Genomic DNA, 57,259 nt, shown 5'->3' with positions numbered 1-57,259 from the left:
GCGCCCGATTGCCGGTCACCAGCAGGGCGCCGTCGGCGCAGCCGATGACGGCGCCGCGCCGGGTCGTCGCCTGCCCGCGCGGATCGGGGCACGGCTCGGCGAACCGCGACACGCGGCGGCCCGTGCGGTCGTGAACGGCGACCCGGCCCTCCCCTGCGACCAGGAGACGTCCGGCGTACGGGACGGCCACCCGGCCCGCGACCTTGACCGGCTCGGCGATCCTTCCGGTGCCGTCCAGGGACTCGCGGTCCAGCACGCGCACGCCCCCGCGCGCCGGCAACGCGGTGAGGGCGGCGTCGCCGGTGATGCCGACCGTGCCCGTGTCCGGCACGTGTCCCAGCATCCGGGTGCGGGCGCGGTAGTAGTGCACGTGGTCGCCGTGGTCGACGGTCCAGACCCCGGTGTCGAGAACGTGCACTCCGCCGCCGGTGGCCAGGTAGGCGAAGCGCCCGTCGCCGCCGACCGACTGGAGGCCTTGCACCGTTCCCACGGCGGCGGTCCTACCGGTGGCGGGATCGAGTGCGTGGACGGTGCCGCCAGCCGCCTCGGCCAGGATCAGCCGCCGCTGCGGCTCGGCCGTCTCCTCGGCGCCGCGGACGTAGCCGTGGGGCGTCTGCCGTGGGGCCGCGGGGCCGGAGCCGCCGCAGCCCGCCAGCAGGACCGTTGCCGCGACGGCCGCCGTCCACGCGCGTCCTCCACAGATCATGAGGCGAACCCGGGGCGGCGGTCGCGCAGGCCGGCCGCCAGCGCGGAGAGGAAGAACAGCGCGACGGCGGTGGCGGCGATGGTCGCACCGGCCGCGGTGCTCAGATGCCAGGAGATGACCAGGCCCACGACCGTGGACAACGCGCCCAGCAGCGCCGCGCCCGCCATGACCAGCGGGACGCTGCGCGCCCACAGCACGACGGCCGCGGCCGGGGCGATCAGCAGCCCGAACACCAGCAGGGTGCCCACCACGTGGAAGGACGCGGTGATCGCCAGGGTGAGCAGGCCCAGCATCAGCGCGTGCGCCGCCCGGGGCCGCAAGCCAAGGGTCCGGGCCTTGCGCGGATCGAAGGCCAGGGCGACGAAGGCCCGATGCCCCGCGGCGGCGACGAGGGCCGCCGCGCCCAGTGCCGCCGCCAGCACGGCCAGATCCCCGGGACGAACCGCCAGCACGTCGCCGAACAGGAACGCCGTCAGGTCCACCGCGAAGCTCTGCGAGTGCGACACCAGGATCACGCCGGTGGCGAGCATCCCGACGAACAGCAGTCCGATCCCGGTGTCCTGCGTCAGCCGCGGCGACCTCGACAGCGCGGTGACCCCCAGTGCCATCGCGACCGAGCTGACCGCGGCCCCCAGGAACAGGCTGCCCTCGAGCAGCGAGGCCGCCGCGACGCCCGGCAGCATCCCGTGCGACATCGCGTCCCCCAGGAACGCCATCCCGCGCAGCACGACCCACGTGCCGGCCAAGGCGCAGATGCCGGAGACGAGCAACCCGGCCCACAGCGCCCGTTCCACGAAAGTCACCCCGAACGGGGCGAAGAGCCAGTCCATGTCGGGCACCATATAATGAAAACCGTTATCGTTTGCAATGGAGGGTTCGTGACAGAGACGGCGATCACCATGCGCGGAGTCCGCGCGGGCTACGGCGCCACGACGGTGCTGCACGACATCACGGCCACCGTGCCGCGCGCACGCGTGACCGCGCTCGTCGGGCACAACGGCTCGGGCAAATCGACGCTGCTCGGCGTCCTCGCCGGTTGCCTGTCCCCTTCGGAAGGGTCCGTGGAGCAGGCCGGAACGAGCCGTCCATCACTCGTGCCCCAGCACGCACAGATCCCCGCCGCGCTGCCCATGAGCGTCCGGGACGCGGTCGCCATGGGGCGGTGGGCGCACCGCGGCTGGTGGAAACCGCTCACCAGGCACGACAAGGCCGTGATCGCCGAATGCATGGAACGCGTCGGCGTGGCCGATCTCGCTCCGAGGCAATTGCGCGAGCTATCGGGCGGCCAGTGCCGGCGGGCCCTCATCGCCCAAGGGCTCGCCCAGCGATCCGAACTCCTGCTCCTGGACGAGCCCGCCGCCGGCCTGGACCAGGACGCCCAGGAACGGATCATGAGCATCCTCGACGGCCTGGCCGGCGACGGCGTCACCGTCGTCCACGCGACCCACGACCCGCACGCCGCCCAACGCGCCCACCACTGCCTGCACCTGGCCGACGGCCGCCTCCTCCGCCAGGGCCCTCCCGACGACTTGAGGGTTTCCCGCCATCGCCCCTGGCACGTCGGCCGAAAGTCTCCGGGACGACTTCAACGCAACGATGGAGGTCATGACTCTTGAAGACAGGCGGCGCTGGTGGACGCTGCCCATCGTCAGCACCGCCCAACTGCTCGTCGTCCTGGACGGGACGATCGTGAACATCGCCCTGCCGTCCGCGCAGGAAGCACTCGGCATGTCCGACGCGAACCGGCACTGGGTGATCACCGCCTACGCGCTGGCCTTCGGGGGCCTGCTGCTGATCGGCGGCCGGATCAGCGGGGCGCTGGGGCACCGCCGCACGTTCACCGCCGGCCTGATCGGCTTCGCCGCCGCGTCCGCGCTGGGCGGGGCCGCGGCCAACCCCGGGACGCTGTTCGCGGCCCGGGCCCTCCAGGGCGTGTTCGCCGCCGCGCTCGCCCCCGCCGCCCTGTCCCTGCTGGCGACCACCTTCACCGAGGCGCGCGAACGCGGCCGGGCGTTCGGCGTGTTCGCCGCGGTCGGCGCCGCCGGGTCGGCCGTCGGCCTGATCCTCGGCGGCCTGCTCACCCAGTACGCGAGCTGGCGGTGGTGCCTGTACATCAACGTCCCCTTCGCCGTGCTCGCCGCACTGGGCGCGAGCGTCGTCCCGCGGGACCGTCCGGCCCGCGGCCGGTTCGACGTCGCGGGCGCGCTGCTCAGCGCCGGGGGCTTCGCCTCGCTCGTGTACGCCTTCAACGAGGCCGAGTCGCTCGGCTGGGACTCGCCCACGGTGATCATCCTGCTGACCTGCGCGGCCCTGCTGCTGGCCGCGTTCGCCGCCGTCGAGAAGCGGTCGTCCCGACCTCTGCTGCCCCTGCGGATCCTGCTGCACCGCGCCCGTGCCGGCGCGTTCATCGCGATCACGCTGATGTTCGTCGCGATGTTCGGCTTCTACCTGTTCATGAGCTACTACACCCAGGCCGTGCTCGGCTATTCACCGGTCCAGGCAGGGCTGACGCTCATCATCAACGCCCTGGCCGCCCTGGTCGGCTCGACGCTCATCGCGGGACGGCTGCACGGCCGCGTCACGCCCATGGCGCTGATCGTCCCCGGCCTGGCGGCCGCCGCCGCCGGAATGCTCATCCTGACCCGCCTGACCCCGCAGAGCACCGACATCCTGCCGCTGTACCTCGCACCCGCGCTCGCACTCACAGGTTTCGGCCTCGGCTGCGTCCTGCCCCCGACCGCCGCATTGGCCACAGCGGACATCCAGCCGCACGACATCGGAGCCTCGTCCGCCGCGTACAACGCCTCCCAGCAACTCGGCGCCGCACTCGGCACGGCCTTGCTCAACACCATCGCCGCGAGCGCGACCGCGTCCTACCTGGCCACCCGCGACACCACGCCCGCCGCCGCATCCGTACACGGCTACACCACCGCCCTATGGGCCGCCTTCGCGATCCTCGTGGTGGCCGCCTGCATCACCACCCCACTGACCTGGCCCCGCACCAAGAACGAGACCGCCGAACAACGGACCGCAAAGGAGCCCACGCCCCTCCCGTAGGCCCGGGTCAGCCCTTGTCGAGTTCGAACCACACGTGAAGGCGTCCCTGGTCGCCCGTGAAATGTCCGGACCTGTCGGCCAGGGACTCGATCAGCAGAACGCCGTAACCGTGCTCGCGCGGCTCCACGCCGTGCCGCACGGTCGGCACGGTGGGTCCGCCCTCGTCGGCCACCTCGCACCGCAGCGCTCCGGCCGTGTCGTACAGAGTCAGCGTGATCATCCCGCCCGACCGCGATCGAGAATGCCGACATTGGCCGTTATACGCTGGTTTGCGAACATCTTCGCGCTGTGGCTCTCAGCCCTGCCGCCTCGGCCGAGTTGGTGGTTGCGGTAGCGGAGAGGGTGCTGGCAAGAGGAGGAACCCCATGAGGACCCGTCCCGAGCAGAATGGCGTTCGCTGGCGTAAGAGCAGCCGGAGCAGCGGAAACGGCCAATGTGTGGAGGTCGCGGCTCTCGAGGGGCGCGTCGGGGTGCGGGACTCCAAGGCTCCGGCGGCCGGTCATCTAACGATCTCCCGTACGGCGTTCGCAGACCTCGTGACCCGCGTCAGGCGCGGCAACCTCGCTCCCTGAACCCTGTGACGCTCGCACACGCCTTCCTGGCCGCCACGCCGGGGACCCGGCCCCTGGCCGAAGTGCAGTGCGTTCGATGGATAAGCCTTGGGTGGAGAACGACGAGCGGGCCCCTTTAGACCATCAGCGGCGTTTGGGTTAGGTTCACCGTCCGTGGACGGGATCGGTGGGACTCTTGCTACGGCGGCCGGGATGTTCGTCGGGACGAACATCGACGACATCATCGTGTTGACGGTGCTGTTCCTGTCGGGACGGGCCGAGGGGCGTCCGCGGGGCCGGCAGATCTGGGCCGGGCAGTACCTGGGGATCGCGGCGCTGGTGGCGGTGTCGGTGATCGCCGCGCTGGGGCTGACCGTCGTTCCCGACGACTGGGTGGGGCTGCTGGGCCTGGTTCCGCTCGCGCTGGGCGTCCGCGGCCTGGTCTCGGCGATGCGCGCCGCCGGCGACGACGCCTCTCCGGTGGTCGCGGGCAGCATGCTCGCGGTCTCCGGGGTCACCATCGCCAACGGTGCCGACAACATCTCCGTCTACACACCCGTGTTCCGGACGATCGGCGCCGGTCCCACGGCCGTGACCATCGCGGTGTTCGCGGCTGGAGTCGCCTTGTGGTGCCTGGCCGCGTCCTGGCTGGGCTCCCACAAGAAGGTGATCGAGATCGTCGAGCGCTACGGGCGGTGGCTCGTCCCGGCGGTGTTCATCGCGATCGGCACGCTCATCGTGGTCGAGTCCGGGGTGCTCGGGAAGATCGCGTGAGGGGCGCTCGCCGTCGCAGCCAATCAGTGAGGATCTCGTTCACCGCGTCGGGGCGTTCCTGCTGCACCCAGTGGCCGCAGCCGTCCAGGATGTGGGACGAGTCCAGGCCCGGGAGCGTGGCTGGGAAGGCCTTGATGGCGTCGGCCATCCAGGTGATGGACGCGTCGAGCCCGCCGGCGACGAACAGCGACGGCTGGACGATCGGCGCTCCCCGCCAGGCGGCCAGGTCCTCCCAGTCGCGGTCCATGTTGCGGTAGCGGTTGAGCGCCCCGGTCAGGCCCGTCCGCTCGAATTCGGCCGCGTAGACGTCCAGATCGGTCTCGGTCAGCCAGGTGGGAAGCGCGGTATCGGTGAAGCGGTCGCGGAGCGTGCCCTTCGGCGGGACCAGGAAGAGCTCGTCGTGGTCGGTCTTCGTATCGGCTGAAAGGGCCGCGTAGAAACCCGCGAGCCAGCCGCGGACGTCCGGCTCGATCTCCGCCTCGGCCCGTCCGGGCTCCTGGAAATAGGAGACGTAGAACTCGTCGCCGCCCATCTGGGCGAAGACGCCGGTGGGCCTCGGGCCGCCCGGGGGCGCGTAAGGGACGCTCAGCAGCGCGACCGAGGTGAAGACCTCGGGACGGAGCAGGGCACTGGCGGCGGCGATCGGGGAACCGACGTCGTGGCCGATGATGATCGCCGTCTCCTCGCCGAGAGCCCGCACGACCCCCACGTTGTCGGCGATGTGCGCGAGCATCCGGTAGTCCTGGACGTCCCGGGGCTTGGACGATCGGCCGTACCCGCGCAAGTCGACGGCGACCGCCCGGAATCCCGCCGCGGCGACCGCCGGAAGCTGGTGCCGCCATGAGTACCACGACTCGGGAAAACCGTGCACGAACAGGACCAGCGGCCCGCTGCCCTGTTCCACCAGGTGAATGCGCCCGCCGGCGACCTCGACCAGCCGGTTCCGGGCCTCCGGCAGGGACGATGTGGATCGTGGCATATGAACTCCTCGGCTCTCTCCACGATCATGAGCCCGTGCCCTGAGTCGGGCCAAACAGGCTTGCCGATCCGGCAAGTCCCCCTGTTGACGGCTGCGCTTTGCCAGGAGCGAAGCCGGCGAGCGCGGCTCTCCCTGGGGAGGGGTCCCGGGCCCTTGTCATTAGCCTTCTCGACATGCGAGAGAGGGGCCCCACGAGGTGGGCGCGGGAACTGCTCGACGAGGCGGCCGCGCTGCTCGTGGAGCGCCGGTACCGGTCGGCCCTGCGGTGCGTCCTGGTGGTCTTCGACGTCCACCCGGACCTGCCGGAGGCGCGGCGACTGGCCAGTGAGATCGTCTACCTGGGCGCGCGGGACACGACCGACGCCGAGCCTGAGGAGCGGGTCGGTCCCCAGGAGATGGACGACAGCCGCCTGAACGCGATCTACTCCGCCTGCGAGGCGCCCGGCTGCGCGCTGGCCTGGATGAGCGCCCATCACATGCTGGACGGCCGGCGGGCAGTGATCCGCAATGCGAGGGGCGGCCGCTGCGACGCGTGCAAGGCCACCTTCTGCAACCGGCACGCCCGCGCAGGCGGGGACGGCCTCGCCTGCCCGCGGTGCGGCGGCGCGCTCGACCTGGCTCCGCCACCCAACGGCCGCCGCTGGTCGGGCCGGACCAAGCGTCTCAACAAGCCCCTCGCCCACGTGTTCGTGCTGGTCGAGGGGGCGGAGCCGCCGTCGGCCGGATACCTGACGGAGATGTGCCGGAACCTGATACCGGAGGTGTTCGAGGACGAAGGTGTCAAGATCTCCGCCAACTGCGCCCTGAAGTTCCGGGACGACGGCCAGATGCTGGCCATGACGTGCGCCGCCCAGCTGGACTCGGCCTACCTGACCGATGCCTACGACATGCGCGTCTCCCCCGGCGAGAAGGCCGGTCCGGACGGGCACCGCTGGGTGATCGTCAAGATCTTCGAGAACCGGCCCAAGCACGTCGACCCCGACGCGGGGTGAGGCCGGTCCGGCCCCACCCCAGGGCAGGGTTCAGTGCCCGTACACGGGGACGATCGTCGCCCGGGCCAGGGTGTGGGCGGTGACGTTGAAGCCCACGACGGCCGGTGACGCGTCGGACGGGATGCCGAGGGACTCCACGTCCAGGGCGTGGACGGTGAAGACGTAGCGGTGCGGCTCCCCCGGGGGCGGGGCCGCACCGCCGAACGCCTTCACGCCGTAGTCGTTGCGCGCCTGCACACCGACCTTGGCGTCCTCGGTGCCCGCGCCGGTGGGCAGCGAGGTGACGTCGGCCGGGACGTCGAACAGGGACCAGTGCCAGAAGCCGCTGCCGGTGGGGGCGTCGGGGTCGTAGCAGGTGACCGCGAAGCTCTTGGTCTCGGCGGGGAAGCCCGACCAGCTCAGCTGGGGCGACCGGTTCTCGCCGCTGAAGCCCCAGTCGTCGAAGACGTGCCGGTCCGAGAGCTGCTCGCCCTCGGTCACGTCCTCGCTGGTGACGGTGAACGACGGGACCTCGGGCAGGTGCTCGTGCGGCAGCGGCGGCTTTGCGGGCATGGCGCGACCTCCTTGTGAGTCGATCTGTTGTCCCCCATACCTATCAGTGCGGGCAGGTCCCGGCCTCCAGGGACGCAGAAGCCCCAGGGGCACCGTTTCCGGTCTCCCCTGGGGCTCCGACCCGTCTTACTTGCCGGTGGCCTCGGTGTAGGCCCGCAGCACTTCCTTGGGGTCGCCGTCCATCCGGATGCGGCCCTCGTCGAGCCAGATCACCCGGTTGCAGGTCTCCTCGATGACGTCCAGGTTGTGCGCGACCAGGAACACCGCGCCGGCGTCCCGGCGCAGCTCCTCGATCTTGTCCTTGCTGCGCTTCTTGAACTTGGCGTCGCCGGTGGCCAGGGCCTCGTCGATGAGCATCACGTCGTGGGTGCGGGCCGCGGCGATCGCGAACCGCAGCCGGGCGCCCATCCCCGACGAGTACGTCGACATCGGGTAGTCGATGAAGCCCTTCTTGAGATCGGCGAACTTGACGATCTCGTCGTACTTGGCCTTGGTCTCCTCCTGGGTGAGGCCCATGGCCAGGCAGCCCAGCACGATGTTGCGGGAGCCGGACAGGTCGCGCATCAGCGCCGCGTTCACGCCCAGCAGCGAGGGCTGGCCGTCGGTGTAGACGCCGCCGCGCGCGGGCGGCAGCAGCCCCGCGACCGCCTTCAGCAGGGTGGACTTGCCCGACCCGTTGGTGCCGATCACGCCGATCGCGTCGCCCCGGTAGGCGATGAAGGACACCCCGCGGACGGCGTGCACCTCCTTCATCTGCGGCCGGTTCTCCCGCTTGACGATGCGCAGCAGCGCGCTGGCCGCCGTGCCCTTGCCGCCACCGCCGCTGTAGACGCGGTAGACGATGTGCAGGCCGTCGACGACCACGATCGGTTCCCGGGTGGGGTCGACCACCACCTCGGGCTGGGGAACCGAGCCGGTCACCGGTGCCTTCTCCTTGAGCGCCTTAGCCACGGCCGTACCTCTCCTCCGCACGGTAGAAGTACCAGAAACCCCCGAAGAAGGCGACCAGGGCCCACGCGACGGCGTAGAGCCACAGCCTTCCGAAGTCGACGTCGTACGGCTGGACGTCCTCGCGGAAGCTGGTGAGCAGCGCGGCCCGCATCAGCTCCAGGTACACCGACGCCGGGTTGGCCTCGAGGATCGGGCCGACCCACGAGTGGCCCTTGTCGGCGATCCGCTGTCCCATCTCGGGGATCAGGAAGAAGACGCCGGAGAAGTAGAGCCAGGATCGGGTGATGAACGGCAGCAGCTGCTGCACGTCCCGGGCGAAGGCGCCCAACCGCGCGATGGCCAGGCTGATCCCGATGTTGAACATCAGCTGCAGCGCCAGCACCGGCACCATCAGCAGCCAGTGCCAGGTGATCGGCTCGCCGGTGGCCAGCACGATCATCAACAGCACCGCCATGGAGATCAGCAGCTGCTGCAGCTCCATCAGCACGTGCGCGAAGGGGAGCGAGGCGCGCGGGAAGTGCAGGGCGCGGATCAGCGACAGGTTGTTGCCGATCGAGCGCGCCCCCGCGGTCAGCGACCGCTGGGTGAAGGTGAAGACGAAGACGCCGGTGATCAGGAAGGCGGTGTAGTTGTCGATGCCCCGGTTGGTGCCGATCAGCACACCGAAGATCAGGTAGTAGACACCGGCGTTCAGCAGGGGGGTGAGGACCTGCCACAGCTGCCCGAGCCGGGAGCTGGTGTAGGTCGCGGTCGTCTTGGCGGAGGCGAACGCCCAGATGAACGTGCGGCGCTGCCACAGCTCCTGGACGTACTTGCGCGGTGAGGGGCGCGCCGCGCTCTGGGTCAGACCGTGCCGTGCGGCGAACTCGGCCAGCGACACGCTGCTCCGTCCGTTCATATGAGGAGGCTCAGCGATAGCGCCGACCGGCTCGCCACCCGAGGTGCTGAGCCGTTCCGGGTGACTCATGCCGGGCAGCCTATTGCAGTCCACCATATGTGAGGGACGTTCGCCCATATGTGACCGCTGATTTGAGATCTTTCAGGAATCATGTCCGACCTCCAGGGGATACCCCCGACATGCATGTCGATCACCAAGAGCGACACCGTCCGATACCCAGCGTAGTGTTGGAATCTCGTTACACGGCGTCCGCGCGCCGGGTGCTCGGCCGCCGTCCGTTCGACCACCCTCCCGCCGAGCGCGGCAGGAGGCGCCGGCGCACGCCCGCCCTCTTCAGGAAGGGGCCGCTGCGCAGGCTCGGGCGGCTGGACCGCTGGGCGTTCGACCAGGTCGCCGCCGCCCACCTGCCGGGGCTGGAGGTCGTCCTGCCGCGGCTGTCCCGGGCCGCCGACCACGGCGTGCTGTGGTTCACGGCGGCCGGGGCCATGGGGCTGACCCGGCGCGCGCGGCTGCGGCGCGCCGCGCTGCGCGGCTCGGTCGCGATCGCGGTGGCCAGCCCGGTCGTGAACGTGCTGGGCAAGCACGCGTTCCGGCGCGCCCGCCCGGTCGTCGACCTGGTCCCGCCGATCCGGATCCGGTGGAAGCTGCCGACCTCGCACGCCTTCCCGTCCGGGCATTCGGCCTCGGCGGCGGCGTTCGCGACCGGGGTGGCGATGGAGGCGCCGCGCGCGGTCGCGGCCCCGGTCGCCGCCACGGCCGCGGCGGTGGCGTTCGCGCGGATCTACACCGGCGCCCACTACCCGGGGGACGTGCTCGCGGGCGTCGGGATCGGCGCGCTGGCGGCCCTCGGCACCCGGCTGGTCTGGCCCGCCCGGCCCCCTGTCGCGCACATCACCCGCACCTTCACCGAGAAGGTGATGATCACCGGGGACGGGCAGGGGATCGTGGTCGTGGTCAACGGGGACGCCGGTGCCGGCGAGGGCGCCGCGGAGGTGCCGGTGCTGCGCAGCGCCGCCGAGTCCGCGGTGGGCCTGGTGCGGCGGGAGCTGCCCGCGGCCGGGATCGTCCGGCCGGGCCCGGACGAGGACCTGGACAAGGTCCTGGACGAGGCCGCGGCCCACGCGGAGGTGCTCGGGGTGATCGGCGGCGACGGGACGCTCAACGCCGCCGCCCGGGCGGCGGTGGCGCACGACGTGCCGCTGCTGCCGATCCCCGGCGGGACCTTCGACCACTTCGCCCGGGCGCTGGGCATCGAGACGGCGGCGGACGCCGTGGCGGCCTACCGCGGCGGGCGGCTCGGCCGGGTGGACGTGGGCGTGGTCGCCCCGGTCGGCGACGAGGACGCCCCGGAGCACGAGCTGATCTTCCTCAACACGGCCGGGATCGGCGCGTACACCGAGCTGGTGGAGCGGCGCGAGCGGCTGGAGGGCCGGCTCGGCAAGTGGGGCGCGCTGGCGGTGGCGGCGGTGCGCACGTTCCGGCACTCGGAGCCGCTGCCGCTGCTGGTCGACGGGCGGCTGCGCCGGGTGTGGCTGGGCTTCGTGGGCAACTGCTCGTACGGCTCGCGCGGGCCGGCGCCGACCTGGCGCCGCCACCTGGACGACGGGCGGCTGGACATCCGCCTGGTCACCACCGGCGAGCGGGTGCCCAGGCTGCGGGCGCTGGCCGCTGTGCTGGCCGGTCATCTGCACGTGATGCCCGGTTACCGGGCGTGGCACGCCGACGCGTTGGAGCTGGCGGCCCCGGGCGGCGGGCTGCGGATGGCCAGGGACGGCGAGGTGACCTCGCTGCCCCCGTCCGTCCGCGTCGGCAAGCGGCCGGGGGCGCTGGCGGTGTTCTGCCCGCCTACACCGGCCTGAGGGGGCAGCGGCGCAGTCCGGTGACGACGGTGGAGCCGTTGTGCTCGTCCTCGCCCGCGGTCTCGATCCGCTCGTACCCGCGTTCCAGCAGCTCCTCCAGCACGATCCTGATCTCCATCCGGGCCAGTGCCGCGCCCAGGCAGAAGTGCGGTCCGAAACCGAACGCGAGCAGGCCCGCCTCGGGCCGCCTGGCGATGTCGAAGCATCCCGCGTCCGGGCCGTAGGCGGCCCGGTCGCGGCTCGCCGCCCCGTAGAGGACCATGAGGCGGTCCCCGGCGGCGATCTTGACTCCGCCCAGCGGCACCGGCTCGGCGGCGGTCCGCATGAAGTAGACGACCGGGGAGGTCCAGCGGAGGATCTCCTCGACCGCCCCGTCGATCGCCTCCGCGCCGGAGCGCAGCGCGGACCACTGCCCGGGATGGTCGGCGAGGGCGCGGAGGCCGCCGGAGATGGCGTGCCGCGTGGTCTCGTTCCCTGCTACCAGCAGCTGGATCAGGAACATCACCAGTTCGAGGTCGGTCAGCCGGTCGCCGTCCAGCTCGGCCAGCGCGAGCTGGGAGACCACATCACCGCCGGGCGGCCCCTCGCGACGCTCGTGGGCGGCGGCGAGCAGGTAGGTGCCGCACTCCACCCGCAGCGCGTTCCGCTCCTCCTCGCTCATGTCCGCGGCGCCCGGCACGATGGCCTCCGACCACCGGTGGAACCGGGCCCAGTCGGTCTCGGGGATGCCCAGCAGCAGGCAGATCACCTGGAGCGGCAGCGGCACGGCCAGCTCCGCGACCGCGTCGAACGGGCGGCCGGGCTCCAGCGGGTCGAGCAGCACCCGCACCCGGTCGCGCACATCGGCTTCCAGCCGCCGCAGCACGGCGGGACGGAACGCGGGCGCGACCAGGCCGCGGTAGCGCGTGTGGTCGGGCGGATCCGTGTGCGTGATCGTCGGCGGCGCCTCGTACGAGTCCGGGGTCTCTTCGAGCAGGATGCCGTCCCGGGAGCGGAAGAGATCCGGCCTGGCGAGCACGGTGCGCACCTCCGCGTGCGTCCCGACCACCCAGTAGCCCCCGCCGGGGTGCCGAACCGGGCCGGCCCGGTGGATCCGTTCGTAAAGAGAGTACGGATGGCCGTTCGAGAAATGCGCGTGCGGAAAGTCCTCCGGGACGGTCATGCAGCAAACGCTAGGTTGGTGTTCAAGTCTGCGCAAGGGAATGTTTGCCCCGACCAAAACGGGTACCCCCAACACCATGTCGAACGGAGTCGAACCCGCCGCACTCAGCGACGACGATCTCATGCGCGAACTGGGACACCTTTACGAAACGCGGATGGACGCCCTGCGCCACGCCGCCGACCAGGCGTTCGGCGAGCACACCCGCCGGATGAACGACATGGAGGCCGAATACCTGCGCCGCCTCCCTGAACGCGAAGTGGACCCCGAACGCCTCCGGGAGGGCGCCCGCGCACGCTGAGGCTGTGTCTATTCAATCCCGGCCCAGGGGCTCGCCTGGCGGCTCGCACCCTGACCGTGCTTGGTGCGAGCGCGACATCGCTTCGCGATCTGGCCGGTGAGGCTCGCCTCCGGCGTCGCCTAACCGGCCAGGTAGCGCGCTCGCGCGGTACCTAAGGCCACATCGAGACAGGGCCTAGGCTGGGGGTATGGCGACGATCGAGCTCGGTCCCGACAGCGGGCGGCTGCTCGTCAAGACCGGCCGGAGCGGGCTCGGCCGGCGGGCCGGCCACGACCTCACGATCGAGGCAGCCCGCTGGTCCGGCACGCTGACGCTGCCCGGGGACACCGCGGACTCGGCCACCACCGAGGGCTTCTCGGCCGCGGTGACCGTCCCGGTGGACGGCCTGGAGGTCCGTGAGGGCACCGGCGGCGTGCGGCCGCTGTCCGACCAGGACCGCGCCGAGATCGCCAAGAACCTGCGCAAGGTCCTCGACGCCGCCCGGCACCCGGAGATCACCTTCACCGCCACCCGGGCCGCCGGCTCCGCGGGGGAGTACAGCGTCGACGGCGAGCTGACGGTCGCCGGCCGGACCGCACCGCTGACCCTGCGCGCCCGCACCGACGACGACCGGGTCCGCGGCGACGCCACCGTCAAGCAGACCCGATGGGGCATCAAGCCCTACTCCGCGTTCTTCGGCGCGCTCAAGCTGGCCGACGAGGTCGAGGTCTCCTTCGACCTCACCCTCTGACCCGGTTCACGCGGGACTCGTCCCAGACCGGCTCCTCCGGTTCGTACACCGTCCCGTCGGCCCCGAACACCAGGAACCGGTCGAACGACCGCGCGAACCAGCGGTCGTGCGTGACCGCCAGGACCGTCCCCTCGTACGCCTCCAGCCCGTCCTGCAACGCCTCCGCACTCGCCAGGTCGAGGTTGTCGGTCGGCTCGTCCAGGAGCAGCAGCGTCGCCCCGCCCAGCTCCAGCAGCAGGACCTGCAACCGCGCCTGCTGGCCGCCCGACAGCGTCTCGAACGGCTGCTCCGCGCACACCTGCAGCTCGTAGCGGGCCAGCGCCGACATCGCGGCGTTCCGCAGCCGGGCGTGCTCGGTCATCACGATCTCGCACGGCGTGCGGCCCTCCAGGTCGGGCCGGCTGTGCGTCTGCGCGAACAGCCCCGGCACGACCCGCGCCCCCAACCGCGCCACGCCCGTGTGAGCGACGTCCTCGCCCGCCAGCAGCCGCAGGAAGTGCGATTTCCCGGACCCGTTGGAGCCCAGCACCGCGACCCGCTCCCCGAACCAGAGCTCGGCGTCGAACGGCCGCATCAGCCCGGTCAGCTCCAGGCCCTCGCACATCACAGCCCGTTTCCCGGTCCGCCCGCCGCGCAGCCGCATCTTCAGCGTCTGGTCCCGCGGCGGGATCTCCGGCGGCCCCGCCTCCTCGAACCGGCGCAACCGCGTCTGCGCCGCCCGGTAGCGGGACGCCATGTCATCGTTGAACGTCGCCTTCTGCTTGAGCGTGTTGACCAGCCGCTTCAGCTTGACGTGCTCCTCGTCCCAGCGTCGGCGCAACTCCTCCAGGCGTTCGTTGCGGTCCCGCCGGGCCTGCGCGTAGGTGGCGAACCGGCCGCCGTGCACCCAGACCTTCCCGGCTTCCACCGTGACGATCCGCTCGGCGGCGCGGTCGAGCAGCTCGCGGTCGTGCGAGACCAGCAGGACCGTCTTGGACGTCTCCCGGAGCCGCGCCTCCAGCCACCGCTTGCCAGGCACGTCCAGATAGTTGTCGGGCTCGTCCAGCAGCAGCACCTCGTCCGGGCCGCGCAGCAGCGCCTCCAATACCAGCCGCTTCTGTTCCCCGCCCGACAGCGTCGCCACCCGCCGGTACTGGCACTTCTCGAACGGGATGCCGAGCGCGGCGACGGTGCAGGCGTCCCAGAGCACCTCGGCGTCGTACCCACCGGCGTCGCCCCACACCGCCAAGGCGTTCGCGTAGCGGAGCTGGCTGGGCTCGTCGTCGCGCTCGACCATCGCCAGCTCGGCGGCCTCCAGCGCCGCCGCCGCGTCCCGGAGCCGCGGCGCCGCCGTCGTCAGCAGCAGGTCCCGGACCGACGAGTCGTCCCGTACGTTCCCGACGAACTGCCGCATCACCCCGAGCCCGCCGCTGGACGAGACCGACCCCTCCAGCGGCGCCAGATCACCGGCGATCATCCGCAGCAGCGTCGTCTTGCCCGCCCCGTTCGGCCCGACCAGCGCCGCGGTCAACCCGTCGCCGACCCGGAACGAGACATCGTCGAGCAGCACCCGCCCATCAGGCAAAACATGCCCGACATGCCCGACCTCGATATGCCCCACGCCGCTCCCCTCCAGACCCGACCTCCGAGTCTGTGAGCCCCCAAGCGACGGAGGCAACCGGTTTTCAGTCCAGGCTCAGTGGGCGACGCGACCAGTTGGCGCAGCGGATCAATCCCCTCAAGGTCTGCGCCCCAGATGCCGGCTACTCGATGTGCCCGCGGACTCGTGCTACCAGGCTCGTCCATGCCTCCGCCGTCATGACCAGGTGCGGCGGGTCAGGGGCTTTCGAGTCACGGACCGCGACGACGCAGCCCAGTCGGGCCACCTCCACGCACTGGTTGGCGGCGGTGTCGGACCAACTGCTCTTGCGCCATACGGCGCTGGTGATGTCATCGGTCATTGCCTTATCGTCCCGGACAAAGGCCTGCGAAGCAGTGCAAGGGTCGCCTCTTCCGGCAATGAGCTCTCGGCGATGTGCTTGAAGTCGGCGTGGAAACCGGCTACTTCCTGGGCGTTGTCGAAGTAGCGCTCCCCGGCCCGGTTCTCTACCAGGACGACATCGGGGTCGACGGGTTCTGGGAAACCGAGGATCACGAACGGATAGCCGGCCGAAGGGTAGAGGCCCGCCGTGTACGGGATCACGCGCAGGTGGACATTATCCAGGGCCGCCATCTCAATGAGATGGCGAAACTGAGATTTGAGCAAGCGATGCGACGCCGCGGCGGTGGAGGGGAGGGTCCTGGGCGCGGTCACGTTGCCTGGGGAGACCGCGAGCGTGGGGGTGTTCTGGCGGTTCGTCGCCGACATCATCGGAACGTACTGTCCCGTCGAGTCTGAGCGGGTGGACGACGCAGTCCTGCTCAGCTCGGAAACGGTGACCAACAGCCTCGTTCACTCCGACTCGCGTCATGGCGGAGTGGTCACGTTGACCTTGAGTACCAGCGGTGCCGTGCTGCGTGTCGAGGTTCTGGACGACGGAGGGAAGACAACGCCGACGCGGTGTGCGGAGGATGCACTGCGCGTCAATGGCAGGGGTGTTTTCCTGGTGGAGGCGCTGGCGAAGAGCTCCGGGCACCGTGTCGACGCCGAAGGGCGGCTGCTCTCGTGGTTCGAGATCTAGCCGAGCAGCGGATGTGCTGTCCAACGTGCTCGTGCGGCCCCGCGAACCTGCGGCTGGCTCCGCCGCGTCTCTGCGGCGGGGCCTGTGTTGGACGTCGGTGGGTTTGTGAGCGCGGGCGGCGGTGTTGCGATCCTGGTGTGGACGCTCGTCACGTGCGGCGCGGTGGTCCTGGCCACGTCGGTCACCGCGTTCGCAGCGGACCGGGCGGCGGCCTCGGTATCAGGGGAGGCATCGCGTCCGATAGGCCGTCCTCTACGCGAGGAGGGCACGGAGGGGGACGGCCTCGAGGATGGGGAGCTTCTGGGTTTCGGTGGTGGAGCGGTTGGATGCCGGTCAGCTCGGCGTCGCGGAACTTCCGGCAGCGTCAGTGATGCGAACTGATGATGTTGCCGGGGCGGTCAAGCCAGAGGTGGTCGCCGTCTGGGGCGACGGTCATCCCGAACCGGTCGCGGTCAGGCTGCCCCCAGTCGACCCACGTGAAGTAGGCGGAGGTGACCTCTTCCCAGAGGTGCCGGTTTCCGGCCTGTTGCACCTCGTACTCGTCGTGGTCGGGCCGGTGGGTGACGGCCGTCCATCGGTCGGCGTCGTCGGGGTCCAAGACCCACAGGGTGAAACCGTCGGCGTCGGCCTCGGTGCGGGTGTGGGCCCGGGTCAGAGCGAACATGGCGAGATCGGCCCCGGCGGGGGCATGAGCGATCGTGCGTGGGTCTGTCCGGGTCGTGCTCCGGGTGATGTCGTGCTCTGCCCACCTGCGCCCGCTGACCAGGCCGCTGCGGCGTTGGGAACGCAGAAGCATGTAAGAGGCGAAGCCTGGGAATCGTCCTATCGCCGTACCGTCCGGCTTGACCACAAGTCGTAGTTCGTGGCTGTAGCCGAACCCGGGACTGTAGGGGGTGACTACGGTTCCCCCTGGTCGTGCCTGCGCTATCCACTCGTACGGGACGGTGGACACCGCGCATGTGGCGTGAACTCGGTCGAAAGGGGCGCCGTCCGGGTGGAGGGTGGCACCGTCCCCTACAAGCAGTTTCGGGGCGTACCCGGCGGCGGCCAGGTTGCTCGCCGCCTGCTTGGCCACATCGCTGTCCACCTCGATGGAGACCACGTTGCTTTCTCCGACGATGTGCGACGTGAGAGCGGCTGTCCAGCCGGTCCCGGTGCCGATTTCCAAGACCCGATGATCGCGGTCAAGGTCTGCCAACTCCAGGAGAGAAGCGACGGTGCTCGGAGCCGAACAGGATGACGTATAGTCGCCGTTTCCGGTATCCAGGTCGACCGCCCCGTCGTCCAGTTGGGTGATGATCGGGGCATCGTCGTACACGGCGTTCCACCATGCGCGCGGATCGCCGTCCCTGTCGATCAGATGCGCTTCCCGATCGTTGGGGCAGGCCAACGCGACGTGCGGAATGAACCGGTGGCGGGGGACGTCTCGGAATGCTTCCCGCACATAGGCGTCTTTGAGGTGCCCGGACGCGGCGAGCCGCTCTATGAGGCGTTCGGCGTGGTGGGAGGCGTCGTCGACGGCGGTCACTTCTCCCGCTTTCCTCCGCCTTTGGTTGGAGTGTCGGGGTTGGGCTTTTCGGGTTTGGGTGATTTGATCGGCTGCGGCTTGCCCTCGTGCTTGCCCACTTCCTTGATCCTCTCTGCTGAACTCTAGCGTGAATACTACGAAAAAACGTCCTGCATGGGAGTTGCTGAAAAGGTAGTGCTCACTTGCTGGAGGATGGTTCTCGGGGAAATGTGGTGGTCATGTGACTTCAGAGTCGCCCAGAAATTCGCTTTCCTTGGGCAGTGGGCCGTCCGGCTCCTTAGGGGAGGAGGGTGTGTAGGTGGGGGACTGCCTCGGCGAGTGGCACCTTCTGGGTTTCGGTGGTGGAGCGGCTGGTGATCTCGACCGTGCCTTCGGCCAGGCCGCGCTTGCCGACGGTGAGGCGGTACGGGATGCCGGTCAGTTCGGCGTCGCGGAACTTCACGCCGGCGCGTTCCGGCCGGTCGTCGATGATCGTCTCGATCCCGGCGGCGAGGAGTTCCCGGTAGAGCGTGTCGCCCGCCGCCACGGTGGGGTCGTCGTTGGACTGGGCGACGACGACCGTGACCTGGTACGGGGCGACGGCCGTGGGCCAGATGATGCCGCGATCGTCGTGGTGGACCTCGACGATCGCGGCCAGTGCGCGCTCTATGCCGATGCCGTAGCTGCCCATCGTGATCGGGACCCGCTTGCCCTCCGGGTCCAGGACCTCGGCGCCCAGGGCGCGGGCGTAGCGGTCGCCCAGCTTGAAGATGTGCCCGACCTCGATCGTGCGGGTGATCCGCAGCGGCTCGGCGCAGCGCGGGCACGGCTCGCCCTCGGCCACCTCGCGCAGATCGGCCCAGGCACCGACCTCGATGTCGCGCTCGACGTCCACGCCGCGCAGGTGGACGTCGTCGCGGTTCGCGCCGGTGAACATGGCGCGGCGGCCGCGCAGCGCCTCGTCCGCGATCACCGGGAGGTCCGTGACGCCCACCGCGCCCAGGCTGCCCGGCAGCGCGCCCAGCGCCGCGCGGATCTCGTCGGGGGCGGCGGCGCGCGGGTCGGCGGCGCCGGTCGCGTCCACCAGCTTCTGCTCGTTCAGGGGATGGTCGCCGCGCAGCAGGACGAGCGTGAGCCGGCCGTCCAGGACGTAGACGAGCGTCTTGATCTGGCGGTCGGCCGGGGCGTCGTGGTCGCGGGCCAGGTCCTCGATCGTGCGGACGCCCGGGGTGTCGAACGGCTCGGGCGCGGGCGGCCCGGGGCCGTCCTCGACGGTGTCGAGCACGGCCGTCGCCCGCTCGATGTTGGCCGCGTAGCCGCAGGACGGGCTGTGTACGACCAGGTCCTCGCCCGCCGCGGCGGGGCACATGAACTCGGTGGAGCCGGCGCCGCCCATCGTCCCGCTGGACGCCTCCACCGCCAGCACCGGAAGGCCGAGGCGCTCGAAGATCCGCGTGTACGCGCCGTGGTAGGCCTCGAACGAGACGTCCAGCCCCGCCCGGTCGAGGTCGAAGCTGTAGGCGTCCTTCATGGTGAACTCGCGGGTGCGCAGCAGGCCGCCCTTGGGGCGCGGCTCGTCCCGGAACTTGGTCTGGAACTGGTACCACTGCTGCGGCAGCTGCCGGTAGGAGTTCAGCTCCCGCGCGACCGTCGCGAAGATCTCCTCGTGCGTCATGCCGAGCGCCAGCTCGGCGTCGCGGCGGTCGCGGAGCCGGAACATCTCCTGCCCCATCAGCTCCCAGCGGCCTGAGCGGCGCCACGGCTCGGCAGGGTGCAGGGCGGGGAGCAGCATCTCCTGCGCGCCGATGCGGTCCATCTCGTCACGGACAATGGCGATGATCTTGGTGCGGACCCGTACCGCCAGCGGCAGCAGCGAGTAGTGGCCCGCGGTGAGCTGCCGGACGTACCCGGCGCGCAGCAGCAGCCGGTGGCTCGCCGCCTCGGCCTCCGCGGGGTCGTCGCGCAGCGTCGGGATATGGGCCTGGGACCAGCGCATTCACGGCTCCCGGTTCGGGTGGCGGACGGGGAAGAATTCTAGTGTCGGCGATGGGGCATGCCGTGGTATCAAGCTGCGATGCCCGGTCATGATGATCTTTATTCCGCGCCGGACGGCGACCACGGCGACCGTGTCACGGCCGTGGCGATCTCACCTGACGGGACGCTGGGGGCGACGGGTGCGCGCTCCGGTGAGGTCCGGTTCTGGGACCTGCGCTACGGCGGGTTGCGAGCGTCCGTGGGCGTCGGTGGACTCCCGGTCACCGCCGCCGTCTTCACCGGTGAGACGGAGCTGGTCACCGCCGGTTGCGGCGCGTCCCGCTGGAGGCTGGACGACGACGGCCTGGAGTGGCGGCGGGTGGGCGAGGAGAACCGCGCGGGGGCGCTGATCCTCGGGCACGGCGGACGGTCGGCCATGGTCGCCGATGGCGGTGACCTGCGGTGGTGGGCCCTGGACGGCTCGCATCATGGCCGGTTCCAGTGGTCCGGCACGCTCGACGCGCTGGCCCTGTCCGAAACAGAGCTGATCATCACGGGTGGGGCCGACGGGCGCGTGAGCGCCTGGCGCATGCCTCCCCTGGACGGGTGGCCCGACCCCGCGCTGGTCTGGGCCTATCAGGAAGGCGAGCCGGTCCGGCAAGGGCTGCTGTGCGTTTGCGACGGGGGGCGGCTGGTGGTGTCGCCGCGCCGGGACGGTGTGACCGTGCTGGACGCCGCCTCGGGGGAGCGTGTCGCCGGATTCGCCCCGGACGAGCGGCCCGCGGCGATCGCCGCGCACCCGGACGCGCCGCTGGTCGTCCTCGGCGGCCGGGACGGCTCCCTGACCTGGTGGGACGCCCGCACCGGCCACCGACTGGGAGGCGTCCGGGCGCACGAGGGACGGGTCCGGGCGCTCGCCCTCGCGCCCCGCGCCGGGCTGGTGCTCTCGGTCGGGCAGGACGGGACGGCCGCGCTGTGGCGGATGCACGGGCACCGCCCGCTCGCCCGTTTCTCGCCCGCGCCCGAGGACCGTCCCGTCGTCCCCTACGGCCACGAGGACCCGTGGGCGCTCACCGCGGCCGCCGGCTCGCCGGACGGGCGGCGGTGGCTGGTCGGCGGGGCGGGCGGCCAGGTGCACGTCCTCGCCTGGGCCGGCCGCGGCCGGCTCGAACCCGAGCGGACCGGCCGGCCGTCCCGCCCGGGCGCGGATCTCGACGTCGAGGTCCTCGTGGAGGACGTCCGCGCGTACTGGGCCGACGGCCCCGCCGCTGTGGACGCGGCCTGCGCGCTCGGCGCCCTCGACGACGACCCGTTCCCACGTGCGGAGGCGGTCGAGGCGCTGGAGACCTTGATCGTCCGCTCCGAGGAGCCGCGGGTCCGGGAGGCGGGCGTGCTCGCGCTGGCGGAGATCGACAGGGACGCCGCCACCACCGCGCTCTACGGGATGTTCGACCGGTGGGGCGCCGCCTCCGCCGCTTGGCTGCTGGAGTGCTTCACCGGCGACCGCGCGCCGACGGTGGAAGCGCTGATCGAGAGCCTGCCCGGCATCGGGAACTTCCTCGGCGTGCTGACCTCCGCCGCCCTCGCGGAACGGGGCGCCGCCGCCGTCCCGGCGCTGCATGACGCGCTGCGGGCGTTTCCGTTCCCGGCTCAGGAGGACAGCGGGACGTGGTGGCAGGACGAGACGACCAAGTACCGGCTCATGACGGCGCTCCGGTGGATCGGCCCGGCCTCGGCACCCGCGACGCCGACCCTGCTGGACATCCTGGAGGACGTGGACATCTACCGGGACACCCGCCACCAGGCGAAGGTCACCTTGCGGGCGATCGGGCTGGCGGGGACGGCGGACCTCGTCGCGGCCGAGGTCCGGCGCCGGGCCGAGGTGCCCGAGGTGCCGTGCGGCGTTCACGACGAGGTCGACGAGGACTGCGAGGACTGCGACGACGGCGAGGGCTTCAGCGTGCTGCTCGACGCGCTCGCGGAGATGCCCGCGGGGGCGCTCGCCGCCTCCGCCGAGGTCGAGGCGATGATGGCGGCGCTGCGGCGGCGCTTCGGGGACGGCGTCAGGACCTACGAGCGGGACGGCGAGACCCACGAGTACACGGTCTACGAGATGAGGCTCGCCGAGCTCATCGCCGACAAGATCACCGAGCGCGGGTGACCCCACCCGGGGAAATGCGTCCTGGCAGGGCGCCGGGAGTGAGTACGCTCAAGGGCGTGAGTCGAGAAGGTGTGACGCCGCAGAGCGAGGATTTCTCCGCCTGGTACAACGAGCTGGTGGTCAAGGCCCAGCTCGTCGACCGCGGGCCGGTGCGGGGCACGATGGTCATCCGACCGTACGGGTACCGGGTATGGGAGCTGCTCCAGGCCGACCTGGACCGGCGGATCAAGGACGCCGGCCATGACAACGCCGTGTTCCCGCTGTTCATCCCGGAGTCCTACCTCAAGCGCGAGGCCGAGCATGTGGAGGGCTTCTCGCCCGAGCTGGCCGTGGTGACCATCGCGGGCGGCAAGGAGCTGGAGGAGCCGCTGGTCGTGCGGCCCACCTCCGAGACGGTCATCGGCGAGTACATGGCCAAGTGGATCGACTCGCACCGCGACCTGCCGCTGCTGCTCAACCAGTGGGCCAACGTCGTCCGCTGGGAGATGCGGCCGCGGATGTTCCTGCGGACCACGGAGTTCCTGTGGCAGGAGGGCCATACCGCGCACGCCGACGAGGCCGACGCGATGCGCGAGACGATGTGGGCCCTGGACGCCTACTCCGCGGTGGCCCGGGAGCTGGCCGCGATCCCGGTGGTGGCGGGCGAGAAGACGCCCGGTGAGCGGTTCGCCGGGGCGGTCCGCACGTACACCATCGAGGGCATGATGCGGGACGGCCGCGCCCTGCAGTCGGGCACCTCGCACTACCTGGGGACCAACTTCGCCAAGGCGTTCGAGATCCAGTACCAGGACGAGGACGGCAAGCTCCGGCTCGCGCACACCACGTCGTGGGGGCTGAGCACCCGCATGATCGGCGGCGTGATCATGACCCACGGGGACGACAAGGGCCTGGTGCTGCCGCCGCGGCTGGCGCCGTACCAGGTGGTGATCGTCCCGATCGGGCGCAAGGAGCAGGGCGAGCACACCGCCGCCGAGGCCCGCAAGCTGGGCGCGGCGATCAAGTCCATGGGCATCCGGGTGCACGTCGACGACAACCGCCCGCAGCTGTCGCCGGGCTTCAAGTTCAACGAGTGGGAGATGCGCGGCGTCCCGGTGCGGATCGAGCTGGGCATGCGCGACCTGGAGAACGGCGTCGCCACCCTCGCCCGGCGGCTGCCGACGGAAGAGGGCCAGGGCAAGGAGCAGATCCCGCTGGAGAAGGTGCCCGAGCTGCTGCCGCGCATCCTGGCCGACTTCCAGTCGTTCCTGCTGGCCCGGGCCGAGGCGTTCCGTGACGGGCGCACCGCCGAGGTCGACGACTTCGCCGCGTTCGGTGAGCAGGTCAACGGCGGCTGGGCGCGGGTGTTCCACTGCGGCCGCGCCGAGTGCGAGGACGAGATCAAGGCCGACACCGCCGCCACCCCGCGGGTCATCCCGGCCGACGGGCCGGAGGAGAGCGGGGGCTGCGTCAAGTGCGGGCAGCCGTCCGCGTACGGCAAGCGCGTCATCTTCGGCAAGGCCTACTGAGCCTGGCGGCCCGCCGCGCGGTTCGCCGTGCGGCGGGTCAGCAGCGGCTGGACGAACCAGACCCAGGCGCACAGCGCGACCACCACGACGCCCGTGATCACCGCGGCCGGGTCCGACACCAGGGTGTGGACGATCAGGGTGGTGGAGGCGGTGATGGCCAGCCCCAGCGCGATCGCGCCGCCGATCCCGTAGCGGTTGGCCCGCCGGAGCAGCAGCGGCTTCTGGTTCAGCCGGAACAGGATGCGGTGCTGGATCACCGGGGCGATGAAGCAGATCGACGCCAGCGCCGCGCCGAACAGGGCGATGTAGAACAGGACGCGGCCCTCGTCGTCCACCCGGTCGAAGCCGGTGGCGAACGGGACCGTGAGGAGGAACGCGAACAGCACCTGGACGCCGGTCACCGCGACTCGGAAGCCCTGGAGCAGCTCCATCAGCTGCCGGTCGAGTCGCTCGTGCTCGGTTTCGTTGCGGTTGGGGTCACCGGGGGTCATGCGCCGGACATACCCCCATAAATCGGGTCTAGTCGACGGTCACGCCAGGGATGGCGGCAGCACTCGCAGCGCCAGCATCGACACGTCGTCGCGCAGGTCGCCGTCGCAGAAGCCCAGTAGCGCGCTCTGCACCGCGTCCAGCATGTCCTGGACGGGCGCGGCGGCGTGCGCGGCCAGGGTCTCCAGCAGCCGTTCCGGCCCGAACTCCTGCCGGGCCAGGTCGCAGGCCTCCAGCACCCCGTCCGAGTGCAGGAACAGGGTGTCCCCCGGGCCCAGGTCGAGGGTGTCGAGCCCGGCGTCGAAATCCTCGAACAGGCCCAGCGGCACGCCCCCGCGGGACGCGGTCCGGATCACGCCGTCCGCCCGCACCACGACCGCCGGCGGGTGCCCCGCGGTGCCCAGCGTGACGCGGACCCGGTCGCCCTTCCGGTCGACCTCCGCCATGATCGCGGTGACGAACCGGTCCTCCTCCAGCAGCGCGTCGTTCACCGCGGCGAGGATCTTGTGCGGGCCCGTCCGCCACCGCGACACCAGCCGGACGCCGTGCCGGGCCGTCGCGGTCACCGCCGCCGCGTCCTCGCCCTTGCCGCACACGTCGCCCAGCACCAGGCCCCAGCCCTCCTTGGTCTGGAACGCGTCATAGAAGTCGCCGCCGACCTCCGCGCCGTGCGTGGCCGCCATGTAGCGGGCGCCCAGGTCGATGTCGGGGATCGTGGGCAGCCGCCGGGGGAGCAGGCTGGACTGCAGCGTGTCGGCCACCTCGGCGCGGCGCCGGTACAGCCGCGCGGCCCGGATGACCAGCGCCAGATACCGCCCGAGCCGCTGGACGACCGCCAGGTCCACCAGGTCGAAGGGGCCGTGCTCACCGCTGCCCGCGAGCGTGATCGTGCCGATGCAGCGGTCGCCGTCCTCGATGGGGACGCACAGCACCGACGTCGCGCCGATCGTCGCGCACACCGGCTGCCCGTCCGGGTCGGCGCCCAGCAGTTCCAGGTCCTCCACGTGCGGGCGCAGCGCGCTCTGCCGGGTGGTGAAGACGGTGTACGGGAGGGTGTCGGGGCCGGGGGACAGCTCTTCCAGCGACTGGGTGGCCTCCAGCGAACGCTCGTCGTCCGGGCCCATCACCACCTGCCGGGCCAGCGCGTCCGCCGGGTCGGCGGCGGCCGGATCGGCGCCGCCCGGCTGCCACGCGTTCTGCCCGGCCTGGGCGGCTTGCGCGGCCGCGCCGTGCACGCCGACCAGGTCGATGATCGCCCAGTCCGCCAGCTCGGCGGCCAGCAGCCGGGCGCAGCGCCGGACGGCCACCGTCTCGTTGAAGACCGGCTCGTCCAGCAGCAGTTCGCAGGCGTTGGCGAGCACGTCCATGCGGTGCACGATCGTGGTCACCGCCTGGTCGTCCTCGGCGTGCACGGCCGCCGGACGCGGGGCCACCGCCGCGAGCCCTCCCGGGGCGGCCACCGCCCCGCCCGCGGCGGTCCCGCCGGCCGCGGGCGCCCGGCCGGTCTCCGGGAGGTCCGACTCCTCCCGTTCCCGCTCGGCGTGCTCGTGGGCGGCGTCCATCCGGGCCGTGGGCATCCGCCGCCCGCCGCCCGCCGGTTTGCCCGCCTGCGGGGTGACCGGCAGCCCCGACGCCCCGGCCACCGCGATGACCATCGGATCGGGCTCGCCGCGGATCCACACCCGCGCGAGCGTGACCGTCGCGTCGACCGGCCGGTCCCGTCCCATGAAGCGGACCGCGACGCGCTGCCGCCGCCCGGTGCGGACCACCCCGGCCAGCTGCGACCGCAGCGCCGCCCGGGTCGCCAGATCGCAGAACGCGGTGAACTGCTTGCCGGACACGTAACCCGGAGAGGTGCCCAGCAGCGCGGCCGCCTGCCGGTTGACCCGCCGCACGCTGGTGTCGCGGTCCAGCAGGAACAGCGGAACCGGGGCGTCCTGGAACACCGTGCGCAGCACCCGCCGCTCGGTCTCGGCCGACGCCGAGAGGCCGACCGCGGTGGCGTGCCCGCTGCCCAGGGTGCGGAGGGCGGTCAGCGCCAGCTCCAGCTCCACCAGGGACGCGTCCAGCGTCGCCCGCAGATCGGGCTCGGGCATGCCGGCGGCCTGCCGGAGCTCGCCGATCCGGCCCTCGAGATCGCTGATTTCGCGGATCATGGACTCGGGTTCGAGGTGTTCGGGCATCGCGGATCTCCCTACGGTCCGAGGGGGCACGGTGAGGCCGGGCCGTGCTGGTCACCGCGCCTCCGCGGCCGACGTGGGCAGCTTATGCCCTGCCCGGCCGCGCACCTAGGGGGCGTACTCACCGTCATCGCCGGCGACTCCGCGGAGTCCTTGGTCGCCCACGATCCGCTGCGCGAGCGCGGTCAGCTTCACGTGCCGGGTCTGGGAGATCCGCCGCATCTCGGCGAACGCCTCGTCGGCGTCGCAGCCGAGCGCGTGCATCAGGATGCCCTTGGCCTGGTCGACCACCGCCCGCGCCTCGACCGCCTCCTGGAGCTGTACGGCGGTGCGGTGCACGGTGCCGTACTGGAGCACGTTCGACATCGCCGCGCCGCTCTGCGCCACCAGCAGCGACGCCAGCGCGTGCTGGCCCCTGGCGAGCGCGCGGGGGGACACCCCGAACAGGGTCAAGGTCACCAGGACCGGGTCCTTGACGTGCGGGGTCGTGGAGAACGTGCGGACGCCGCGGCAGAGCATGTCCGTCATCGCCTCGGGCCAGCGGGCCTCGACCAGGACGTCGTCCGAGCTCACCGGCACCCGGTTGCGGACGACGTCGAACACCGGCCCGTGCCGGCGGGCCAGCTGCCGGTCGACGATCTCGGCCAGGTCGGGGTGGCTGGCCGCGGAGGCCAGCGGTTCGGGACGCGCGGCCCCGTCATCGGCCGGGAACGCCCAGCGGATGCTGGTGGCGCCGGCGCAGCCCGGCACGGCCTGCGGCGCCAGTTCGGTCACCTGGCGCAGCGTGCCGATGTCGGAGGACTCGCCGACGATGCCCAGCCGGGCGATCTCCATCGCCAGCCGGTCGGTGAGCACGGACTCGGTGGGTGGCACAAGCCGACGTTATCCCGTGCAAGCGGATGTTCGTACCGTCCGCGGACATCTACGCCCGGACGACCTGCGGGGACCGGTTCACAGGTCCCGGTTCAGAGGTTGGGCGGGGCCTTGCTGATGTCGCAGATGACGTCCGCCCCGGCACCGTCCGCGATCGCCAGATCGCCGATCGACACGATCCCCACCGGGCGGTTCGAGGCGTCCACCACGGGCAGCCGCCGGATCGCCTCCTCGCGCATCAGCCGCAGCGCGGTGTCGGTGTCGTCGTCCGGGCCGAGCGTGACCGGCTGGGCGGTGCAGACGTCGCTGAGCGGGGTGTGCGCGGCGTCCCGGCTCTCGGCCACCCCGCGGATCACGATGTCCCGGTCGGTGATCAGACCGCACAGCCGTCCGGAGAAGGTCACCAGCACGTCCCCGATGCCGTGGTCGCGCATGAGCTGCGCGGCCTCGTACAGCGTGGCGTCGAGCGGCAGGACGCGCGGGGCGGCGGTCATGACGTCGCCGATTCTCCGGGACATGGCGAACCTCCCGTGGAGTACGGCTGGTGGGGACCCTTTCGCACGCGCCCGTACCCGCGGTGCGGGAGGGTATGCGGTCTCCGGCCCGGAATCCGCGCGGTCAGAAACGGAAGACCGCTCCGGTCCGCGCGGTCATCTCGCAGTCGTTGCCGTACTCGGCGCGGAACCGGACCGGGCGGCCGTGCCAGTGCCCCCGCGCCTCGGCGATCACCGGTGAGTAGATCATCACGCAGGCGGTGTCGCCGGCCTCCGCCCGCTCGATCTCGCCGTCGTCGCGGCTCAGCTCCGCGCACGCCCGTGCGGCCTCGGGGTGGCTGCCGCCGACCGGCTCGCACAGCAGCGTCACGGTCCGCGCGGCCGAGGTGCCCTCCCCGGGGTGGGTGAGGGTGAGCCGGAGCGAGGCGGCGGAGGCGGCGGCCGGCGCGGTGCCCGCCGCGGCGGTGCCGATGGGCCAGGGCAGGCCGCCCGGCGGTGCGGCGGGCAGCAGGGCGAGGGCGGCGCCGGTGAGCGCGGTGGCGACGAGATGCGGCATCGATACTCCCGAGGTGAGCGGACGAAGGCCCGCGGGTGCGGCACACAGACCGCACAGACCACACAGGCCATCGCTCAATGTATCGATGCGACTACAGATCGTGTCGGTGAATGGGTGATCCCGCGGTCACGGGGCCACCGCGGGAGCACGATGCGAGGGGTCAGGCGGCCAGGATGTGGGCGCGCCGGTGGTCGGACAGGAGCTCGCGGAGCTGCTTGCGGCCGCGGTGCAGCCGGGACATCACCGTGCCGATGGGGGTGCCCATCATCTCGGCGATCTCCTTGTAGTGGTAGCCCTCCACGTCGGCCAGGTAGACCGCGTCCCGGAAGTCCTGCGGCAGCGCCCGCAGCGCGGCCACGACCCGGGTGTCGGGGATCCGGTCCAGCGCCTCGGACTCGGCGGAGCGGAAGCCCGAGGAGTCGGCCTCGGCCTGCGCGATCTGCCACTCCTCCAGCTCCTCGGAGCCGGCCCGCTGCGGCTCGCGCTGCCGCTTGCGGTAGGTGTTGATGAAGTTGTTGGTGAGGATGCGGTGCAGCCAGGCCTTGAGGTTGGTGCCCTCCTGGAACTGGTGGAAGTTCACGTAGGCCTTGGCCAGGGTCTCCTGCACCAGGTCCTCGGCGTCGGCGGTGTTGCGGGTCATCCGCACGGCGCTCGCGTACAGCGGGTCGGTGAGCGGAAGCACGTCGCGCTCGTAACGCTCGGTGGCCGCCGCGGCGGTGTCGGCGTCGTGAACTGGCGAAGTCACAGCGGTCATTTCGCTCCCCGTAGTGGTCAGGACCCGGGTGGGCCGGTCGTGTGCGCGCGCCGGAGGTCGCGCGTGCACAGGCGGTTCGGGCCGCCCCCCGTGCAGGGGTACGTTCCACCGTTCCCGACGGGTTCGGATCCGATCATGACGCTGGATCGGGGTCGCATGAGCGGTACGTCATGCCGGGTCGGGTCCGCTCGGCCGCGCATGGAGGGTGGGCCGAGGGCGTGGGTGCGCGGATCGTGCGCCGCCAGGGCGACCCCGTCATTGGGACGTCGCGGGCCTTGGACGATCGAGGCGCTTTACGCTTCGGTGGCGTTCCCATTAGGTAAGACGCTCAACGGCCCCCGAAAGGTTGCGTGGCCTCCATCACATTTGCCTGGTTGGGGTGCTGAGTGGGTGAAACGCCAGGTATAGACGGCGAAGGCCCCGGCCGGGGGAAGCGGCCGAGGCCCTCGCGGGTCGTGCCCCGTACTACCCGAGCAGGTGGTCCAGGGCCCTGCGCATCAGGGCCTCCTGCTCGGCCTTCGTCTTCACCTGCTCGACGCCGAACCCGAGCATCAGCGTGTCCTTGGTCGCCACCGCCGAGACCGAGTCGATCAGGGCCTGCGAACGGACGAGCTCACCGGCGTTCCCCGGGCTCCCCGCCGGCGCCCCGGCGATCGTCCACGGGCCGAGGCCGGACTCGAAGCCCTCCGCGTCCAGCTGCCCGCCGGACGTGGTGACCTTGGTGTCGTCCACGAACAGCCCCGAGCCGCCGGTGAACGGGTCGCTCACGTACGCGATCGACACCTCCACCTTCTTCCCGGCGTACGCCGACAGGTCGAACGCCGCGGGCACCCAGCCGTTGGAGTTGCCCGTGAAGGAGTTCCACTTCCCGCTGGACCCGGTGTTCTGGCACGGGTTGCCGCCGGTCAGGTAGCGCCGCAGGAACGGGTGCATCTCGAGGAGGTAGTCCCCTTCGCACTCGATCGGCACGTTGGTGCTGGTCCGGCCGCTCTTGTCCGGCAGCGTCGTCCAGTCATCGCCGCCGGCCGTCCGCGCCTCCAGGAGCACGTGGTCGAAGCCGGTCTCGGTGCTGTACGACAGCTGCGCCTGCAGTGTCGGTGCCTCCGCCGCGGTGACCGACGTCAGGTCGATCGTGCGGGTCAGCCGCCGGTACTGCGCGTCGGCGTGCGGGCCCGCGATGTACCACTGGCCCTCCACCGGCTCGAACGGCGCCGCCGCCCCCACGTAGTCGCCCGCCTTCCAGCTGCGGAACTGCGGGAACTGGTCGGCGGGCAGGGCCGTCGAGGTCACCTGCAGGCCGCCCGCCTCGTTCACCTGGTTGGACGGGGTCCCGCTCAGACCGGCGTCGGTGCCGTTGAACGGCCGTCCCGTGCCGGTGAACTGCGTCGGCTTCCCCACCAGGGCGCGGTCGTACGCGCCGAGGTAGTACTGCATGAAGTCGTCCGACAGCAGCTCGCAGTCGTCGCGGAAGTTGCCGGTGACCACGCAGGGCCGCTCCGGATGCCCCTTGAGGCCGTAGTAGATCCCGCCGCCGTTCAGGCGGTTCAGCGGCCCGTTGTAACCGGTCGTCTCACCGGTGTAGAGCAGCTTGCCGCCCTCGTTGAGGTAGGACCGCACCGACAGCACCAGGTCCTTGGCCCGGTCGGCCACCTGGGAGTCGGCCACGTTGCCCAGATACGTCTGGACGGGGTCGTCGGCCGCGTCCTGGGTGAGCCGGTTGTCGCCCAGGTACCAGACCGCGCCCTTGAAGTGCTTCAGGACGCCCAGGTCGTGCGGGACGCCGTCCTTGTCGATGTCCCAGACCAGCGGCTTGCGCTTGGCCGACTTGATCAGTTCGGCGTACTGCCCGGCGTACTTGGGCGCGTTCGTCCCGGCGGGATAGGCCGGGTTGACGCCCTTGTAGTCCTCGTCGGCGATCACCACCACGTCCGCGCCGGCCTTGTCCCGCACGGTGTAGGTGAACTTCTCCCCGGCGACCCTTTTGCCGTCCTTGGTCCCCTCGAACCAGACCTCGACCTTGTCGCCGGGCTTCTGCCCGGTGACCTTGCCGCGGTACTCGGCGAAGTAGTGGTCGTTCTCGTCGCCGAAGCGCTCGCCGCCCCGCCACTCGCGGGCCCCGTCGCTCCGCACCGGGCCGCCGTTGATCCGGTAGCGCAGGTCCTTGTTGCCCAGCGACCGCCGGATCACCGCGGCGACCTCCTGGGTGGAGCCGAACGAGGTGCCGAACTTGTCGGCCGTGAAGTCGGGCACGGTGCGGTTCACCGGCGACACCGGCTGGTCGGGCGTGTGCGCCGACTTGCCGACCGACATCGCGAACTTCACGTTCTTCTGGAACTCGGCCTGGATCAGCTTCTCGTCGTCCGGGAACTCGAAGATGCTGCCGCAGTCGCCCGGCTCCCAGTCGTCGTTCGGGTCGGACCGGGCCGCGCTCGCGCAGGTCCCCATCTCCGGCGTGATCGACAGCGCGCCGTAGCGGTTGTCGGCCTCGCCGTCGGTGTCGCCGTTGGTCACGTAGAGCTGCGCCGCCAGCTGCGGCGTGTACCCCGGGACGGCCGGGTCGTCGAAGTCGCCCACCAGCGCGTCGTGGATCACGTCGTCGGGGCTGCGGGTCAGCGTCTGCCAGCCGACCCCGTGCAGCAGCAGCTCCGCCGCCGAGTGGTAGTTGATCAGATACTTGGGCCGCAGCCGCTTGTAGAGGCCGGTCTGCGCCTTGGTCTCCGGCTCCGACCCGGGCGCGGGGCCGCGGTAGGTGTCGCTGCTGTTCTGCGGCGAGGAGCCCTCGTTGTCGTAGCCCCACTTGTAGGGGAAGTTCCGGTTCAGGTCGACGCCGTCCTGGCCGGTGATCTGGCCGTCGCCGTCGTTGTCGCGGGCGTTCTTGCGCCAGAGCCGGAAGCCGTCCTGGAACGTGAGGTCGTAGCCGTCCACGTTCACCACCGGGACGAACCACACGTCCGTGGTGTCGACGATCTTGGTGATGTCGGCGTCCTTGCCGTAGCCGTTCACGTAGTGGTGCAGCAGCCGGCGCACCATCTCCGGCGTGATCCACTCGCGGGCGTGCTGGGCGGCCTGGTAGACCACGGCCGGGCGCTGCCCGTCCTTGAGATCCGCCACGCCCTTGCTCACCCGGATCGCGGTGATCGGCTGCCCCCGGCTCGAGGTGCCGATGTCGACCGCGGCCGCGATGCCCGGATTGTCGGCGGCGACCTTCAGGATCTCCTCGCGGAGGTTGCCGGGCCCGCTGTAGGGGCGGAACACGTTCTGCGCCGCCTTGGCCCGCTGCTCGGTGTTCTTGCCCTTGACCTTCTTGACCGCCAGCCTGATCCCGCGCCGGGCGAGCTCACGGGCCTGGACGCCGTTCATGACGACCTCGACGCGGGTCTGCCCGGCCCGCGCCGCCTTGCCGAACGTGATCTCCTGCTGGTCGAGACCGACCGCGTTCAGCTGTTTCAGCTGCTCGGCGGTCAGATCGCCGGTATAGACCTCCACCCCGGCGGGCGCCGCCGCGGGGCGGGGCTCGGCCTGGGCGGGTGCCGCGGTCAGCGTTCCGAGCAGGAGCGCCGCCGCGGCGAGTATCGGGATGGATCGGAAATGCCTGCGCGTCATCGCGCCTCCTGGGCGTGGATCACAACGGGGGCGGCGTGATCGTCTGCCCGGGGGCGGAGGGTGTCAATGTGTCGAAAGCGCTGTTTGCCGCTTTCGGTCAGTTTGCGACGTATGTGCTCCACGGCCCCCTCCGGAACGTCCGCCCGTCCCGGCTGGCAGTGGATTGTCGCCTTGGCGACAGATATTTTCCAACGTCCCCCTTGGTGTGATCGATAGGGTCGAACGCCGGGGGGACGAATTGGGTGAAAGTCTGACGCTGCCTGTTCCGGAGACGCTGCACGCCACGTACGCGGTCGCCTACACGACACCGCCCCCGGACCCGCGCGAGCTGGCGCGCCGGCGGCTCGACCGCCACCCCGCGCCCCTGCGCGACCTCGCGCTGCGGATGCTCGACAGCCCGCTGCTCACCCTCGACCTGCGGCCCGCCGCCGACTTCCCGCCGCTGCCCGCCGAACTCCTGGCCGCCTTCGGCGCCACCCGCCGCGAGCTCGCCGGCATCGCCGCCGCCTCCCACCTCCTGGCCGTGCACGCCACCTACCGGCCCGGCTGGCCGCCCGCGCACGAATGGGCCACCCGCGCCATCGCCGGCGCCGCCGGGGCCGACGACGTCCCGGTGATCGACGTCTTCACCCCGCAGGTGCTCGGCCAGGACCGCATCCTGCGCTCGCTCCCCGGCCCGGACGGCGCCGTCCGCCTCGTCGACTGGATCCTGCTGCCGCACACCCCCGGCCCGCACGGCTTCTACTTCACGACCAAGGGCCTGGCCAGATTCGGGCTGCCGGAACTGCAGACCGAGAACGTCCCGGCACACCTGGTGGAGCCCTGGGGCCGCCTCCTCAACGGCCTGGCGTCCCGCCTGCTCGGCCTGTGGCTGGACCGGCTGCACCCCGGCGAGCACCCCGTCCTGATCGACCTGCCGGAGCTCGTCTCGGTCGGTCTGCAGGACGTCGCCGCCGCGCAGGGCGCCGAAGCGGAGACCCACCGCGAGGTCCAGGTACGACTCCGCCTCGACACCGACGAAGACGGCGAGCCACTGCTCACCGTGGACGGCCCCGACCGCCCGGATGCCCTCTGCGCCGCCCTCTTCGGCGCCTCCAGGCTTGCCGAGGGCCGGCGTCAGGCCCCAGGATCGGGACCGTGACACTCGGCCCGCGTGACAGCCCCAGTCCCCCCGGCGACACCGACGGCCCCGACCCGCCCTATCCCGGCGACAAGCACGTCGCCGGAACGCGCTACAACAACGACCCCGCCTCGCCACCGCTGCCGGAGCCCGTCGCGCCGGGCTCAGCCGACTGGGTCCCCGTCCAGGGAACATCCCGCCCCGAGGAACCCGCGCCTCCACAGCCCGCCGAACCCGCGCCTCCATCGCCAGCCGACACCGTGCCCGACATCCCGATGGTGCCCTGGAAGCCCCCCGAACCCGTCCCCGACCCCATGGACGACCCCGAACGGCGCCGGACCCTCGTCGACGCGTTCGTCGCCGAATTCGTCGCCAGCGCCACCTGGCGGGCCACCCTCGCCGTCCTGGAAGGCGCCTTCCCCGGCCTGGGCATGGCCGCCACCCTGTCCCGCCGCACCGACGAACTGTGGCGCATCATCGAGACCCTCGACAGCGGCTCGCCGGGCCTGGGCGTCCCCGTCTGGCTGGACGGCAACGGCATGGCGCTCAACCTCAGCGCCCAACTGCCCGCACGCCCGCGCACGGAGATGAGCGCCGTACGTCCCAGAGCCTCGTGGCCGTACGCGGGCGCCTTCGTCATCGACACCCTGGACCCGCTCCGCTACCACCGCCCGGTCGGCGGCCCGCAAGCCCCCCGCGAGGAGGGCGCCCAGACGCCCCCGCCCGGCGAGGAGGAGGAGTCCGGCGTCGTCATAGTCGCCGACCTGGCCTCGGCCGGCCCCAGAGTCCTGGACGCCCCCGCACTGTGGCGCCACGCCGGACGAGTGGTCACCGCCACCCTCCACGACCCCATCGCCCCCGAAACACGCACCCAAACCCGCCGTGCCCTCAAAGCCCTGCGCCGCGTGGTCTTCATAGACCCGAACCTGGCCGTGGGCCTATGCCTGCAAATAGACGTAGCCCGCACCCCCCGCTGCCTACTCGCCTTCCACGTAGACCAAGAAACCCCCCGCTTCATAAGGCCGTAAGCGGGGAAAACCATTCTGTAGGCGTCACGGACCAGGATGCCTACGCGGCGTAACGGTTCTCTGCGTCTCAGTCACCCCCGCCGCCGTCCTCCGGCTTGGCCCGCTCCGCGGCCAGCACGGCGTGTCCCGCCTTTGTCGCGGTGTAGACCCGCCGCACCCGCCCCTTCACCACCCGACACTCAGAGATCAGCAGCCCCTGGCCCTCCAAGCGGCGCAACGTCGGATACAGCGTGCCGGGACTGATCGGGTAGCCCTGGCCGGCAAGCTCCCGCGACGTCAACCGCGTCATCCACGCGCTATGGATCTCGCTCTGGGCCGCGTGATGCAGGATGCGCAGCCGGATCGCGTTCCAGGGAAGCTCCCGCATGCCCCTCCAGGAGAGCAGCGCCCAAACGACAACACCGGCCGCCATCCCGGTGGCCATGGAGCTGGGCGTAAGAGAAAGGCTGTGGGCCAAGTGGCCCCCGTCGTCGGCGAGCGCATCCGCGGCAGCCGTCACGGGAGCGAACACGAACAACGAAACAAAGAGCATGACCGGGTAGGCGACGGTGATCCCAGCGGCGACAGTCCCGGATCGAAGTACCGAGCGCGGCCGGACGGCGAGGAGGAGAACGACCGCGACAGGCACGCCACCCAAATATGCCAGCCCGAAGAGAGGCTCTTTTCCGGTGTTGAGTATCCCCACCGTGCCCAGGAGGGCGGCGAATCCAAGGAGGGTGGCGAATCCAACGGCGGCGGGCACCGTGGCGCGTGGCGTGCGCGGCCGGGCAAAGGCGATGCAAGTGGCGGCCAGGACCAACAAGAGCATGACCACGCCCATGCTGGCGATTAGTCCCACCGGCAGGAACGGCCTTACCCCGCTGTAACTGGCATCGGTCAGCGGCAGCGGCGCGCACCAGGCCGCGAGGACTCCATAACCCGCCAGATGCTGAGATGGACCTTCCCCTGCTTCGCCGGCACGCAGCACCTTTCCCCCGATGGCAATGATCGCCGACATCACGGCCAACGCCATGACCGCGGCACCCCATCCTGTCGCGTCGGCCGCAGCAAACGCCGCGTCGGCCGCGAACACGGCGACTCCACACGCGGCAGGCCCGACCTGTCTCCATACGCCAGGGCCTCGCACCATCAACGCCAGTCCGCACACGATCACTACCAGCGTGACCCAGCGCATACCCTGCATCCACTGGAGGACATCACCACCGGCCATTTCCTTGGCCTCGACGAAGTTGGCATCCAGCCGTCTCACACTCGCGAGCGCAGCCGGGGTCACCAGGGTCACCTCCGCAGCCCACAGCGCTGCGCCCGCAGCCGAGACCACCAATGCGATCACCAGTCGAGCCCGTTCCAACATGGCGATGATCATGGCAGCTTCTCGATGCTCCCGCCGCAAGGCCCCGCGATGGCCGGAGGCCGCTACCCGGCGGTTGGAGTCACGTTCGGGAGAAAACTGCCCAGTTATGGGGGCAAGGGGGCGGAGCCCCCTGCCAAGGGGCGAGTGCCTCCGGAGCGAGCGCCAGCGGGCACAGGAGGTGCGCGTCCCGGCGTGGGGTCTGGGAGGGCGCCCTCAGAGTCAGCAGAGCCAGGTTAGGTCGGTTCTCAGGTCTTCTGGGAGTTCGCCCAGGCGGGTGGCCAGGTCCCAGGGTTCGATGCCTTCGGGGAGGTCTTCGGGTAGGAGGCCGCAGAGCAGGGCGTTCGGGGTGCGGACGGCGGTGAAGGCGCCGATCCGGGTGATGCCGCCGCCGCTCAGCTTGGCCAGTTCGACCAGCAGCGCGGCCAGTGCGGACGGGTCCTGGGGGTCGTACAGGCCGCGGACGTAGGTGAACAGCTCTTCGGCCAGTGCGTCCGCGCGGCGGCCTGACAGGTGGAAGGCCGTCCCCAGGTAGCCGCTGGCGGAGCGCTGCTCGCGGACTCGTACGCGCAGGCCGTACTCGGCGGCGCAGCGTTCGTAGGCGCCCGCGAGGAGCGCCTCGGCTTCGCCCTCCTCGCTCAGCAGCAGTCCGGGGACGACGCCTTCCTCGCGGCCGAGGCGTTCCAGCATCTCGTCCCGCAGTTCCGCGATGACCTGCTCGGCGGCGTCCAGGGAGCGGGCCAGCGCGTGTCCGGCCGCACGGTCGAGGTCGGCCTCCGCCAGCCTGGACGAGAGCGTGCCCAGCCCGGTCTCCAGCCGGTCGAGCCGGGTGGTCAGCTCGTCGAGCCGGTCGAGGACCTCGGGATCGGGCTCGGGGCGTTCGGCGGCGTACAGCGCGCCGGGCGGCGGCTGCGGCGGCGGCTGCGGGATGGTGACCGCCGGGGCCTCGGCGACCTCGGCGCGCAGCGCGTCGTGCCGCCGGCTCAGTTCGGCGAGTTGGGCCCGCAGTTCGTGCAGGTCCTTCTGCGCGCGCGGCAGGCGTTTGTCGGAGGCCAGGTAGAGCTCCCGCCCGGCGATCGCCAGGCACAGCAGGACCAGGATCACGGTGGACATGAGCCTCCTCGGGGGGCGGGGCCGCGCCTCCGACCCTAACCGCCGGGGACGGTCAGGGCGGAGAACGCGCGCGAGATCAGCCGAAGAGGCCGCCGAGCAGCCCGCCGAGGATTTCGCCGACGGCGCCGGCCGCCTCGCCCGCGACGGCGTTCGCCGCCTCGTTGGCGACCTCGCCGGCCACGGCCTTGCCCGCGTCGGCGGCGAAGTTGCCGGCGTATCCGGCGACGGCGTCGCCGAAGGCGCCCGCGGGGACCCCGGCGGCGTAGCCCGCGACGTTCGCGGCGCCGCCGACCACGTTGCCGAACGCGTCGACCGCGGCGCCGGCGGCCATCCCGCCCGCGACGCCCGCGGCGGCGACGCCGCCGACCGCGCCGGCCGCCACCCAGCCGGCGCCGTGGCCGTGGCGGTGCCCGTGCCCGCCCGGGTAGGCGGGGGCGCCATGGTGGTGATGGACGGGCGGACCCGGAGGCGGCGGGTACTGCGGTCCCGGAGACGGCGGCGGGGCGTATGGCGCGCCGGGGCCCGGAGGCGCGGGCGGGGGAGGCAGCGGACTCTGGCCGTGGCCTGGATGCGGCGCGGGTGGCTGCGGGTGGCCCGGGCCTGGAGGCGGGGCAGGCAGTGGGCTGTTCGAGGGGGCCTGGCCCGGTCCGGGGGCCGGGGGCGGGTACTGGCCCTGCCCGTACTGGCCGGGGCCGCCGTAGGAGGCCGCTGCGGGAGCCGGAGTGCCGTGCCCGGGGGTGCCGTGGTGCGCGGGCGGTGGCGGGAAGGTCGAGGGGCCGCCGCCCGGCGGAGGCAGCGGCGCGCCCGTGGACGGCGTGTGGTACCCGCCGCCGTGCGCGGGAGGGGGCGGCGACGGGAGGGACAACTGCGGGCGCGGCCGGGACGCGGCCTCCTCCAGCCACTGGCTGATCTTGGCGTTCCAGTCCGTCTCGGCGGCCGCCTGGTGCTCCACCTGGAAGCGGCCGAACCGCTCGTCCGGAGTCCCGCCGGCGCGCCGGTCGGCCTCCAGGACGAACGCCATGTGCCGCGGGCTGGCGATGAAGCTGAGCCCCACCTCGCCGATCCGGCCGGCGAACCGCGGCGGCGGCGCCAGCTGGATCTCCTGGTAGAACGGCAGCTGCTGCGGGACGCCGCGCAGCTTGGACTGCTCGAACGCGACGTTCTGGATCTTGAAACCGAGTTGGGCGATCGCCGCCAGCACCCACTGCTGCGACTTCAGCGGCTCCACCGAGATCGGGTCCACGTCGCCCGGATCGGGCTCGCCCTGCACGTCCACCTCGGTGCACAGCCCGATGGTGAACCCGGGCAGCTCCCGGCCCAGCACCGTCGTGAACGGCAGCTCGTACGGCAGCGGGATGGAGAACGCCAGGTCGCGCTGCTGGCCGGGCTCCAGCCGGAACGCCCGGGTCAGCGCGCCCCGGTAGACCTCCGGGCCCGCGCTCTCACCGCCGTAGCCGTTCTGCATGCGCGGCATCAGCGCGATCGTCACATGCCTGATCTCCGAGGGCCGCTGCCCGCCGACCAGGTGGACCTTGCCGGCCACGACCCCGCCGGGACGGCAGTTCGGCTCCGACAGGATCGTATCGACCGAGGGACCCGGTCCCCCGTGCCCGCCCGCCATCTGCCCATAGGCCACAGGCCGTTCCCCTCTCGCGCGACACCGCGGGGGACGTCCCCGCATCGGTCAGACGAATTCCACCATGCCATCGGTTCACGCTCATGTCATCGCGGAGGACTAGGCGTCGGGCTCGGCTTCCTGGGCGGAGACGGTGACGGTGGCGTAGCCCAGCTTCTCCAGCGGTTCGCGGATCTGGTCGGCGTCCCCCACCGCGATGACGGTCAGCGCCTCCGGATCGATGTGCTCGGCGTAGGCGCGCGAGACCTCCTCGGGCGTCGCGGTGCGCACCGCGTCCAGGTAGCGCCGCGGGTAGTCCGCGCCCAGGTTGTTGGCGGCCGCGTCGGCCAGTTCGGCGGCCACCGAGCGGGCCGTCTCGTACTCGGCGGGCGCCCGGTCGGCCAGGGCCCGCACGGACGCGCCGCACTCGTCGGCGTCGATGCCGCGCGAGATGACGCCGCGCAGCTCGGTGAGCGCGTCGGCGACGGCGTCGGCGGTGACCTCGGTGTGGACGGCGCCCTGGGTGATGAACAGCCCGCAGTGCCGCAGCCGCAGCAGCCCGGCGCGCACGCCGTAGGTGTAGCCCTTCTCCTCCCGCAGCACGGCGTTCAGCCGCGAGGTGAGCCCGCCGCCCAGCACGTGCGACACGACGGTCAGCAGCGGCCAGTCGGGGTGCGCGCGGTTCGGCACGCCGTGCCCGATGCTCAGGTACGTCTGGACGGACCCGGGACGGTCGACCACGACGATCCGCGGGCCCGTCGTCGGCGCGACCTCGTCGGGGGTGCGCAGCGCCGCCCCGGACGTGCTCCAGCCCTCCAGGGCGGAGCGCAGGGCCGCGTCGGCGTCCGTGCCGGACAGGTCGCCCGCGACCACCGCGGTCGCCTCGGCCGGGACGACCGAGCCGTAGAAGGCGCGCACGTCCGCGCCCTGGATCGCGTCGACCGACCCGGGCGTGCCGCCGGTCGGCCGGGACGCGCGGGCCTGCTCCGGGAACATCACGGCACGCAGCTCGCGCATGGCGCGGGAGCCGGGGTCGGCGTCCTCCTGCGCGATCTCCTCCAGCCGCTCGCGGACCAGCCGGCGCACGTCGGAGTCGGCCAGCGCCGGCTCCCGGACGACCGAGGAGAACAGCTCCAGGGCGGGGCCGAGCCGGGTCACCGGGACGTCCAGCGCGATCCGCAGCGCGGTCAGGTCGGCCGCGGCGTACAGGCTGGCGCCCAGCCGCTCGAACGCGGCGGTCAGCGCGGTGCCGCCGCCGGGCTCGGTGCCCTCCAGCAGCGCCCGCGCGACCAGCGTGGCGACGCCGTCGCCGCCGTCCGGCTCGCGTCCGGCGCCGGCGTCGAGGACGAGGCGGACGGCCGCCAGCCGCCGGCCGGGCAGGTCGCAGCGCAGCGTGGCGGGGCCGCCGGGCACGGTGCCGCCCGCCCCGGCCGGGAACGCCCAGGCGGGGACGGGACCGGGGACCGGACGGGGCGCCAGGGCCAGGGCCCCGGGCTGGGAACGCGCGGGGTCGGTGGTCACGAGACCGTACCTCCATAGGTCAGGACGGAGCGGGAGCCGGGCCGCATCCACCGGCCCGCCATTTCCTTGATCTGGTCCGCGGTGACCGCCGCGGCGCGGCCCGGGGCGGTGAACACCCGGCCCGGGTCGCCGAACTGGGTGGCGTTCTGCGACAGCGCGTTGGCCAGGCCGGTGACCGTCTCGGTCTGCTCCAGGAAGCCGCGCTCGGCCTGCGCGGTGGCGCGGGCGGTCTCGTCGGCGTCCGGGCCGGCGGCGGCGAACCGGGCCAGCTCCTCGTCCAGCACTTCGGCGATCTTGTCCGGGTCCGGGCCGATCGCGTCGACGATCGCCAGCGACGGGCCGCCGGCCAGCCGGGTCACGCCGGCCCACACCTCGGTGGCGATCTCGTCGCGGCGCACCATCCGGTCGTAGAGCCGGGAGCCGGAGCCGCCGCCGAGGATCTCCACCGCCAGTTCGGCCGCCTCGATGTCGGTGCCGCCGTCGGTGGGCAGCGGGAACATCGCGAAGTAGGCGGGCGAGGGCACTTCCTCGTCCACCGGCTCGGCGTTGACCGCGGCGAGCGGGCCCAGCTCGCCGGGACGGGCCGGCGGCGACTGCGGGCCGCTGGGCAGGCCGCCGAAGTAGCGCTCCACCGCGGCGAGGGTCTGCTCGGGGTCGACGTCGCCGACGATCGACAGGACCGCGTTGCCCGGCGCGTACCAGGTGCCGAAGAAGTCGGCGCAGTCCTCCAGGGTGGTGGCGTCGAGGTCCTCCATCGAGCCGATCGGGGTGTGCGCGTACGGGTGGCCCTCGGGGAAGGTCAGCGCGCACAGCTTCTCGAACGCGGTGCCGTACGGCTGGTTGTCGTAGCGCTGGCGGCGCTCGTTCTTCACGACGTCGCGCTGGTTGTCGAGGTTGGCCTGGGTGAGCGCGGCGGGCAGGGTGCCCATCCGGTCGGCCTCCAGCCACAGCGCCAGCTCCAGATGGCTGACGGGCACCGTCTCGTAGTAATTGGTGCGTTCGAAGGAGGTGCTGGCGTTGAACGTGGCGCCGGCGCTCTCCAGCAGCGCGGCGTGCTCGCCCTCGGCGACGTTGGCCGAGCCCTGGAACATCAGGTGCTCGAAGAGGTGCGCCAGCCCGGTGCGGCCGGCGCGCTCGTGGCGCGAGCCCACGCCGTACCAGATGTTCACGGCGGCCAGTGGTACGACATGGTCCTCGCAGACCACCACGCGCAGGCCATTGCCGAGCGTGTGCTCATGCAGCGGCTGTTCTGCCACGGAGCGCTCCCGTCCGTTCGGTGGATCGGTTGGCGGACAGCACCGCGCGTCGCGGGACGACACCCAGGCGGCGGGCTTGATCTCTTCCCTCACGGTACCGGTTCGCGCCGCCCGGGGACGCCGCTCGTCCGGTACACCACCGACCGGGCGATTCCGGCCGCGGTTCCGAAGGTTCTGGGGGAGCCGGAGGTTCAGGCGGGAACGGTGCCGCGTCCGGGGAGCGTGCGGCGGCGGGGAGCGGCAAGGAGAGGAAAGGCGGGGAGCGCCCGGGAGGGGAGGGGCGGGTCAGCGGGCGGTCTGGGACTTGCCGCCGCCCGTGCCGTTCGCGGTGGCGGCCTCGTGGGCGGCGACCGCCTCCTCCAGCGACCGGTGCAGGACGAAGATCTTGGTGAGCTGGGTGACGTGGAAGACCCGGCGCACCCGGTCGTTGACCCCCATGAACGACATGGAGCCGTCGCGGGCGCGCAGCCGGTGGTAGATGCCGACCAGGACGCCGAGGCCGGTCGAGTCGAGGAAGGTGACATCGCTGAGGTCGACGACCAGGTGCAGGGCCCCGTTGTCGATGATGTCGAGCAGGTTCTCGCGCAGCCGGGGGCTGGTGAAGACGTCGATCTCGCCGCTGATCTTGACTACGGTGAGGTCCTTCTCGGCCCTGTGTACGACGGCGAATTCCACCGGTACTCACTCTCCGCTCGGTGTGGGTGATATGGCCCTATACCCGTCGGACGTCGGCTTCATTCCGTTCGCTGGGGTGAGGTCACGCAGGTCGGCGGGTACGTGCCGGCTGGCACCGGCCGGATCGGTCTGACCGGCTAGGACGTGCGGAACAGCGCCCAGACCACCTTGCCCTGGGGCAGGCCGCACCAACCCCAGCGGATGCTGAACGAATCGACCAGGTGCAGCCCGCGGCCCGTCTCGGCGATGTAGTCGGGCTCCTTGCGCCGGGGGGCGGCGGGGCTGGCGTCCATGATCCCGCAGAGCAGCCAGGGGGCCTCGTAGAGCATCCGCAGCCGGATGGCGGCGGGGGCGGAGCCCAGCGGGTCGCCCGCGCCGTGCACGGCCGAGCGGATCGTGCCGGCGGTGTCGCGGCCGCCCTGGCGCGGGATCTGCGGGACGTGCGGGCCGTGGACGGACGGGCCGCCGCTGTGCCGGAGCGCGTTGGTGACGAGTTCGGAGATCACGAGGGCGACGTCGTCGGTGAGCGCGCCGCAGCCCCAGCCGTCCAAACGGGACACAGCGAAATGCCGGGCCTCGGTGACCGATTCCGGCTCGGGGAGGACGGTGAAGGAGACCGCCGGCGCGGCCGGTTCCACCAGCACGCGCAGTCCCCGGGCCAGGCGGGGCGGCAGGTCACAGGACTCGGGAACCGGTGTGGCCTGCACGACCAAGTTCTCTGGCCCCGGCGCACCCGCGATGGGACCCACCTCCCATCGCGTCTCGTTGTGCGCGTGGCGTGACGTCATTCCCCGGACCCCGCAGAGTGATCTCGTTGTGCAGCCGTGGCTCGGAAGTCTCGTGCGTTATCCTGCGCATCGTAGCGTGCGAATGCAAGGCCCAATGCACGTGCATCCGAACTGGCAAGGCAGGATCGGTACGGTGCGCGTGCGGGGGATCGGAGGAACCGCAGGACAGGCAGCCCGATGACACACTGAGTACACTCTCCGGCTTTGCCGGAGAAGTTAGCTGTCCGCCATGGAGCCGGGAGGTTGGGCGTGACTCCAGAGACGCCGGGAACCGGATCGACGGTTCGTCGGATCCTGCTCGGCTCGCAGCTCCGTCGCCTGCGCGAGGCGAAGGGCGTGAGCCGCCAGGAGGCCGGCTATGTCATCCGCGCGTCGGAGTCGAAGATCAGCCGCCTGGAGCTCGGGCGGGTCAGCTTCAAAGAGCGTGACGTGGACGACCTGCTCACGCTGTACGGCGTCGCCGACGCGAGCGAGCGCGAGGCGCTGCTGCAGCTGGCACGGGAGGCCAACACCCCAGGCTGGTGGCACCGTTACAACGACGTCCTCCCCGGCTGGTTCCAGACCTATGTCGGTCTGGAGGAGTCGGCCGCGCTGATCCGGACCTACGAGCTGCAGTTCGTACCGGGTCTGCTGCAGTCGGAGGGCTACGCGCGAGCGGTGATCCGGCTGGGCAACGCCGGTGCGGCCGAGAGCGAGATCGACCAGCGGGTCGAACTGCGGATGCAGCGGCAGGAACGACTGACGGGCCCGGAGGCCCCGAGGCTGTGGGCGGTGCTGGACGAGGGCGCGCTGCGCCGGCCGATCGGCGGCCCGGAAGTGATGCGGGGCCAGTTCGAGCATCTCATGGAGATGTCCAAGCTGCCCAACGTCACCATCCAGGTGATGCCGTTCCGGTTCGGCGGCCACGCCGCCGAAGGCGGCGCCTTCTCGATCCTGCGCTTCCCTGATCAGGACCTGCCCGACGTGGTGTACGTCGAGAACCTCACCGGTGCGATGTACCTGGACAAGCGCGACGACGTCGACACCTACCTGCAGGCGATGGAACGCCTGTGCGTCGACAGTGCGACACCCGAGCGCACCGTCGAGCTCCTCGGTGATTACCTCAGAGAGACATGATGCTCCAGACCGACATGGGCCAGAACATTCCTGGACGCAAGAACACCTGCGACACCGCTCGCGACCACGCCTACGACAACGGAATGCCGGCGACCGGGATCCCCGGGGCACGCTGGCTGAAGTCGCGCCGCAGCAACTCCCAGGGCAACTGCGTGGAGATCGCGGAACTGCCCGGCGGACGCATCGCGATGCGCAACTCCCGGCACCCGGAGGGCCCGGCCCTCATCTACACCCGACCCGAGATCGAGGCGCTGATCCTCGGAGCCAAGGACGGGGACTTCGATCACCTGATCACCGCCCGTTCGTCCAACTGACGCTGTATTCATTGCAGTCCCGGCCCAGGGCGCTCGCCTGGCGGCTCGCACCCTGACCGAGCCTGGGCGAGCGCGACATCGCTCCGCGATCTGCCCGGTGAAGCTCGCCTCCGGCATTGCTTCACCGGCCAGGTAGCGCGCTCGCGCGGTACCTGGGGCTACTGAGACAGGTCCTGATCAGCCGCAGTTGGCGTACGACGAGGTGGACGATCCCGAGCCGAACCTGACGCACTCCCCGGGGGCCTTGACGTACACCGGGCCCGCGTACCACGCGTACGACCCGCTGTCGGGGACCTTGCTGCCGCCCGTGCGCTGGATCCACACCGACACCGCGGACTCCCGGCCCACGTTCGTGCTCTTGATCATCACGGCGCAGTTGTAGCCGCTGCTGTTGTAGAGCTGGTAGGCGGTGCCGCCCGCGACCGCCATGGACCGCTGCACGTAGTAGCCGCCGCCATGCCCGCCCGAATTGCAGACCTGCTGGGACGAGTACCTGTTGGGGGGCTCCGGCCTGGAGCTGCCGCCCCCTCCGCCGCCGCCCGGCAAGGCCGGCGGCTTGGACGGCTGCCCGCCCGGCTTCTGTGACTTCTGGCCGGGCTTCGCGCTGGGATCCTGCGAGTTCTGCGGCTTCGTCTTGTCCTTCCCCTGGCGATCGGGGGCGCCGGGGAGGCCTTCGATGGGGACGGGGCCGTTCTCCCGCCCGCCCTGCTCGGACGCGGTCGTCTGCCCGGGGTCTTTGTCGCCGCCGCGGGTCGCCGCCCACACCGAGCCCCCGGCCAGCAGCGCGGCGACGGCGGCGGCCGCGGCGATCGGGACCACGAGCCGCTTCCGCCCGTCCTTCTTCGAGGCCGGTACGTGGGGCTGCGTAATCTGCGGATACGGCGATGGTGGATGCTGCTGGACGCTCGGAGCGTGTACGGGCATCGGCGCTCCGCCGTGCGGAGGCGGCTCCGGTGCGGTGGTGCCCTGGACCGCCTGTTCGCCCTCCGGCTTCGGGGCACCGGCGGACAGGGCGGGCTCGAGCCAAGCGGGCACGTCGGGGGCGTGCTGGGTGTCGTCGACCCCGGGCTCGAGCCCCGAGGCGGCGTCCACGAGCCGTTCCTGCGCCTCCCGGGCGGTCGGACGGCGTTCGGGCTCCTTGGTCAGGCACGCGGCGACGACCTCGCGCAGCGGACTCGGCAGATCGCCCAGGTCCGGCTCTTCGGTCAGGATGCGGTGCATCACCGCGGCCATGTCGTCGTTGCCGAACGCGGGCCGCCCGCTCGCCGCGAACACCATCGTGGTGCCCCAGGCGAACATGTCGGCGGCGGGCCCGACGGCGCCGCCGCTGAAGTGCTCGGGCGCCATGTACGAGGGCGTGCCGACGTTCTGCGTCTCCCCGGCCGCGCCCAGCGCCCGGGCCACCCCGAAGTCGATCACGCGCGGGCCGTCCGGGCCCATCATCACGTTGTGCGGCTTGAAGTCGCGGTGCACGATGCCGGCCTGGTGGATGGCGAACAGCGCGGTCAGCGTGCTGATCGCGAGCCGCTCCAGCGCCCCGCCCGAGCGCGGGCCCTCGGCCTGCACCAGCCGCTGCAGCGACAGGCCGGGCACGAACTCGCTGACGATGTAGGGCTGGTCTCCGGCCAGATCGGCGTCCAGCACCTGCGCCGTGCAGAACCGGGCGACCCGCTTGGCCACGTCCAGTTCCCGCACGAACCGGGCCCGCGCCGAGTCGTCGCCGGTCAGCCCGGAGTGCAGCAGCTTGATCGCGACCCGGTCGACCGGGTCGTCGGGCTCGCCCGCGTCCGCGGGGCGGCCCAGGAAGACCGCGCCCTGGCCGCCCTCGCCCAGCCGGCCCAAGAGTTCGTACGCCCCCAGCACGGTCGGATCGCCCGGCCGCAGTGGACGGGTCTCCGGCATCGTCCTGTCCGTCACGCCACTCTCATCTCGTCGCGTCAGCCTCGTGCCTTACCAGACTATTGGTCGATCGAGGGTGTGCGCTCCCGGATGGGGATGATCAAGAGTGTCGCGTGCCGGATGAGAAAGGCCCCCGTACCGGTTGTACGGGGGCCTTTCGAGGTCGGCTCAGGCCGGGTCGGGCGTGCGCCGCGACGGGCGCCGGTCCGCCCGGCCGGGCTCACGGCCCGGCGGACCCTCCGGGGCATGCTCAGCGGAATGCTCGCGTTCCAGCCGCGCGGCGACCGCGAGGGCTCGTAGCGAGGTGGACTTCACGTGCTTGCGTTCGGGACCGGTCCGGGCCTTGGGAATGCTGCTTCGCAACGGTGACTCCATCGGTGTCGGCTACCCGTACTCCGTACGGGATGGGCATGGCGCGGCACGGGGGCGTGCCGCGCCGTCCGTACAACCCCAAGATCGTCTGTGGTATTCCGAGCGATCGTTCGATTTTTTTACGCGTTAGGTTTGGCATGCCATGCCCCCCGCCCAGGAGAGCCGCGATGACGACCGCCTACTTCGAGGATCTGGCCGGGCTGCTGCACGCGCGCGGCCTGCCCGCCGGCGAGGTGGACGAGACCGTCGAGCACCTCGCCGCACATGCGGGCGGCGCGGATCCCGAAGAGCGGTACGGCCCTGTCCGGGACCTCGCCGAACGCCTCACCGGCTCGGCGTTCGACGGTGCTCCCAGCCCGGAGACCGACCCCACCGCGCGCACCTGGACGTGGACCGCCGACGCGTTCGCCGACCGGGCCCGCCTCTACGCCGCCGGCGAGGAGGGCTGGGAGGTGGAGCGCGTCGACGGGGACGGCCGCTTCGTCGCCCACCGCGACCTCGCCGACCCCCGCCGCTGGGAGTACCGGCGCGAGACCGGCGGCGCACCGTCACCGGACGGCTGGGAGGCCTGCGGCACCTGGCTCTGCTACCGCTACTACAAGCGTCCCAAGCAGAACGCGCCCGCCGGCTCCCTCGACCAGATCCCGGAGCGCTCGTCCCTGCCACTCACCCGAATGGTCGTCGGCTACGTCGCGGCCCTCGCCGTGGTCGGCGCCGCCTGGGCGCTCCTGGGCGGTTCCGGCATCGGCTACCTGGGCGGCTTCTTCGTCGGCGCCGCTCTGGCCGGGGCCGCGCTCGTGATCGTCCGAACCCGGCGGCGCTGACCGCGCCACCGGCCCGGGTCTGCGGGAGAAGGCCGGGGGGTAGGTACCGGGAGGAAATCCTCCGCGGGTTATGTTGAGGCCGCTCGACGACGAGCCCGGGGGGCCGTCGTGTCCGGGGCGGCCTCGCCCGAACCGTCTCCTGGGAGTTACGCCGTGATCAAGAAGCTGCTCGTCGCCAACCGGGGTGAGATCGCCGTACGGGCGTTCCGCGCCGCGTACGAACTCGGGATCTCCAGCGTGGCGGTCTACGCCTACGAGGACCGGCTGTCGCTGCACCGCCAGAAGGCCGACGAGGCGTACGAGATCGGCGAGCACGGCCATCCCGTGCGGGCCTACCTGGACGTGGACGGGATCGTGGAGACCGCGGTGCGGGTCGGGGCCGACGCCGTCTACCCCGGGTACGGGTTCCTGTCGGAGAGCCCGGCGCTGGCCGAGGCGTGCGCGCGGAACGGGCTGACGTTCGTCGGGCCGCCCGCCGCGGTGCTGGACCTGGCCGGGAACAAGATCGAGGCGGTGGCGGCGGCGCGGCGGGCCGGGCTGCCGGTGCTGCGGTCGGCCACCCCGGAGCCGGGCGCGGAGCTGGAGGCGGCGGACGAGGTCGGCTTCCCGCTGTTCGTCAAGGCGGCGGCCGGCGGCGGCGGGCGCGGGCTGCGGCGGGTGGACCGCCGCGAGGACCTGCCGGCCGCGGTCGACGCGGCGCGGCGGGAGGCCGAGAGCGCGTTCGGCGACCCCACGGTGTTCCTGGAGATGGCCGTGGACCGGCCCCGGCACATCGAGGTGCAGGTGCTGGCCGACGGCACCGGGCACACCGTCCACCTGCGCGAACGCGACTGCTCCGTCCAGCGGCGGCACCAGAAGGTGGTCGAGATCGCGCCAGCGCCGCGGCTGGACCCGGCGGTCGCCGAGCGGCTGTGCGAGGACGCGGTCCGGTTCGCGCGCGAGATCGGGTACGTGAACGCGGGCACCGTGGAGTTCCTGGTGGACCCGACGGGCCGGCACGTGTTCATCGAGATGAACCCGCGGATCCAGGTCGAGCACACCGTGACCGAGGAGGTCACGGGCGTGGACCTGGTGCAGAGCCAGCTGCGGATCGCGGGCGGCGAGACGCTGGAGGACCTGGCGATCTCGCAGGACGGCGTGCAGGTCTCCGGGTTCGCCGTGCAGTGCCGGATCACGACCGAGGACCCGGCCAACGACTTCCGGCCCGACACCGGGAAGATCTCCGCGTACCGGTCGCCGGGCGGCGCCGGGGTGCGGCTGGACACCGGGACGACGTACGCGGGCGCCGTGGTGACGCCGCACTTCGACTCGATGCTGGTGAAGCTGACCTGCCGCGGCCGGACGTTCGAGGAGGCGGTGCGGCGGGCGCGGCGCGCGGTGGCGGAGTTCCGCATCCGCGGCGTGGCGACGAACATCCCGTTCCTGCGGGCGCTGCTGGACGAGGACGACTTCCGCGCGGGCGGGGTGACGACGGCGTACATCGTCGAGCATCCCGAGTTGCTGACGGCGCGTTCCAGCGGTGACCGCGCGACCCGGCTGGTCCGCTATCTCGCGGGCGTCACGGTGAACAAGCCGAACGGTGAGGCGCCGACGGATCTGGACCCGCAGGTCAAGCTGCCGGAGATCGACCTGGCCGGGCCGTTCCCGGAGGGCGCGCGGGACCGGCTGCTGGAGCTCGGCCCCAAGGCGTTCGCGGAGCGGTTGCGGGCGCAGGAGGCGCTGGCGGTCACGGACACGACGTTCCGGGACGCGCACCAGTCGCTCCTGGCCACCCGGGTGCGGACGTTCGACCTGCTGTCGGCGGCGCCGTACCTGGCGCGGATGACCCCGCAGATGCTCTCCCTGGAGGCGTGGGGCGGCGCCACGTACGATGTCGCGCTCCGCTTCTTGGGCGAGTCGCCGTGGGAACGGCTGGCGTCCATTCGCGAGGCCGCGCCCAACATGTGCATCCAGATGCTGCTGCGGGGACGCAACACGGTGGGTTACACGCCGTACCCCGACTCGGTGGCGCGCGCCTTCGTCACCGAGGCCGCGCGCACGGGCGTGGACATCTTCCGGGTGTTCGACGCCCTGAACGACGTGGAGCGGATGCGCCCGGCGATCGACGCCGTTCTCCAAACGCACGCGGTGGTCGAAGGCACGCTGTGCTACACGGGCGACCTGTCGTCCCCTGGAGAGAAGCTCTACACGCTCGATTACTACCTGCGCCTGGCAGAGGAACTGGTCGAAGCGGGCGTGCACGTGCTGTGCATCAAGGACATGGCGGGCCTGCTGCGGGCGCCTGCCGCGCGCACGCTCGTCACCGCCTTGCGTGAACGTTTCGACCTGCCCGTCCACCTGCACACGCACGACACGGCGGGCGGCCAGCTGGCGACGTACCTCGCGGCCGTCGAAGCCGGGGTGGACGCGGTGGACGGGGCCGCCGCCCCCCTTTCGGGCACCACGAGCCAGCCGCCGCTTCAGGCGATCGTGGCGCACACCGACTTCACCGAGCGCGCCACGGGAATCGACCTGAACGCGCTCACGGCCATGGAGCCCTACTGGGAGGCGGTACGGAAGCTGTACGCGCCGTTCGAGATGGGCCTCCCGTCGCCCACCGGGCGCGTCTACCACCACGAGATCCCCGGCGGGCAGCTGTCCAACCTGCGCCAGCAGGCGGTCGCGCTCGGCCTCGGCGACCGGTTCGAGGAGATCGAGCGGCTGTACGCGGCCGCCGACCGGATCCTCGGCCGGCTCGTCAAGGTCACCCCGTCCAGCAAGGTCGTGGGCGACCTGGCGCTGCACCTGGTCGCGGCCGGGGCCGACCCGGACGACTTCGCCGCCCACCCCGAGCGCTACGACGTCCCCGACAGCGTGGTCGGGTTCCTGAGCGGCGAGCTGGGCGACCCGCCCGGCGGCTGGCCCGAGCCGTTCCGCGGCCGGGCGCTGGCCGGGCGGCAGCACGCCCCGGCGCGCGCGGAGCTGACCGGCGACGAGGAGAAGGCGCTCGCCGGGCCCGAGGTCCGCGACACCCTCGACCGGCTGCTGTTCGCCGGGCCCGCCAAGGACTTCCGCGAGACGCGGGCGGCGTACGGCGACCTGTCGGTGCTGCCGACGGGTGCGTTCCTGTTCGGCTTGCGTCCCGGCCAGGAGGTCTCCTTCGACCTGGAGCCGGGCGTGCGCGTGCTGGCCGGGCTGGAGGCGGTCGGCGAGCTCGACGAGGCCGGCTTCCGGCAGGTGATCTGCACCGTGAACGGGCAGCTGCGCACGCTGTCGGTGCGGGACCGCTCGGTCGCGGCGGACGTGCCGCCGGTGGAGCGGGCCGACCCGGCCGAGCCCGGGCACGTCCCGGCGCCGTTCGACGGGTCGGTGACGCTGCGGGTCGCCAAGGGCGAGACGGTCGCGGCCGGGGACGTGGTGGCCACCATCGAGGCGATGAAGATGGAGGCCGCGATCACCGCGCCGGTCGGCGGGACCGTCACCCGGCTCGCGGTCCCCGCGGCGACCCCGGTGCAGGCCGGCGACCTGCTGCTGGTCATCTCCTGATCCTCTCCTGATCCTCTCCGTATCCTCCGCATCCTCCGGTCGTCCGATGTGATGGCGCGAAGGTCGCCTTTGGGTGACCTTCGCAGGATGTTGATCTCCTCCCGGCGCGGGATGACACCATGGTCGATGTCCGAGAAGACTGCTTCTCAGTGTCGTTCGACTAGAGAGAGACGGGGATGGCGACGAGGCGGTTCGTGCGGTTGAGGCGGTTCGCCGGAACGGTGCCGGTCGCGGCGGCCCTGGCGGTCGGATTGACGGCGTTCGCGCCGCCGGCGCAGGCCGACCCGCAGGTCATGTCGTTCGACGCGGCCAAGCTGCGCGTCACCCTCGACGCCACCCACGAGGCGGGGATGTACGGCCTGTACTCGGCCGTCCGCCAGGACGACGATGCGTGGAAGGGCGCGTCCGGCGTCGCCGACGTGCGGACGCGCCGTCCCGTGCGTCCCGACATGCAGCACCGGGTCGGCAGCGTCACCAAGACGTTCACGGCCACCGCGGTGCTGCAACTGGCGGAACAGGGCCGTTTGCAGCTCGACGCCCCGATCGCGCAATACCTTCCCGGCACGGTGCCGGGGGAGCGCGGGCAGCAGGTCACGGTGCGGATGCTGCTCAACCACACCAGCGGCATCGCCGACTTCGTCCGCTTCGCGTTCCCGTCCCTGCAGCGGTTGTCTCCAGAGAGCCTGGACCGGCACCGGTTCCGTACGCTGCGCGCCGACCGGCTCATCAAGTGGGGAGTGGAGTCGCCCCCGACGAACGCTCCCGGGGCGTCATGGGCGTACTCCAACACCAACTACATCATCCTGGGGCAACTGCTGGAGGAGGTCACCGGCGTCAAGGCCGAGACCTACATCCAGAAGAACGTCATACGCCCGGCTGGGTTGAAGAAGACCTACTTCCCCACAGAGCCGGCCATCTACGGCGATCACTCGCGCATGTACGAGGCGCTGTACCGCCACGCCGAACCGCCCCGCGAGTACAGCGTCTTCAACATGAGCTGGATCGGTGTAGCGGGCGCACTCGTCTCCACCACGGACGACCTCAACACGTTCTACCGTGCCCTGTTGACCGGCAAGCTCATCGGACGCGGCGCTCTGACGGAGATGCAGAGCACCGTCCCGGTCCAGGACGCCAACGGCAACACGCTGATGAACTACGGCCTGGGGCTCTACTCCATGGAGATGCCGTGCGGCACGTTCTGGGGCCACGACGGGGTCGTGTTCGGCAGCGGTACGCAGGTGCTGTCCAGCGTCGACGGACGCAGGCAGCTCGCGCTGGGCTTCAACCTCACCAAATACCAGCAGCTCGACGGGCAGGGCGCGCCCACGCCGAACGCCATCGACAACGCGCTCGGCGCGCATTTCGTCCAGGCGCTGTGCGGCGGTAAGGGCCCGCTCGCGACGAGGAGCCCGGCCACGTCGGCCAAGCCCCCGCTCCCGCTCCAGTTCGTCACCCGCCCCTGACCGCGCTGCGCAGGGGAGCGCGGGCCATCACGCCAGGTCGCTCAGGCCGGTGTTGGCGCCGCACAGCAGCACTGCCACGCGCTCGCCCGGCGCGGGACGGTACGCGCCCGCGCGCAGGGCGGCGGCAGCGGCGGCCGTGCCGTGCTCGACCACCAGGCGGTACTCGTCCCAGAGCCGCCGCCGGGCCGCGCTGATCGCCTCGTCGGAGACCAGCACGGACCGTACCCCGGTGCGCACGGCCACAGCGTGCGCGATCTCGCCGGCGCGGGTGGCGCCCAGCGAGTCGGCGGCGACGCCGGAGACCTCCACGTCGACCGGCCGTCCGGCGCGCAGCGCGGCGTTGAGCGTCGGCGCGGTGGACGGCTCGACGCCCACGACGGTCGCCTGCCCCTCCAGGGCCGCGGCGACGCCCGCCATGAGGCCCCCGCCGCCCACCGCCAGCAGGACGGTGTCGACCTCGCCGCCGGTCTGCTCGAACAGCTCCAAACCGATGACGCCCTGCCCCGCGCACATCTCGCGCTGGTCGTAGGGGTGGCAGAACAACGCACCGGTGTCCTTGGCACGCTTGATCGCGCCCTCGTAGGCATCGTTGTACTTCACGCCCACCTGAACGACGGTCGCGCCAAGCGCGCGCAGCCTGGCCACCTTCACCGGGGGCGCGGTCTCCGGCACGTACACCTCGGCCTTGGCGCCCACCTGCGAAGCGGCGTACGCCACCGCCAGGCCCGCGTTCCCGCCGGAGGCGGCGATGACACCTGCCTCGCCCAGGAGCCCCTCCTCGGCCGCCCGCAGAATGCGGTTGAACGCGCCGCGCGCCTTGAACGACCCCGTGTGCTGCGTCAGCTCCAGCTTCAACCACAGCTTCGCGGGCGCGGGGGCGCCTTCGGGCACGAACGCGGAAGGGTCGGCCTCCATGACGGGTGTCCTGCGTACCCGGCCCTCGATCCTGGCGGCGGCGTCCCGGACGTCCGAAAGAGCGATCATCAGCAATGTCCTTTGCGTTCGGAAATGGCGGCGCGTTCGAGGAGAAGCGCGCGTTCGCGTTCGTTGCGGGTGAGAGAGGCGGCCCGTTCGAACTCGGCCCGCGCCTCGCGGTACCGGGCCAGCCTGAACAGCAGGTCGCCGCGGACGCTCGGCAGCGGGTGGTGGCTCTTGAGCGACGGCTCGCCGGACGACGTGATGCGGACCGCGTGCGGGTACAGCGCGCTTGCTCATCTCCTCGTTGGCTTCCTCTCCCTCCCGAAGGAGGGGATTCCTACGGCTCGCGCCGCGGGGTTTCCTGCTTCACTGCCGACCGCCCCGTGCGGGAGGAGTCCCGTTGAGGTCTTACACCGGCTCCACAGGCCGTCACCGCCAGCCCGGCGGCCAGAATGTTCTTGGCTGCGTTCACGTCCCGGTCGTGGGAGGTCCCGCAGCCGCACGTCCAGGCGCGGACGTGCAAAGGCATGTCGCTCTGCCGGTTGCCGCAGGCGGAGCAGAGTTTGGAGGAGGGGAACCAGCGGTCGACCGCGATGACCTCGCGGCCGTACCAGGTGGCCTTGTACTCCAGCATGCGCCGGAACTCGCTCCAGGCCGCGTCGCCGATGGCGCGGGCGAGGCTGCGGTTCTTGAGCATGTTGCGAACGGTCAGGTCTTCGATCACGAGCGTTTGGTTGTCACGCACGAGCCGAGTGGTGATCTTGTGTAGGAAGTCGCGGCGCCGGTCGGCGATCCGGGCGTGGATCCGGGCGACCCTGCGCCGGGCCTTGGCCTGGTTGGCCCCGTCGCCCTTGGCTTTGCGGGACAGTTCTCGCTGGGCCTTGGCCAGGCGGGTGCGGTCGTGGCGTTCGTGGCGGGGGTTGGTGATCTTCTCGCCGGTGGACAGGGTGAGCAGGTGATCGAGCCCGGCGTCGATGCCGACCGTTCCGCCGGTGACGGGCAGCGGCCTGACGGCCGGGTCCTGGCACAGCAGGGACACGAACCAGCGCCCGGCCGCGTCCTGGGACACCGTCACCGTCGAGGGCCGGGCCTCCTCGGGCAGTGGCCGCGACCACACGATGGCCAGCGGCTCGGCCATCTTCGCCAGCGTGAGTTCACCGTCGCGGAACCGGAACCCCGAGGCGGTGTACTCCGCCGACCTGCGTGACCTCTTCCGGGACTTGAACCGGGGATACCCGGCACGTTTGGCGAAGAAGTGGGTGAACGCCGTCTGCAGGTGCCGGAGTGCCTGCTGGAGCGGGACGGAGGACACCTGGGTGAGGTAGGCGAGTTCCTCGGTCTTCTTCCAGGCGGTCAGCATCGCCGAGGTCGCGTTGTAGCCGACCCGCTCCCTGTTGAGCGTCCACGCCTCGGTGCGGGCGGCCAGTGCCAGGTTGTAGACCTTGCGCACACACCCGAAGGTGCGCGACAGCTCCGCCGCCTGCGCCTGAGTCGGGTAGAAGCGGTACTTGAACGCCCGCTTCACCTGTGCCGCCATGACCCACAACTATCACTCAAAGTGGTGCAGGCGTGCGGGTTTCGGGGTAGCGGACGCCTGATCGCCCTGACGGCGATTCGGCTCTCCCTGTCCTGCTCCGCAGGAGTTCGATAACTCCGCTGTCTGAAGTGAAGGCGGGGGTTTCCTCGGAGGTTTCAGATGAACGCGCCCATCTCGGCGGCCTGCTTCTCGTCCGGCGGGTTGGCGCCGGCGCCGTCGTCCGTCGTCATCATCAGGAAGCGCATCGGTCGTCTCCTTGTCTCGGTGCGGGGAGACCCTTCGTGACCTCCCCCTTCACCGGCGCGTCGATCGAAACACCCCCCGATCGACATCCGGAGCGACATTTTTCCGGATTTCTCCCCCGCGCCTGGAGCGATCGGCGGTCGGTTCGCGCGGCTTTCCGGGTTACTCCCCGAAGTTGCTTCGCTCCGTTCCGGCGTGCCGCTATCGTGCGGCCCATGCGTTTCGGGGTGCTGGGGCCGCTGGCCGTGTGGACCGACGACGGCGGGCCGGTCGCGGTGCCCGGCCGCAAAGTGCGTGCCCTGCTGGCGGATCTGCTGCTGCACGAGGGCCGTCCGGTCCCGGCCGACCGGCTGATCGACGATCTGTGGGGCGAGGAGCCGCCCGGCAACCCGCCCGCCGCGCTGTCGGCCAAGGTCTCCCAGCTGCGCCGGATCCTGGAGGACGCCGAGCCGGGCGCCCGCGGGCTGGTCGCGACACGCCCGGCCGGCTACCTGCTGGAGATCGTCCCGGAGTGGCTGGACGCGCACCGGTTCCAGGCGATCGCGGCGCGCGCCCGGGAGACCGCCGACCCGGCCGCCAGGGCCGGGCTGCTGGCGGAGGCGCTGGACCTGTGGCGCGGCGCGGCGCTGGCCGACTTCGCCGACGAGCCGTTCGCCCGGGCGGCGATCGCGCGGCTGGAGGAGCTGCGGCTGACCACGCTGGAGGACGACTTCGAGGTACGGCTGGAGCTGGGCGAGCACGGGGTGCTGGCCGGTGAGCTGGGGGGCCTGCTGGCCGCGCACCCGCTGCGGGAGCGGCTGCGGGCCGCGCACATGCGCGCCCTTTACCGGTCGGGGCGGCAGAGCGAGGCCCTGGAGAGCTACGAGGTGCTGCGCCGCCGGCTGGCCGGCGAGCTGGGCGTGGATCCGGGCGCCGGGCTGGTCGCGCTGCACCGGTCGATCCTGTCGCAGGCCCCCGAGCTCGACGTGCCCGCCCCGGCGCGGCGCGGCAACCTGCCGGAGCCGCCGTCCGACCTGATCGGCCGGGACGAGGCGGTCGCGGAGATCCGGGCCCGGCTCGGCTCGGAGCGCCTGGTGACGCTGACCGGGCCGGGCGGCGTCGGCAAGACCCGGCTGGCGGTCGAGGCGGCCCGGGGTGCCCGCGGGTGCGCGGACGGCGTATGGATGGTGGAGCTGGCGGCGTTCGAGCGGTCCGCGACGGCCGATGACCTGACCGACGGCGTCCTGCGCGTCCTGGACATCCGCGACGCCCCGGCGCCCGGGGGCGCGGGCGGGCCCGCCGAGCGGCTCGCCGACGCGCTGGCGCCGCGCGGCCTGCTGCTCGTCCTGGACAACTGCGAGCATGTCGTCGAGCAGGTGGCGGGCCTGACCCGGCGGCTGCTGGACGCCGTGCCGGGGCTGCGCGTGCTGGCCACCGGCCGGGAGCCGCTCGGGCTGGCGGGCGAGGTGGTGTGGAACGTCCCAGCGCTGGAGGTGCCCGAGCCGCCCGACCCCGACGAGGTGCCGGACCTGGACGAGCTGCGCCGGTCGAGCGCGGTGCGGCTGTTCGCGGCGCGGGCGTCTGCGGCCTCGCGCGGCTTCCGGCTGGACGGCGGCAACGCCGCCGCGGTCGCGGTGCTGTGCCGTCGCCTGGACGGTGTCCCGCTGGCGCTGGAGCTGGCCGCGACCCGGGTGCGGGCGCTGGGCGTGCACGGCGTGGTCTCGCGTCTGGACGACCGGTTCCGCCTGCTGGCCACCGGGCACCGCGGCGCCCCGGACCGCCAGCGCACGCTCGCCGCGGTGATCGAGTGGAGCTGGGAGCTGCTGTCGGAGCCGGAGCGGGCCGTGCTGCGCCGGCTGGCGGTGCACGCCGACGGCTGCTCGCTGGAGGCGGCCGAGGCGGTGTGCGCGGGCGACGACATCCCGGTCTTCGACGTGCTGGACCTGCTGGTGCGGCTGGTCGACCGGTCGCTGGTGGTGATGGCCGACCGCGCCGACGGGCCCCGCTACCGCCTGCTGGAGTCGGTGGCCGCGTACTGCGCCGACCGGCTCGCCGAGGCGGGCGAGCGCGAGGAGGTCCTGGGCCGCCACCACCGCTACTACACCGGGCTGGCCGCGCACGCCGAGCCGCGCCTGTTCGGCGGCGACCAGGACCACTGGCTGCGCGTCCTGGACACCGAGGCCGCCAACCTGCGGCTCGCCCTGGACGGCCCGGACGCGCTGCGGCTGGCCAACGCGCTCACCTGGTACTGGTTCCTGCGGGGCCGGCTGTCGGAGGCGCTGCGGTCACTGGACGCGGCGCTGGCGGCGGGCGGCGATGGTGATCCGGCGGCGCGGG

49 protein-coding genes and 2 pseudogenes (2 of these 51 running past the window's edge) are annotated in these 57,259 nt (G+C 72.0%); 19 read left to right on the top strand and 32 right to left on the bottom strand.

Annotated elements, in window-relative coordinates; genetic code table 11:
• Both ABD340_RS28955 and aztB read right to left on the bottom strand, forming a co-directional pair.
• Positions 1-706, bottom strand: partial view of a hypothetical protein gene (locus ABD340_RS28955; protein WP_344593146.1) — the 5' portion only. It extends 443 nt beyond the left edge of the window; 706 of the gene's 1,149 nt are visible here — the first part of the coding sequence; its start codon is at positions 704-706; the stop codon falls past the left edge of the window.
• Entirely contained in the window at positions 703-1,536 is an 834-nt protein-coding gene (aztB, locus tag ABD340_RS28950) for a zinc ABC transporter permease AztB (protein ID WP_344593145.1), read from the bottom strand. Before aztB ends, ABD340_RS28955 begins: the two co-directional genes overlap by 4 nt.
• A gap of 48 nt (positions 1,537-1,584) precedes the next feature.
• Here aztB and aztA point away from each other — a divergent pair, with 48 nt between their 5' ends.
• Both aztA and ABD340_RS28940 read left to right on the top strand, forming a co-directional pair.
• Positions 1,585-2,322, top strand: coding sequence for a zinc ABC transporter ATP-binding protein AztA (gene aztA, locus ABD340_RS28945; protein WP_425547452.1), 738 nt, complete (start codon positions 1,585-1,587; stop codon positions 2,320-2,322).
• Positions 2,312-3,763, top strand: coding sequence for an MFS transporter (locus ABD340_RS28940; RefSeq protein WP_344593144.1), 1,452 nt, complete (start codon positions 2,312-2,314; stop codon positions 3,761-3,763). Before aztA ends, ABD340_RS28940 begins: the two co-directional genes overlap by 11 nt.
• 7 nt (positions 3,764-3,770) lie before the next feature.
• Here ABD340_RS28940 and ABD340_RS28935 read toward each other — a convergent pair.
• Positions 3,771-3,995: pseudogene (locus ABD340_RS28935) on the bottom strand (ATP-binding protein); the annotation flags it as partial.
• A gap of 133 nt (positions 3,996-4,128) precedes the next feature.
• On the opposite strand from ABD340_RS28935, the gene ABD340_RS28930 reads away from it, so the two are divergent.
• Positions 4,129-4,335 (top strand): DUF397 domain-containing protein, encoded by a 207-nt coding sequence (locus ABD340_RS28930; RefSeq protein ID WP_344593142.1) that lies wholly within the window; start codon positions 4,129-4,131, stop codon positions 4,333-4,335.
• A 192-nt stretch (positions 4,336-4,527) separates the two neighbouring features.
• Complete coding sequence (locus ABD340_RS28925; protein WP_344593141.1) at positions 4,528-5,088, top strand: cadmium resistance transporter; 561 nt, start codon at positions 4,528-4,530, stop codon at positions 5,086-5,088.
• Here the strand turns inward: ABD340_RS28925 and ABD340_RS28920 are convergent.
• Positions 5,048-6,067, bottom strand: a complete 1,020-nt coding sequence (locus tag ABD340_RS28920; protein ID WP_344593140.1) for an alpha/beta fold hydrolase — start codon at positions 6,065-6,067, stop codon at positions 5,048-5,050. The genes ABD340_RS28925 and ABD340_RS28920 overlap by 41 nt on opposite strands.
• Positions 6,068-6,240: 173 nt before the next feature.
• On the opposite strand from ABD340_RS28920, the gene ABD340_RS28915 reads away from it, so the two are divergent.
• Complete coding sequence (locus tag ABD340_RS28915) at positions 6,241-7,059, top strand: hypothetical protein (RefSeq protein ID WP_344593139.1); 819 nt, start codon at positions 6,241-6,243, stop codon at positions 7,057-7,059.
• 30 nt (positions 7,060-7,089) lie between these two features.
• On the opposite strand, the gene ABD340_RS28910 is transcribed toward ABD340_RS28915, so the two are convergent.
• The 3 genes from ABD340_RS28910 to ABD340_RS28900 all read right to left on the bottom strand — a co-directional run bounded on the left by ABD340_RS28910 (position 7,090) and on the right by ABD340_RS28900 (position 9,460).
• On the bottom strand, positions 7,090-7,611 hold the full coding sequence (locus ABD340_RS28910; RefSeq protein ID WP_344593138.1) for a YbhB/YbcL family Raf kinase inhibitor-like protein: 522 nt from the start codon (positions 7,609-7,611) through the stop codon (positions 7,090-7,092).
• A gap of 126 nt (positions 7,612-7,737) precedes the next feature.
• Entirely contained in the window at positions 7,738-8,562 is an 825-nt protein-coding gene (locus tag ABD340_RS28905) for an ABC transporter ATP-binding protein (protein WP_344593136.1), read from the bottom strand.
• Positions 8,555-9,460: an ABC transporter permease gene (locus tag ABD340_RS28900; protein ID WP_344593135.1), complete on the bottom strand. Its 906-nt coding sequence runs from the start codon at positions 9,458-9,460 to the stop codon at positions 8,555-8,557. The genes ABD340_RS28905 and ABD340_RS28900 overlap by 8 nt, the downstream gene beginning before the upstream one ends.
• A 227-nt stretch (positions 9,461-9,687) precedes the next feature.
• Between ABD340_RS28900 and ABD340_RS28895 the strand changes: the two genes are divergently transcribed.
• Positions 9,688-11,319: a bifunctional phosphatase PAP2/diacylglycerol kinase family protein gene (locus ABD340_RS28895; RefSeq protein ID WP_344593134.1), complete on the top strand. Its 1,632-nt coding sequence runs from the start codon at positions 9,688-9,690 to the stop codon at positions 11,317-11,319.
• On the opposite strand, the gene ABD340_RS28890 is transcribed toward ABD340_RS28895, so the two are convergent.
• Positions 11,306-12,481: a cytochrome P450 gene (locus tag ABD340_RS28890; RefSeq protein ID WP_344593132.1), complete on the bottom strand. Its 1,176-nt coding sequence runs from the start codon at positions 12,479-12,481 to the stop codon at positions 11,306-11,308. The genes ABD340_RS28895 and ABD340_RS28890 overlap by 14 nt on opposite strands.
• A 76-nt stretch (positions 12,482-12,557) precedes the next feature.
• Here ABD340_RS28890 and ABD340_RS28885 point away from each other — a divergent pair, with 76 nt between their 5' ends.
• Both ABD340_RS28885 and ABD340_RS28880 read left to right on the top strand, forming a co-directional pair.
• Positions 12,558-12,779: a DUF6158 family protein gene (locus ABD340_RS28885; RefSeq protein WP_344593131.1), complete on the top strand. Its 222-nt coding sequence runs from the start codon at positions 12,558-12,560 to the stop codon at positions 12,777-12,779.
• A gap of 187 nt (positions 12,780-12,966) precedes the next feature.
• Positions 12,967-13,509, top strand: a complete 543-nt coding sequence (locus ABD340_RS28880; RefSeq protein WP_344593130.1) for a YceI family protein — start codon at positions 12,967-12,969, stop codon at positions 13,507-13,509.
• Here the strand turns inward: ABD340_RS28880 and ABD340_RS28875 are convergent.
• The 3 genes from ABD340_RS28875 to ABD340_RS28865 form a co-directional block, all read right to left on the bottom strand.
• Positions 13,499-15,109: an ABC-F family ATP-binding cassette domain-containing protein gene (locus tag ABD340_RS28875; RefSeq protein ID WP_344593129.1), complete on the bottom strand. Its 1,611-nt coding sequence runs from the start codon at positions 15,107-15,109 to the stop codon at positions 13,499-13,501. The genes ABD340_RS28880 and ABD340_RS28875 overlap by 11 nt on opposite strands.
• A gap of 142 nt (positions 15,110-15,251) precedes the next feature.
• On the bottom strand, positions 15,252-15,449 hold the full coding sequence (locus tag ABD340_RS28870; protein ID WP_344593128.1) for a DUF397 domain-containing protein: 198 nt from the start codon (positions 15,447-15,449) through the stop codon (positions 15,252-15,254).
• Entirely contained in the window at positions 15,446-15,859 is a 414-nt protein-coding gene (locus ABD340_RS28865) for a Scr1 family TA system antitoxin-like transcriptional regulator (protein WP_344593126.1), read from the bottom strand. The genes ABD340_RS28870 and ABD340_RS28865 overlap by 4 nt, the downstream gene beginning before the upstream one ends.
• Here ABD340_RS28865 and ABD340_RS28860 point away from each other — a divergent pair.
• The gene (locus ABD340_RS28860; protein ID WP_344593124.1) at positions 15,774-16,169 is read left to right on the top strand and encodes an ATP-binding protein; all 396 of its coding nucleotides are present in this window, start codon (positions 15,774-15,776) and stop codon (positions 16,167-16,169) included. The two genes, ABD340_RS28865 and ABD340_RS28860, sit on opposite strands and share 86 nt — an antisense overlap.
• Before the next feature lie 364 nt (positions 16,170-16,533).
• Here ABD340_RS28860 and ABD340_RS28855 read toward each other — a convergent pair whose 3' ends face one another.
• Together ABD340_RS28855 and ABD340_RS28850 are read right to left on the bottom strand one after the other, a co-directional pair.
• Positions 16,534-17,697: a methyltransferase domain-containing protein gene (locus tag ABD340_RS28855; RefSeq protein ID WP_344593122.1), complete on the bottom strand. Its 1,164-nt coding sequence runs from the start codon at positions 17,695-17,697 to the stop codon at positions 16,534-16,536.
• Between the two features lie 277 nt (positions 17,698-17,974).
• Positions 17,975-19,672, bottom strand: coding sequence for a proline--tRNA ligase (locus ABD340_RS28850; protein ID WP_344593120.1), 1,698 nt, complete (start codon positions 19,670-19,672; stop codon positions 17,975-17,977).
• A 78-nt stretch (positions 19,673-19,750) separates the two neighbouring features.
• On the opposite strand from ABD340_RS28850, the gene ABD340_RS28845 reads away from it, so the two are divergent.
• Positions 19,751-21,811: a WD40 repeat domain-containing protein gene (locus tag ABD340_RS28845; protein ID WP_344593119.1), complete on the top strand. Its 2,061-nt coding sequence runs from the start codon at positions 19,751-19,753 to the stop codon at positions 21,809-21,811.
• Between the two features lie 56 nt (positions 21,812-21,867).
• Positions 21,868-23,316: a proline--tRNA ligase gene (gene proS / locus ABD340_RS28840; protein WP_344593118.1), complete on the top strand. Its 1,449-nt coding sequence runs from the start codon at positions 21,868-21,870 to the stop codon at positions 23,314-23,316.
• On the opposite strand, the gene ABD340_RS28835 is transcribed toward proS, so the two are convergent.
• The 7 genes from ABD340_RS28835 to ABD340_RS28805 all read right to left on the bottom strand — a co-directional run bounded on the left by ABD340_RS28835 (position 23,310) and on the right by ABD340_RS28805 (position 32,265).
• On the bottom strand, positions 23,310-23,807 hold the full coding sequence (locus tag ABD340_RS28835) for a DUF6328 family protein (protein WP_344593116.1): 498 nt from the start codon (positions 23,805-23,807) through the stop codon (positions 23,310-23,312). The genes proS and ABD340_RS28835 overlap by 7 nt on opposite strands.
• A gap of 39 nt (positions 23,808-23,846) precedes the next feature.
• Positions 23,847-25,988 carry a SpoIIE family protein phosphatase gene (locus ABD340_RS28830; protein WP_344593114.1) on the bottom strand — a complete coding sequence of 714 codons (2,142 nt, stop codon included), beginning with the start codon at positions 25,986-25,988 and terminating at the stop codon, positions 23,847-23,849.
• Between the two features lie 105 nt (positions 25,989-26,093).
• Positions 26,094-26,858 (bottom strand): ANTAR domain-containing protein, encoded by a 765-nt coding sequence (locus ABD340_RS28825; RefSeq protein WP_344593113.1) that lies wholly within the window; start codon positions 26,856-26,858, stop codon positions 26,094-26,096.
• 92 nt (positions 26,859-26,950) lie between these two features.
• Entirely contained in the window at positions 26,951-27,376 is a 426-nt protein-coding gene (locus tag ABD340_RS28820) for a CBS domain-containing protein (RefSeq protein ID WP_344593112.1), read from the bottom strand.
• Positions 27,377-27,476: 100 nt separating this feature from the next.
• Positions 27,477-27,908 carry an SSI family serine proteinase inhibitor gene (locus ABD340_RS28815; protein WP_344593111.1) on the bottom strand — a complete coding sequence of 144 codons (432 nt, stop codon included), beginning with the start codon at positions 27,906-27,908 and terminating at the stop codon, positions 27,477-27,479.
• Between the two features lie 160 nt (positions 27,909-28,068).
• A complete protein-coding gene (locus ABD340_RS28810; protein WP_344593110.1) occupies positions 28,069-28,662 on the bottom strand; it encodes a sigma-70 family RNA polymerase sigma factor in 594 nt (197 codons plus the stop codon).
• A 465-nt stretch (positions 28,663-29,127) separates the two neighbouring features.
• Complete coding sequence (locus ABD340_RS28805; RefSeq protein WP_344593109.1) at positions 29,128-32,265, bottom strand: M14 family metallopeptidase; 3,138 nt, start codon at positions 32,263-32,265, stop codon at positions 29,128-29,130.
• A gap of 238 nt (positions 32,266-32,503) precedes the next feature.
• On the opposite strand from ABD340_RS28805, the gene ABD340_RS28800 reads away from it, so the two are divergent.
• On the top strand, positions 32,504-33,406 hold the full coding sequence (locus ABD340_RS28800; protein WP_344593107.1) for a hypothetical protein: 903 nt from the start codon (positions 32,504-32,506) through the stop codon (positions 33,404-33,406).
• Positions 33,403-34,413, top strand: coding sequence for a hypothetical protein (locus ABD340_RS28795; protein WP_344593106.1), 1,011 nt, complete (start codon positions 33,403-33,405; stop codon positions 34,411-34,413). The genes ABD340_RS28800 and ABD340_RS28795 overlap by 4 nt, the downstream gene beginning before the upstream one ends.
• Positions 34,414-34,480: 67 nt before the next feature.
• Here ABD340_RS28795 and ABD340_RS28790 read toward each other — a convergent pair whose 3' ends face one another.
• From ABD340_RS28790 to ABD340_RS28760, 7 genes are all read right to left on the bottom strand, one after another.
• The gene (locus ABD340_RS28790) at positions 34,481-35,779 is read right to left on the bottom strand and encodes a PadR family transcriptional regulator (RefSeq protein WP_344593105.1); all 1,299 of its coding nucleotides are present in this window, start codon (positions 35,777-35,779) and stop codon (positions 34,481-34,483) included.
• Positions 35,780-35,986: 207 nt separating this feature from the next.
• Positions 35,987-36,877, bottom strand: coding sequence for a hypothetical protein (locus ABD340_RS28785; protein ID WP_344593104.1), 891 nt, complete (start codon positions 36,875-36,877; stop codon positions 35,987-35,989).
• 76 nt (positions 36,878-36,953) lie between these two features.
• Positions 36,954-38,513 (bottom strand): sporulation protein, encoded by a 1,560-nt coding sequence (locus tag ABD340_RS28780; RefSeq protein WP_344593103.1) that lies wholly within the window; start codon positions 38,511-38,513, stop codon positions 36,954-36,956.
• Positions 38,514-38,612: 99 nt separating this feature from the next.
• The gene (locus tag ABD340_RS28775) at positions 38,613-40,013 is read right to left on the bottom strand and encodes a M16 family metallopeptidase (RefSeq protein ID WP_344593101.1); all 1,401 of its coding nucleotides are present in this window, start codon (positions 40,011-40,013) and stop codon (positions 38,613-38,615) included.
• Positions 40,010-41,269, bottom strand: coding sequence for a M16 family metallopeptidase (locus ABD340_RS28770; RefSeq protein ID WP_344593100.1), 1,260 nt, complete (start codon positions 41,267-41,269; stop codon positions 40,010-40,012). Before ABD340_RS28770 ends, ABD340_RS28775 begins: the two co-directional genes overlap by 4 nt.
• Before the next feature lie 285 nt (positions 41,270-41,554).
• Positions 41,555-41,944: an STAS domain-containing protein gene (locus ABD340_RS28765; RefSeq protein ID WP_344593099.1), complete on the bottom strand. Its 390-nt coding sequence runs from the start codon at positions 41,942-41,944 to the stop codon at positions 41,555-41,557.
• A 137-nt stretch (positions 41,945-42,081) separates the two neighbouring features.
• A complete protein-coding gene (locus ABD340_RS28760) occupies positions 42,082-42,651 on the bottom strand; it encodes an ATP-binding protein (RefSeq protein ID WP_344593097.1) in 570 nt (189 codons plus the stop codon).
• A gap of 330 nt (positions 42,652-42,981) precedes the next feature.
• Here ABD340_RS28760 and ABD340_RS28755 point away from each other — a divergent pair, with 330 nt between their 5' ends.
• Complete coding sequence (locus ABD340_RS28755) at positions 42,982-43,848, top strand: helix-turn-helix domain-containing protein (protein WP_344593096.1); 867 nt, start codon at positions 42,982-42,984, stop codon at positions 43,846-43,848.
• An 83-nt stretch (positions 43,849-43,931) separates the two neighbouring features.
• The gene (locus tag ABD340_RS28750) at positions 43,932-44,162 is read left to right on the top strand and encodes a DUF397 domain-containing protein (protein ID WP_344593259.1); all 231 of its coding nucleotides are present in this window, start codon (positions 43,932-43,934) and stop codon (positions 44,160-44,162) included.
• 177 nt (positions 44,163-44,339) lie between these two features.
• On the opposite strand, the gene ABD340_RS28745 is transcribed toward ABD340_RS28750, so the two are convergent.
• The gene (locus ABD340_RS28745) at positions 44,340-46,079 is read right to left on the bottom strand and encodes a serine/threonine protein kinase (RefSeq protein WP_344593094.1); all 1,740 of its coding nucleotides are present in this window, start codon (positions 46,077-46,079) and stop codon (positions 44,340-44,342) included.
• 150 nt (positions 46,080-46,229) lie between these two features.
• Entirely contained in the window at positions 46,230-46,424 is a 195-nt protein-coding gene (locus ABD340_RS28740; protein WP_344593093.1) for a hypothetical protein, read from the bottom strand.
• Between the two features lie 176 nt (positions 46,425-46,600).
• Here ABD340_RS28740 and ABD340_RS28735 point away from each other — a divergent pair, with 176 nt between their 5' ends.
• The 3 genes from ABD340_RS28735 to ABD340_RS28725 all read left to right on the top strand — a co-directional run bounded on the left by ABD340_RS28735 (position 46,601) and on the right by ABD340_RS28725 (position 52,245).
• A complete protein-coding gene (locus ABD340_RS28735) occupies positions 46,601-47,257 on the top strand; it encodes a hypothetical protein (protein ID WP_344593091.1) in 657 nt (218 codons plus the stop codon).
• A 153-nt stretch (positions 47,258-47,410) separates the two neighbouring features.
• Entirely contained in the window at positions 47,411-50,782 is a 3,372-nt protein-coding gene (locus ABD340_RS28730; protein ID WP_344593090.1) for a pyruvate carboxylase, read from the top strand.
• Between the two features lie 176 nt (positions 50,783-50,958).
• A complete protein-coding gene (locus tag ABD340_RS28725; protein WP_344593088.1) occupies positions 50,959-52,245 on the top strand; it encodes a serine hydrolase domain-containing protein in 1,287 nt (428 codons plus the stop codon).
• Positions 52,246-52,272: 27 nt separating this feature from the next.
• On the opposite strand, the gene ABD340_RS28720 is transcribed toward ABD340_RS28725, so the two are convergent.
• The 3 genes and pseudogenes from ABD340_RS28720 to ABD340_RS28710 all read right to left on the bottom strand — a co-directional run bounded on the left by ABD340_RS28720 (position 52,273) and on the right by ABD340_RS28710 (position 54,700).
• The gene (locus tag ABD340_RS28720; RefSeq protein ID WP_344593087.1) at positions 52,273-53,229 is read right to left on the bottom strand and encodes a threonine/serine dehydratase; all 957 of its coding nucleotides are present in this window, start codon (positions 53,227-53,229) and stop codon (positions 52,273-52,275) included.
• A pseudogene (locus tag ABD340_RS28715) lies at positions 53,229-53,390 on the bottom strand (RNA polymerase subunit sigma-24); the annotation flags it as partial. The gene ABD340_RS28720 and the pseudogene ABD340_RS28715, both read right to left, overlap by 1 nt.
• Before the next feature lie 110 nt (positions 53,391-53,500).
• Positions 53,501-54,700: an RNA-guided endonuclease InsQ/TnpB family protein gene (locus ABD340_RS28710; protein WP_344593086.1), complete on the bottom strand. Its 1,200-nt coding sequence runs from the start codon at positions 54,698-54,700 to the stop codon at positions 53,501-53,503.
• 458 nt (positions 54,701-55,158) lie between these two features.
• Between ABD340_RS28710 and ABD340_RS28705 the strand changes: the two genes are divergently transcribed.
• Positions 55,159-57,259 carry the 5' portion of an AfsR/SARP family transcriptional regulator gene (locus ABD340_RS28705; RefSeq protein WP_344593085.1) on the top strand. 1,094 nt of this gene lie beyond the right edge of the window, so 2,101 of the gene's 3,195 nt are visible here — the first part of the coding sequence; the start codon lies at positions 55,159-55,161; its stop codon lies beyond the right edge, outside the window.

Source organism: Actinomadura vinacea (assembly GCF_039532545.1).
Classification (GTDB): domain Bacteria; phylum Actinomycetota; class Actinomycetes; order Streptosporangiales; family Streptosporangiaceae; genus Spirillospora; species Spirillospora vinacea.
This window is presented reverse-complemented; position numbering and strand designations above follow the sequence as displayed.

Bases quoted from the DNA above. Each gene is read 5' to 3' on its own strand.
- aztB (WP_344593145.1), bottom strand. From the start codon at position 1,536: ATGGACTGGCTCTTCGCCCCGTTCGGGGTGACTTTCGTGGAACGGGCG.
- ABD340_RS28940 (WP_344593144.1), top strand. From the start codon at position 2,312: ATGACTCTTGAAGACAGGCGGCGCTGGTGGACGCTGCCCATCGTCAGC.
- ABD340_RS28930 (WP_344593142.1), top strand. From the start codon at position 4,129: ATGAGGACCCGTCCCGAGCAGAATGGCGTTCGCTGGCGTAAGAGCAGC.
- ABD340_RS28925 (WP_344593141.1), top strand. From the start codon at position 4,528: ATGTTCGTCGGGACGAACATCGACGACATCATCGTGTTGACGGTGCTG.
- ABD340_RS28920 (WP_344593140.1), bottom strand. From the start codon at position 6,067: ATGCCACGATCCACATCGTCCCTGCCGGAGGCCCGGAACCGGCTGGTC.
- ABD340_RS28915 (WP_344593139.1), top strand. From the start codon at position 6,241: ATGCGAGAGAGGGGCCCCACGAGGTGGGCGCGGGAACTGCTCGACGAG.
- ABD340_RS28910 (WP_344593138.1), bottom strand. From the start codon at position 7,611: ATGCCCGCAAAGCCGCCGCTGCCGCACGAGCACCTGCCCGAGGTCCCG.
- ABD340_RS28900 (WP_344593135.1), bottom strand. From the start codon at position 9,460: ATGAACGGACGGAGCAGCGTGTCGCTGGCCGAGTTCGCCGCACGGCAC.
- ABD340_RS28890 (WP_344593132.1), bottom strand. From the start codon at position 12,481: ATGACCGTCCCGGAGGACTTTCCGCACGCGCATTTCTCGAACGGCCAT.
- ABD340_RS28885 (WP_344593131.1), top strand. From the start codon at position 12,558: ATGTCGAACGGAGTCGAACCCGCCGCACTCAGCGACGACGATCTCATG.
- ABD340_RS28880 (WP_344593130.1), top strand. From the start codon at position 12,967: ATGGCGACGATCGAGCTCGGTCCCGACAGCGGGCGGCTGCTCGTCAAG.
- ABD340_RS28870 (WP_344593128.1), bottom strand. From the start codon at position 15,449: ATGACCGATGACATCACCAGCGCCGTATGGCGCAAGAGCAGTTGGTCC.
- ABD340_RS28865 (WP_344593126.1), bottom strand. From the start codon at position 15,859: ATGATGTCGGCGACGAACCGCCAGAACACCCCCACGCTCGCGGTCTCC.
- ABD340_RS28850 (WP_344593120.1), bottom strand. From the start codon at position 19,672: ATGCGCTGGTCCCAGGCCCATATCCCGACGCTGCGCGACGACCCCGCG.
- ABD340_RS28845 (WP_344593119.1), top strand. From the start codon at position 19,751: ATGCCCGGTCATGATGATCTTTATTCCGCGCCGGACGGCGACCACGGC.
- ABD340_RS28835 (WP_344593116.1), bottom strand. From the start codon at position 23,807: ATGACCCCCGGTGACCCCAACCGCAACGAAACCGAGCACGAGCGACTC.
- ABD340_RS28830 (WP_344593114.1), bottom strand. From the start codon at position 25,988: ATGCCCGAACACCTCGAACCCGAGTCCATGATCCGCGAAATCAGCGAT.
- ABD340_RS28820 (WP_344593112.1), bottom strand. From the start codon at position 27,376: ATGTCCCGGAGAATCGGCGACGTCATGACCGCCGCCCCGCGCGTCCTG.
- ABD340_RS28815 (WP_344593111.1), bottom strand. From the start codon at position 27,908: ATGCCGCATCTCGTCGCCACCGCGCTCACCGGCGCCGCCCTCGCCCTG.
- ABD340_RS28810 (WP_344593110.1), bottom strand. From the start codon at position 28,662: ATGACCGCTGTGACTTCGCCAGTTCACGACGCCGACACCGCCGCGGCG.
- ABD340_RS28805 (WP_344593109.1), bottom strand. From the start codon at position 32,265: ATGACGCGCAGGCATTTCCGATCCATCCCGATACTCGCCGCGGCGGCG.
- ABD340_RS28790 (WP_344593105.1), bottom strand. From the start codon at position 35,779: ATGATCATCGCCATGTTGGAACGGGCTCGACTGGTGATCGCATTGGTG.
- ABD340_RS28785 (WP_344593104.1), bottom strand. From the start codon at position 36,877: ATGTCCACCGTGATCCTGGTCCTGCTGTGCCTGGCGATCGCCGGGCGG.
- ABD340_RS28750 (WP_344593259.1), top strand. From the start codon at position 43,932: ATGCCGGCGACCGGGATCCCCGGGGCACGCTGGCTGAAGTCGCGCCGC.
- ABD340_RS28735 (WP_344593091.1), top strand. From the start codon at position 46,601: ATGACGACCGCCTACTTCGAGGATCTGGCCGGGCTGCTGCACGCGCGC.
- ABD340_RS28725 (WP_344593088.1), top strand. From the start codon at position 50,959: ATGGCGACGAGGCGGTTCGTGCGGTTGAGGCGGTTCGCCGGAACGGTG.
- ABD340_RS28720 (WP_344593087.1), bottom strand. From the start codon at position 53,229: ATGATCGCTCTTTCGGACGTCCGGGACGCCGCCGCCAGGATCGAGGGC.
- ABD340_RS28710 (WP_344593086.1), bottom strand. From the start codon at position 54,700: ATGGCGGCACAGGTGAAGCGGGCGTTCAAGTACCGCTTCTACCCGACT.